Annotated in this window: 41 protein-coding genes, 1 tRNA gene and 1 pseudogene (1 of these 43 running past the window's edge); 21 read left to right on the plus strand and 22 right to left on the minus strand. The window is 49.7% G+C overall.

Annotation, left to right across the window (positions count from 1 at the left end):
• The first annotated feature begins 407 nt into the window (after positions 1-407).
• Positions 408-2321, plus strand: a complete 1914-nt coding sequence (locus tag QZT94_RS02125) for an AMP-binding protein (protein WP_296762041.1) — start codon at positions 408-410, stop codon at positions 2319-2321.
• A 273-nt stretch (positions 2322-2594) separates the two neighbouring features.
• Positions 2595-3815: pseudogene (locus QZT94_RS02130) on the plus strand (IS3 family transposase).
• A 1676-nt stretch (positions 3816-5491) separates the two neighbouring features.
• On the opposite strand, the gene QZT94_RS02135 reads toward QZT94_RS02130, so the two are convergent.
• Positions 5492-7336: an aminotransferase class I/II-fold pyridoxal phosphate-dependent enzyme gene (locus QZT94_RS02135; RefSeq protein WP_296760757.1), complete on the minus strand. Its 1845-nt coding sequence runs from the start codon at positions 7334-7336 to the stop codon at positions 5492-5494.
• Positions 7337-7507: 171 nt separating this feature from the next.
• On the opposite strand from QZT94_RS02135, the gene QZT94_RS02140 reads away from it, so the two are divergent.
• From QZT94_RS02140 to QZT94_RS02190, 11 genes are all read left to right on the plus strand, one after another.
• Positions 7508-8557, plus strand: a complete 1050-nt coding sequence (locus QZT94_RS02140; RefSeq protein WP_296760756.1) for a glycosyltransferase family 2 protein — start codon at positions 7508-7510, stop codon at positions 8555-8557.
• A 146-nt stretch (positions 8558-8703) separates the two neighbouring features.
• Positions 8704-9438 carry a 2-C-methyl-D-erythritol 4-phosphate cytidylyltransferase gene (locus tag QZT94_RS02145; protein ID WP_296760754.1) on the plus strand — a complete coding sequence of 245 codons (735 nt, stop codon included), beginning with the start codon at positions 8704-8706 and terminating at the stop codon, positions 9436-9438.
• Positions 9435-10445: an alcohol dehydrogenase catalytic domain-containing protein gene (locus QZT94_RS02150; RefSeq protein WP_072510676.1), complete on the plus strand. Its 1011-nt coding sequence runs from the start codon at positions 9435-9437 to the stop codon at positions 10443-10445. Before QZT94_RS02145 ends, QZT94_RS02150 begins: the two co-directional genes overlap by 4 nt.
• Positions 10446-10450: 5 nt before the next feature.
• Positions 10451-11464, plus strand: coding sequence for a glycosyltransferase family 2 protein (locus tag QZT94_RS02155; RefSeq protein WP_296760749.1), 1014 nt, complete (start codon positions 10451-10453; stop codon positions 11462-11464).
• On the plus strand, positions 11451-12578 hold the full coding sequence (locus QZT94_RS02160) for a glycosyltransferase family 4 protein (protein ID WP_296760747.1): 1128 nt from the start codon (positions 11451-11453) through the stop codon (positions 12576-12578). The genes QZT94_RS02155 and QZT94_RS02160 overlap by 14 nt, the downstream gene beginning before the upstream one ends.
• 100 nt (positions 12579-12678) lie before the next feature.
• A complete protein-coding gene (locus tag QZT94_RS02165; protein ID WP_296760746.1) occupies positions 12679-13527 on the plus strand; it encodes a LicD family protein in 849 nt (282 codons plus the stop codon).
• Between the two features lie 53 nt (positions 13528-13580).
• Positions 13581-14393 (plus strand): LicD family protein, encoded by an 813-nt coding sequence (locus tag QZT94_RS02170; protein WP_296773145.1) that lies wholly within the window; start codon positions 13581-13583, stop codon positions 14391-14393.
• Entirely contained in the window at positions 14393-16087 is a 1695-nt protein-coding gene (locus QZT94_RS02175; protein WP_296760742.1) for an O-antigen polysaccharide polymerase Wzy family protein, read from the plus strand. The genes QZT94_RS02170 and QZT94_RS02175 overlap by 1 nt, the downstream gene beginning before the upstream one ends.
• A complete protein-coding gene (locus QZT94_RS02180) occupies positions 16080-17120 on the plus strand; it encodes a hypothetical protein (protein ID WP_296760741.1) in 1041 nt (346 codons plus the stop codon). Before QZT94_RS02175 ends, QZT94_RS02180 begins: the two co-directional genes overlap by 8 nt.
• Before the next feature lie 29 nt (positions 17121-17149).
• The gene (locus QZT94_RS02185) at positions 17150-18682 is read left to right on the plus strand and encodes a hypothetical protein (RefSeq protein ID WP_072510669.1); all 1533 of its coding nucleotides are present in this window, start codon (positions 17150-17152) and stop codon (positions 18680-18682) included.
• Positions 18683-19264: 582 nt separating this feature from the next.
• Positions 19265-20704, plus strand: coding sequence for a hypothetical protein (locus QZT94_RS02190; RefSeq protein WP_296760738.1), 1440 nt, complete (start codon positions 19265-19267; stop codon positions 20702-20704).
• 364 nt (positions 20705-21068) lie between these two features.
• Here the strand turns inward: QZT94_RS02190 and QZT94_RS02195 are convergent.
• Positions 21069-21141: transfer RNA gene (locus tag QZT94_RS02195), tRNA-Ala, on the minus strand.
• Between the two features lie 385 nt (positions 21142-21526).
• On the opposite strand from QZT94_RS02195, the gene QZT94_RS02200 reads away from it, so the two are divergent.
• Positions 21527-22162, plus strand: a complete 636-nt coding sequence (locus tag QZT94_RS02200) for a TetR/AcrR family transcriptional regulator (RefSeq protein ID WP_296760736.1) — start codon at positions 21527-21529, stop codon at positions 22160-22162.
• A gap of 299 nt (positions 22163-22461) precedes the next feature.
• Here QZT94_RS02200 and ilvD read toward each other — a convergent pair whose 3' ends face one another.
• The 6 genes from ilvD to QZT94_RS02230 form a co-directional block, all read right to left on the minus strand.
• Positions 22462-24333, minus strand: a complete 1872-nt coding sequence (gene ilvD, locus QZT94_RS02205) for a dihydroxy-acid dehydratase (RefSeq protein ID WP_296760735.1) — start codon at positions 24331-24333, stop codon at positions 22462-22464.
• Positions 24334-24434: 101 nt separating this feature from the next.
• Positions 24435-25595 carry a branched-chain amino acid aminotransferase gene (locus tag QZT94_RS02210; protein WP_296760768.1) on the minus strand — a complete coding sequence of 387 codons (1161 nt, stop codon included), beginning with the start codon at positions 25593-25595 and terminating at the stop codon, positions 24435-24437.
• Between the two features lie 117 nt (positions 25596-25712).
• The gene (locus tag QZT94_RS02215) at positions 25713-26768 is read right to left on the minus strand and encodes a 3-isopropylmalate dehydrogenase (protein ID WP_296760733.1); all 1056 of its coding nucleotides are present in this window, start codon (positions 26766-26768) and stop codon (positions 25713-25715) included.
• 238 nt (positions 26769-27006) lie between these two features.
• Entirely contained in the window at positions 27007-28032 is a 1026-nt protein-coding gene (gene ilvC, locus QZT94_RS02220) for a ketol-acid reductoisomerase (protein WP_296760732.1), read from the minus strand.
• Positions 28033-28034: 2 nt separating this feature from the next.
• Positions 28035-28547 carry an acetolactate synthase small subunit gene (gene ilvN / locus QZT94_RS02225; protein ID WP_296760731.1) on the minus strand — a complete coding sequence of 171 codons (513 nt, stop codon included), beginning with the start codon at positions 28545-28547 and terminating at the stop codon, positions 28035-28037.
• Positions 28548-28552: 5 nt separating this feature from the next.
• Positions 28553-30337 (minus strand): acetolactate synthase large subunit, encoded by a 1785-nt coding sequence (locus tag QZT94_RS02230; RefSeq protein WP_296760730.1) that lies wholly within the window; start codon positions 30335-30337, stop codon positions 28553-28555.
• Between the two features lie 443 nt (positions 30338-30780).
• On the opposite strand from QZT94_RS02230, the gene QZT94_RS02235 reads away from it, so the two are divergent.
• Both QZT94_RS02235 and QZT94_RS02240 read left to right on the plus strand, forming a co-directional pair.
• Complete coding sequence (locus QZT94_RS02235; RefSeq protein ID WP_296760729.1) at positions 30781-32379, plus strand: TrkA C-terminal domain-containing protein; 1599 nt, start codon at positions 30781-30783, stop codon at positions 32377-32379.
• 126 nt (positions 32380-32505) lie between these two features.
• Positions 32506-33948, plus strand: a complete 1443-nt coding sequence (locus QZT94_RS02240) for a threonine/serine exporter family protein (RefSeq protein WP_079985963.1) — start codon at positions 32506-32508, stop codon at positions 33946-33948.
• Positions 33949-34107: 159 nt separating this feature from the next.
• Here QZT94_RS02240 and raiA read toward each other — a convergent pair whose 3' ends face one another.
• The 6 genes from raiA to QZT94_RS02270 all read right to left on the minus strand — a co-directional run bounded on the left by raiA (position 34108) and on the right by QZT94_RS02270 (position 40885).
• Positions 34108-34776 carry a ribosome-associated translation inhibitor RaiA gene (gene raiA, locus QZT94_RS02245; protein WP_072510659.1) on the minus strand — a complete coding sequence of 223 codons (669 nt, stop codon included), beginning with the start codon at positions 34774-34776 and terminating at the stop codon, positions 34108-34110.
• Between the two features lie 149 nt (positions 34777-34925).
• Positions 34926-35672, minus strand: coding sequence for a phosphoribosyltransferase family protein (locus QZT94_RS02250; RefSeq protein ID WP_296760727.1), 747 nt, complete (start codon positions 35670-35672; stop codon positions 34926-34928).
• Positions 35673-35832: 160 nt separating this feature from the next.
• A complete protein-coding gene (locus QZT94_RS02255) occupies positions 35833-37602 on the minus strand; it encodes an LpqB family beta-propeller domain-containing protein (protein WP_296760725.1) in 1770 nt (589 codons plus the stop codon).
• Entirely contained in the window at positions 37602-39569 is a 1968-nt protein-coding gene (mtrB, locus tag QZT94_RS02260) for an MtrAB system histidine kinase MtrB (protein ID WP_296760723.1), read from the minus strand. Before mtrB ends, QZT94_RS02255 begins: the two co-directional genes overlap by 1 nt.
• Complete coding sequence (gene mtrA, locus QZT94_RS02265) at positions 39570-40259, minus strand: MtrAB system response regulator MtrA (RefSeq protein WP_296760722.1); 690 nt, start codon at positions 40257-40259, stop codon at positions 39570-39572. It abuts the gene before it with no gap.
• A 146-nt stretch (positions 40260-40405) separates the two neighbouring features.
• Positions 40406-40885 (minus strand): DUF3499 domain-containing protein, encoded by a 480-nt coding sequence (locus QZT94_RS02270; protein WP_270626212.1) that lies wholly within the window; start codon positions 40883-40885, stop codon positions 40406-40408.
• A gap of 71 nt (positions 40886-40956) precedes the next feature.
• Between QZT94_RS02270 and QZT94_RS02275 the strand changes: the two genes are divergently transcribed.
• Entirely contained in the window at positions 40957-41367 is a 411-nt protein-coding gene (locus QZT94_RS02275) for a metallopeptidase family protein (protein WP_270626211.1), read from the plus strand.
• Between the two features lie 94 nt (positions 41368-41461).
• Here the strand turns inward: QZT94_RS02275 and QZT94_RS02280 are convergent, their stop codons facing one another.
• From QZT94_RS02280 to QZT94_RS02310, 7 genes are all read right to left on the minus strand, one after another.
• Positions 41462-42790, minus strand: coding sequence for a DUF5719 family protein (locus tag QZT94_RS02280; protein ID WP_296760720.1), 1329 nt, complete (start codon positions 42788-42790; stop codon positions 41462-41464).
• Positions 42787-46224, minus strand: a complete 3438-nt coding sequence (locus tag QZT94_RS02285; RefSeq protein WP_296760719.1) for a glycosyltransferase — start codon at positions 46222-46224, stop codon at positions 42787-42789. The genes QZT94_RS02280 and QZT94_RS02285 overlap by 4 nt, the downstream gene beginning before the upstream one ends.
• 4 nt (positions 46225-46228) lie before the next feature.
• The gene (locus QZT94_RS02290) at positions 46229-46522 is read right to left on the minus strand and encodes a WhiB family transcriptional regulator (RefSeq protein ID WP_072510650.1); all 294 of its coding nucleotides are present in this window, start codon (positions 46520-46522) and stop codon (positions 46229-46231) included.
• A gap of 243 nt (positions 46523-46765) precedes the next feature.
• Positions 46766-47950: a mannose-6-phosphate isomerase, class I gene (gene manA / locus QZT94_RS02295; protein ID WP_296760717.1), complete on the minus strand. Its 1185-nt coding sequence runs from the start codon at positions 47948-47950 to the stop codon at positions 46766-46768.
• A gap of 19 nt (positions 47951-47969) precedes the next feature.
• Positions 47970-49157 carry a cobalamin-independent methionine synthase II family protein gene (locus QZT94_RS02300; RefSeq protein ID WP_296760716.1) on the minus strand — a complete coding sequence of 396 codons (1188 nt, stop codon included), beginning with the start codon at positions 49155-49157 and terminating at the stop codon, positions 47970-47972.
• A 75-nt stretch (positions 49158-49232) separates the two neighbouring features.
• Positions 49233-50774, minus strand: coding sequence for a lysine--tRNA ligase (gene lysS, locus QZT94_RS02305; protein ID WP_296760714.1), 1542 nt, complete (start codon positions 50772-50774; stop codon positions 49233-49235).
• A gap of 49 nt (positions 50775-50823) precedes the next feature.
• The gene (locus tag QZT94_RS02310) at positions 50824-51675 is read right to left on the minus strand and encodes a pantoate--beta-alanine ligase (RefSeq protein WP_296760713.1); all 852 of its coding nucleotides are present in this window, start codon (positions 51673-51675) and stop codon (positions 50824-50826) included.
• 149 nt (positions 51676-51824) lie between these two features.
• Between QZT94_RS02310 and QZT94_RS02315 the strand changes: the two genes are divergently transcribed.
• The 4 genes from QZT94_RS02315 to QZT94_RS02330 all read left to right on the plus strand — a co-directional run bounded on the left by QZT94_RS02315 (position 51825) and on the right by QZT94_RS02330 (position 55929).
• Positions 51825-52529, plus strand: a complete 705-nt coding sequence (locus QZT94_RS02315; RefSeq protein WP_072510645.1) for a response regulator transcription factor — start codon at positions 51825-51827, stop codon at positions 52527-52529.
• Entirely contained in the window at positions 52529-54148 is a 1620-nt protein-coding gene (locus QZT94_RS02320; protein WP_296760710.1) for a HAMP domain-containing sensor histidine kinase, read from the plus strand. Before QZT94_RS02315 ends, QZT94_RS02320 begins: the two co-directional genes overlap by 1 nt.
• A 139-nt stretch (positions 54149-54287) precedes the next feature.
• Entirely contained in the window at positions 54288-55418 is a 1131-nt protein-coding gene (locus QZT94_RS02325) for a hypothetical protein (RefSeq protein ID WP_296760709.1), read from the plus strand.
• A 220-nt stretch (positions 55419-55638) separates the two neighbouring features.
• Positions 55639-55929, plus strand: a complete 291-nt coding sequence (locus QZT94_RS02330) for a WXG100 family type VII secretion target (protein WP_072510642.1) — start codon at positions 55639-55641, stop codon at positions 55927-55929.
• Between the two features lie 183 nt (positions 55930-56112).
• Here the strand turns inward: QZT94_RS02330 and groL are convergent, their stop codons facing one another.
• Positions 56113-57671, minus strand: partial view of a chaperonin GroEL gene (gene groL, locus QZT94_RS02335; RefSeq protein WP_072510641.1) — the 3' portion only. 73 nt of this gene lie beyond the right edge of the window; 1559 of the gene's 1632 nt are visible here — the last part of the coding sequence; its start codon lies off the right edge, out of view; the stop codon is at positions 56113-56115.

The raw sequence follows: 57671 nt of genomic DNA on the forward strand, positions 1-57671 counted from the left end.
AACCGGGCGGGCGATACGGTCTGGGGAGGGTGAAAACGTCTCGGGAGGGCGGAAAGGTCACCACTAACGCCGCAAAACCACCCTCCCTATGCAGAACCACCCTCCCGACTTGCAGTTAAGACCTAAAAAAGAGGGTTTGCACGCGAACCGGGAGGGTGATACCCGATTTTTCCGAAGACGCTATCAGCAGTCCCGCCCACAACTGCAACCGGGAGGGCAATACTGTCTGCGGAGGGCGGAAACGTCACAGGAGGGCGAAAAATCCACCACTAACGCCACAAAACCACCCTCCCTATACAAAACCACCCTCCCTAACCAGACATAACTGCCCTCCAATCCCAGCAGCCACAGCTACTGCCCACCGGCGCGATAAGCTTAACGATAGCGCCTACTATCGGAGGTCGGATTTGCGCGTTGTTCCCCCACCTAGCACAACAGCCAGGCAAGCATGCGAAATTTTAGCTTCTGCAGATAGCATCAGCGCAGGAAGCTACCATCTTGAGAAAACCGAACACGCTCCGCAAACTATCTGGCTGCAGCCGAAACCAAATAGGGAAAACTCTCCAGGACAGCCCACAGAAGATACCGCGCCTCGACCCCTGATTTTCCTGCCAGTATCCGATAACCCAGAGCACGACGCGTTATTTTTCACCGCTCTAGAAACCAGGTTGCGAGCCGAAAACCCCTCAGCACCGGCAGCACCGGTCAATATCGAAACCTCTCAACACAGCAAACATAAAGACCTGATTTCCGCCCTACAGCTTTTAGAGAATTTCCAGCCGATATTCTTTCCCGTCCGCGCTGAACGTCTCAGCCCTACTTGGGCACGCCAACAGGCTTTGAGGCTAAAACGATTACCTAAAGAGGTAGTTTTCCTGCTTTCAACTTCAGGATCAACTAAACCCGGAGGGCGCTTAGTCGGACTTTCACTCTCCGCCCTGAAAGCCTCCCACCAGGCAACTCGCGAGCGCCTAGGTGCAGACGGGATTTGGATTTCGGCTCTACCTCGGGATCATATTGCCGGTTTCCAAGTGATTGCCCGTGCTCTTTCCAGCGGTAGCGAAGCACTAACTATCGACATGACCGGCGGGTTTAACGTCTCACGCCTTACGGAAGCACTGCTGCGAGCCAGGGAACTTACCTCCTCGTTATCTCCCTCCCCCGCCTTGCCACTTTATTTGTCGTTAGTACCCACTCAGCTGCGCCGCGCCCTCGCCAATAAGGAAGCGGTTTCAGCTTTGCGTTTATGCGCTGCAATCCTGGTGGGAGGAGCGCGCATTTCCCCAGTTCTGCTGACCGAGGGCCGCGAGAAAGGGTTAAATCTGCTAACCACCTACGGCATGACTGAAACCTGTGGCGGATGCGTTTATGACGGCATTCCGCTGCCGGGGGTGAAAGTTGCGGTTAATGCGGGGAGGGTTTGGCTTTGCACTCCTGGGCTGATGAGTGGGTATTTAGAGGAAGAATGCGACCGTGAAATCCAGGTGTTTAACGGGGAACGCTGGCTTAGAACGAATGATTGGGGACGGATTGTTTTTAAGGACGAGCATGGGGGCAGCATTACCGAAAACGGTGCTGGCTCTAGCGCTGGCAGGAATAAGGGCACATCGCTAGCATTCCCGTTGCCATCTCCAGAAAGTACGCCTATTCGGCTGCAACTTCGCGAAAAGGGCAACGATGTGGCGCAAAATCAGGAGATAGGCTCCGAGGATTATGCCCAGCGAACTGCCCCGCTAATCATTGATGATATTTCTTCTGCCCTCCTAGAGGTATTAGGGAGGATAGACGACACTATTATTTGTGGGGGTGTCAATATTTCACTTCCCCTAGTAAAGGAAGCATCTGAGAGGTTTGGTTTTTCGGGGATAGAGTTGTGCGGTCTGCCTGATGAGGAGTGGGGCGAGGTGTTGTGTGCAGTTTTTTCTCGGCAAAGGTTGAGGGGGCATGAAACATCTTCCTCTATGCTGAATCCGAAATCTCCGGTTTCAGGAAAGCTAAACTTCGCCGGAGTAAATCCGAAAGACGTAAGTTCAAGTGAGTTAAATCCGGAAGAGTTAAGCTCGGGAGATTTGCCTTCGAGTGGGATAGGGGGGATGGATGAGATAAGTGCGGCAGATTTAAGCTTTGGAGACTTAAATCCGGCGTACCTGGGACAAAAACTACGTGCCGCTTTGCGAGGGCGCTTGCCGGCTTCGCATTTGCCAAGGGCAGCGGCCATTCTTCCTGACTTCCCCTTATTGCCAAGCGGAAAAACCGACCGCCGCGCCCTAAAAAATGCAGTTTACTGTCTTAACCAGCAAAACCTTATCTGGCGTCGCTGATTCTGGCTATCGCCATCCCGGATCGCCTTGACCTTCGCAGGGGTTCGATTCTTGCTTGATATTACTGCTTTGAGATTGTTTCCTGGTTGATACTCAAGGGAGATACAGACCTGAGTCATGCAACTTTAGTGACCCAGTTTGTTTAGGATTTTTTTGGCTTGCGGAGTGATGGAGTCGCTGGATCAGATTTCGTGACCTTGGTAGAGGATGATTTGCTATTGGATAGTGAAGTTCCTGGGTTTTGTTCCTACCTGTTTTTGAGAGGATTGGAACATGTCTAAGAGGTATTTGCAGGATTTCAGGGATTGTGTGGTGAGGATGGTTGGTGATTGTCTGTCTGATGACAGGTCGTGTACGCAGTGGCGAGCCATCAGCGAGATTGCTCCACGGCTGGGTGTATCGGTTGAGTCGCTGCGTCGCTGGTACGAGCAGTCATTGATTGATACAGGTCAGCACCCTGGGGTTACCCGCGAGGAACACGAGGAGATTAAACGTCTCAAACGTGAGAACGCTGAACTGCGGCGAACTAACGAGATTTTGAAGCTTGCTTCGGCTTTTTTGCCAAAGAACTCGACCAGCCCGGGATGAAATGATTGCGTTTGTTGATGAGTATCGTGATTGTTTCTTACTCGAGTGTATTTGCCGGGTCTTGAACGAGCACACGGTTGGCGGGTTTATTACCTCTCGTGGCTATCGTCTGGTCAAGAAGCGACCGCTGAGTAGCCGAGCCTTGCGTGATGAGGTTTTGGTTGGTGAGGTGCGCCGGGTTTTCGAGGAAAATTATCGGGTGTACGGGGTGCGTAAACTGTGGCACGCGATGCGTCGGGAGAGCTGGTATATCGGTCGTGACCAGGTAGCACGGTTAATGAGGATTGCTGGGATTAGTGGGGTTCATCTCGGTCGCAAACCGGTCACTACCCGACCATCGCCTACCCCTGATACTCGCCCGGACTTGGTTCAACGCCGGTTCAGCTCCAACGCGCCGAACCGGCTGTGGGTTGCGGACATCACCTATGTGCGTACCTTGTCCGGGTTCGTCTATACGGCCTTTGTGACTGATGTTTATAGCAGGAAAATCGTGGGGTGGGCTACCAGGTCGACCATGCAAACCGAGGAACTTCCGCTAGAAGCCCTTGAGCAAGCAATCATGAACGCCAAAGATTTCGATGGTCTTGTTCAGCATTTCGATTATGGTTCGCAGTACACGAGCGTTAAGTGCAGTGAGAAAATCACTGATTACAAAATCAAATCTTCTACCGGAACCGTGGGTGATAGTTATGACAACACCCAAGCAGAAGCGTGAACGGGTTATATAAGACAGAACTTATCTATTCCCAGACCTGGCGTTCATGCACCGAGGTCGAATGGGCCACTCTGAACTGGGTTCACTGGTGGAACAATACCCGTCTCCATGAATCCCTCGGCTACACCACCCCCGAGGAACTAATCACAAACTATAATCAACACCGGGCCAGAGAACTGACCCCCGTATAAGAAGCGGAACAAAACCTAGCTCTTATTAAGTACCTAACATTATTAGCAGCCACTACACGCTAGACACCTGAATGAAAACTCCACTCCAACATGCCACACTATTCTAAGGCTCATGATAAACTTACCCAACATCGCAACACGAAACTTGGATGGAAATAATTAAAATTGCCAAAAAGATTAAAATACCCTATTAGATTACCTTCGAACACTATAAGGCATAACTTTTTACGACTATCATTGGGATTTCTAAATTTAGCTGTAATGACTATTCTATTCTGCAGCCTATTTACGAAACAGGACATCTTAAATTTCCCAACCGAGAACCTAACTTCTACCAATTTAACACTTTTAACACTTATTTTTGCGCTAAAAACCCTCCCATCTTACATCAGGCAAAACGAGTATGATAAACACTTTATCCAAAGAAGAATAGAACAGGAAAAATACGACAAGACAGTTGACAACATATCCCTAATTCTCACAATAATATTGACGATAATTTGCGCAATATTCTTGAGTAAAGCTATTCAAAAAGTTACACAATTTAATGCATATATAGTATTTAAAGACTCAAACTATATAATCAATTTATCCATTTATGCGCTATGCCTATACTCATTAATTTTTTTACCCAACAAAAATCACCTAAAAATTAAGCCATTTTTAGACTCTCTAAACAAGCTAAATAACCTTCAAAGTCACAGAGACGAAAACTCCTCACACTCCGATAGATACGTACTACTCATACTGATTTTATTAGTTGCAATATTTTTATTACATAGTAGCGCACGCATGACAATAATTATCATATTTATTTTTCTTCTACTACTTGCGGAATCTATACTATCCTGCTATATAACTATAGAAAAAGAACAAATGGACACCAAGTATTACCTTCCAGAAGTCCTCTTAAAATTAGTCATATTCTACTACATCTCCGCTATCCCAATTTCCATTTTCATTAGGAATATATCATGCCACAATTTCTGCTATTTACTAATGTATGAATTATTAGTTTCATTGGCATTATTTATAACGCGTTTTCGCGAGACACGATTAAGTACCTTATTTACAAGACATATTAGAAATAAGACTATCAAAGATTTAAAAAGCTATCTCATTTTACAGAAAAGTATTTTAGAAAGAAACTTGGATAGTTCCACAATTAGCCAAATTAATAACCTGATCCCCTCTAATCTTTCTCATTATAGACTCAAGTTTAATGTAATTACATTTCCTAGAATTACAGTTCGAAATAACGGTAAATAGGAAAATTAAAATCATCGGGCAAGAGGTAGATTCATTAGGGGTGAATACCTGAATGTCGCTTAGCCCTGAACACGTCCCTCGCGGACAGAGACGCACCCAGTGACGAGAAGTATGTCAAGAACTACCAGGCGGGTCTGCTTTGGACGCAATCACCTGACTGTACTACGCAAGGAGACATTCTCCGCGAGAATACAATCTTCAACAAGACGAAACACACTATCCTGCTCATCCTGGTCATTTTTCTTTGACATTACAACTTCTCCCATCCACTCAAACGGAACAGGCTCTGAGACCTCTCTAGCGCCTCAATCCAACATAGCAGCAGAATCCAGTTGTATCTCCACAATCTCTTTATGCCCGATGAGCTTCATATATCCCGTTCTTAACTGCAGATTCTTGAATGAATATCAGCGATTTGCATCTTGGATGGCACGTAATACTTCCAGTAAACGGGCGTTATCCTGGGTGGAACGAACCGCTAGACGAATGTACTGTTTCCCATCAAAACCTTCTTTTTCAGAGAGATCTTTTATAATCAAGTCATTTTCAAGACAGGCGATAGTTACCTCTTTAGAACTGTGGGGAGCCAGCACCTGTGCGGTCACAAAGTTGGCTTGTGAGGGGATAACCCGCAAATAAGGAATACTATTCAAGTCTTGCAGGAATTCGGCACGCACAGTTTTTATCTTTTCAAAAGCAGCTGCGTTGTCTTTCCGATATTTTTCTTCGATTTGCAAATAGAATTCAGCAAAAGAATTAATGTTCCATATAGGGAGATCTTTCTTGAAACTTGCGATAGCCGCAGCATCAGAGCTAGCCAGAATCCCCAACCGCAGCCCGGCAACCCCGTAACTCTTGGAAATAGATTTCATTATGAATAAGTGCGGATGGGAATCCAGATTTTCCTGGCTTAGTAGCGAATTGTCTTGACCTTCAGCAAAGTCAATGAAACTTTCGTCGAGAACTAGAGTTATCCCACTTTCTTCCGCCCAATCTGCCAGGCGGAGCGCATCTGCCTGGGGGATGAAGTTACCCGAAGGATTGTCGGGGTTAATCACAACCAGGGCTTTTACCCGCTCCCCATCAGCGGTTTTACCCTGCTCACTGCGACCGAAAAACTCTATTAAGTCATCAGCAGTGTAGGAAAAATCTGGGTTATCTGCCTGGAATACAACCGGCTTTTGCGAGCAACGATTGGGATATTCTTCAAAGGTGGGTCTAACCACTCCGTAAGGCATCGGCAGCTGCGCCATTAGCGATTTGATTAGCTCTGCTGCCCCGTTCCCAACCACTACTTGTTCGGGGCGCAAAGCAAAATTCTTGGCGGCAAGCAAAGAGTTCACTCCCATACCGGACGGATAGTCCGCAAGCAGGGAATCAAAGTTTGCTCGCATCTCGTCCTTCATCCGTTGGGGAGGTAAATAGGGATTTACCAGATAGCAATAGTCGAGCATCTTGGGGTAACGCCAATATCCGCCATAGCGGGATTCAAATAATGTCTTGCGTTGAGCAGTGTCAGGATGGAATATCGAGGACGCAATATCAAGATCTTGCACGTCATCGATTTCGTACCATTTCTGCCCATCTAGACGTTTGGCTTTTATCGCGGGATCATCTAGTAAAGTAATAACCCGCAAGACTTGCTCATAGTATTCATTACGTCCTAGAGCCTGGGTATAGGCATCTAGAAACGGAACATAATGCGTGGTAGAAAACTCTTTGGAAAACTTATAGATATTGACAGTCTTGTAGTAGGAATCAATATCGCGGTAAACAAATTTCTTGCCGGGGACGAAAGCAGAAATACTATCGTCCTCATCTAGTTGGACCACCGTGCCATCCATCCAGGACTCATATTTATCTACCAGCGCCAACGTAGGACGAGAATCGTCAAGGAGGGCATCTAGGATGCTATCTTCAAAAATCAAGTCTGACTCTAGTAGCACCGTATCTTCTTCAAGAAGTTTGTCCTTGGCTAGCCAAAGTGAATAGATATTATTCGTTTGGTCATAAATCGGGTTATTGATGAACTCTATCGGAGTAGAAATATCGAGAGTTTCAATAAAATCGATTAGCTTCTGCCCCTCATAGCCGGTCACAATTATGATTTTGGAAAAAGCTTTATTTTCAAGCTGGTTGAGCATCCGCTCAATCATAGTTACCCCATTGACTTTCACCATGCACTTGGTGTTATCTGCAGTGAGATCTTTAAGACGAGACCCCATTCCTGCCGCCAAAATAAGTGCCTGCATGAGACCAACTTTCTATCTATCGGTAGCCTTTGTTCGGTTTCTAATTCCCTAATAATACCGAATCGCGACTCTCTTACTCTGTTATCCGGGCAGTGTGTCTTGGACAAACCATGCGGTGAGCAAGGATAGTATAGACAGCACTAACTATTGGCGTCCTACCCAGGAAATAGTATGAATCACTTGGAGTCTGTAAAAAAACCGAAAATATCTGTGGGGATTATTGCGTTAAATGAAGAGGATTATCTTCCCGATATGCTCTCCTGTATCCAGGCTCAAGACTACCCACACCATCTTATCCAGGTGGTACTGGTAGATAGCGGTTCTGAAGATGCTACCCCCCGGATTATGAAGGACTTTGCCGCGCAGGCAACCGACTTTGAATCCGTCGTTTTGCTCCATAACCCCGGTAAAACCCTACCTAAGGGATTCAATCTATTCCTTAACTCTGCTACCGGAGAGATAATAGTCAGACTAGATGCTCACGCCCGTATCCCAAATAATTTTTTGAGCCAAATGGTAACGGTTCTGCAAGAAGGAGAGGACGTGGTCGGGGGACCTCGACCTACTGTCACTCCCAAGAATGCAACTGCCTGGCAACGGGTATTGCATACGGTCGAAGAATCCTTATTTGGAGCCTCGATTGCAAAATATCGAGGTAAGTCAAAATCCGACTCTATCGCACCTCAGTACGTAAAATCGGTATTCCACCCCGGATACCGCCGCTCGGTGATAGATAAAGTGGGTTCTTTTAACGAGGAGCTCACTCGTACTGAGGACAACGACTATTCGTACCGAATTCGCAAGACCGGATACAAGATTTGTTTTGATTCTAGAATCTACTCTGAACAGGTAATTCGCCCTTCACTTTCTGCAATGATTAGGCAAAAATACCATAACGGCTACTGGATAGGGCGAACCCTGTTCGTACAACCCGGATGTGTCGAGGTCTACCATCTGGTACCTGGTGCTTTTGTATTGGCAATTGCCCTGGGAATCGCACTGCGACTACGAGGAGTTAAGCTACCGCTGCGGCTGCTAGCTGCCAGCTATGGAACCGCCGACCTGGCTTTAAGTGCGCTATCGCTTCCAACCCTGAATCCGCCCACCAGTAAAGCTGCCGCCCTGCCTTTGATTTTCCCCGCCCTCCATATCGCCTATGGTATCGGCACTTGGAAAGGAATAGTTGAAGGCGCATATAGAGCCTTCAGAGGGAAGAAATAGCACTTCCTCAGGATGATTTTTAACTGAATTGCCCTATCTATAAATATGAACTCCAGCGCCACTCGACAAATGTTCAGCTCCCAAAATCACAAACAGCTATAATTCGGATTACGTAAGCCTCTAAACAACCAGAAAGCACAGCGTTTATGATACATGCGGCGATTTTGGCGGGCGGCACCGGCTCGCGGATGAAAATGGCGAATATGCCGAAACAGTTCCTAGAACTGGGCGACAAGCCGGTTATCCTCCACACCATTGAAAAGTTTTTACTTATTCCCGAGTTCGATTCAATATACGTTGGCGTACATAAAGACTGGACTGACTACACGAGGGATATTCTTAGCCGCGAGGGACTGAGTGAGAAAGTAACTGTGGTTACTGGTGGCTCAAACCGTAACGGAACAATTGCTAACATCCTTAATCACATTCAGAAAGACCACGGAGATAACCCTGACTCGGTTGTGGTAACCCACGACGCAGTCCGCCCCTTTGTTTCTCTGGCGATTATTACCGCCAATATCCGCGCTGCTCAAGAGCACGGCGCCTGCGATACCGTTATACCCGCGACCGACACTATAGTTAATTCCACAGATGCTGCCTTAATTGCAGAAATCCCCGATCGCAGCCAGCTATATCAGGGGCAGACCCCGCAAAGTTTTAAGATTGGCTTACTCCAAGATGCTTATACGCGCCTTTGTGAAGAAGAAAAAGCTAGCATTCCGGATGCCTGCAAAGCGCTGGTTCTAGCCGATATTCCCGTAGCCTTAGTGGCAGGAGCACCCGAAAACATCAAGCTAACCACAGTGATGGATTACCGCATAGCTCAAGCTCTCATTGACCGTCTACCCGAGGAAAGCAGTCCCCAAGGAGAAGCTGTATGATTACTGCTTCCTACCAGGTAACTGCTCCGCGCACTGTAGCGGTAAAATTTCACGAGATAAGCGCCCGGAATCGAGTGTGGGTACGTCCCACCCATATGTCTATTTGCCACGCGGATCAACGCTATTATCAGGGAAAACGTCCTCAGGCTATTTTAGAAAAAAAATTCCCTATGGCTTTGATTCACGAAGCTGTCGGAGTTGTGGTTCGTGATGATTCTGGCGCTTTCCAGGCGGGCACTCCGGTAGCTATGATTCCAAATATCCCTGGAAAACCCATAGCGGGAGTTTACGAAAACTACGCGCCTGGCTTTACTTTTTTATCTTCAGGTGCCGATGGTTTCATGCGCGAAATCGTGGATTTGCCGGCCAGACAACTGGTGCAGATTCCCCAGGCAAGCCCCCTTACTTCCCAAACCGAAATGACCTCGGTTGCGTGCCACGCAGTTTCCCGTTGGAGGACTCTAGCGGACACCGACCGCACCACTGTAGGAATCTGGGGAGACGGGTCAGTCGGATACATACTCGCCTCGGTACTGCGAGAACTTCATCCAGAGCTAGAGATAATAGTAATCGGGGTGAATCCCCCTAAACTCGACTATTTCAGCATGGCAAATGCCACCTATCTTGCCGGTAATCTTCCCGAGAATTTCTCGGTAGATTACGCTTTTGAATGTGCCGGAGGTGAAGGCTCCGTATCTGCTATCAATGAGATAGTTGAAGTTATAAAACCTCAGGGCGTCCTTACCTTGATGGGAGTTACTGAGAATCCGGTGGGGATAGCTACCCGCACGGTACTAGAAAAGGGACTTACCCTGGTAGGTAGTTCTCGTTCTGGTCGCTTAGATTTTGAAAAAGCCGCCTCTCTGTGGGAAAAAGACAGCTTCTGCGCCAGAATAAGCAGAATCATTTTTGAAGATTCCCCAGTACGAGATGTAGATGGAATCCACCGGGTTTTTGGTAATGACCTCAGCAGTACCTTTAAAACTGCATTTAGCTGGGAAATCTAATCGTTATGGCAAATGCTAACCCCCTCCATGCTGCTATCACTGAGCAGCCCCTGGTAAGCCTGATTCTGCCTGTTTACAACACCGGTAACCATCTCCGGCGTTGTGTAGCCTCGATTCAGGCACAATCCTATGAAAAATGGGAAGCTATTCTAGTAGATGACGGATCTACGGATGACTCTGGAAAACTATGCGATTTGCTAGCGAGCGAGGATTCGCGTATCCGCGTAATCCACCAAAAAAATGCCGGTCTTTCGGCCGCGCGTAATACTGGAATCTCCCGAGCTTCTGGGGAATTCATTTCGTTTATTGATTCCGATGATTTGGTATTACCAGATTTTATTGGAGCACTTTTGCAACAGTTCAACAAGGCTACGATTGAGATAGCCGTGGTGGGCATAGTAGACCGTTACGGCAGCCAAGACCGGGTAAATACCAGTCCCCTACGCGAGACATTGAGCTACGAAGAATTCTTTAAACTTACTTTATTAGGGCGTGCTCCGGGATCTGTATGCAATCGGCTTTACCGGCGTTCCGCCCTCGATAAGCTGCGCTTCCGAGTAGGACGTTACTATGAGGATTCCTTTTTCACGATCGACGGTTTAGGACATTTCAGAGAGGTTTCAGTAAACCTTGAACCTCTGTATGTATATGTACATCGAGAAAGCTCGATTACGACCCAGCCCTTCAGCTTCAGCTCCCTGGATCTAATAAAAGCGGCAGATTTGGCTCACCGGATTTGTGTGCAGTCCTATCCTCAGGTGAAAGAGGCTGCAACTTTTCGCTGGATTTCTGCCCGCTTTGTGGTACTTGACCGTTTGTTACAGGGTCATTCACCAGCCGAAAACACTATCAGAGCTCAGCTTATAAAGGACTTACGGGCGCACACCTGGGCAGTTATAAAAATGTCCGGTTTTCACTACACTCGCAAGATAGCGGCACTAGCACTCTTTTTTGGCTGGCCGCTTTATAAACTACTCGTCCAGGCTAAACAAAGGAGAACTACTCTTGGGGAAGCCTAGAATCGCCTTTGCGATATGGGATATCGGTAATGTGGGAGGCGCACAAAGGGTAATTGGGCTGGTAGCTAATGCCTTATGCGCTGACTTTGAGGTTCACATTGTTAATCTCTATGGCTATCCGGAAAAACGCGGTCCTTCTATCCCCATTGACCCCCGGGTTACAGTTTCCTATTTAGGCAAAGGCACGATGCCGCGACTTCGAAAAACCATCGTGCAATCTTTTAATCCCCTGCGAAAGTATCTGAAACAAAACCAGATTGACGTTTGCCTCCTGCAAACCACTGATATGGGAATTATCGCCGCCCCGGTGGTTTTATGGAACCGCTTGTTCGGAGGCAGAAATCGCTGCAAGTTTGTGTTTCATGACCATGGAGCACTGGCAGCGCAGCTAAGCCAAAAAGATATCACCACCATTCGCATGGTTTCCGCCCGCCTGTGTGACCGAACGGTGGTGCTTACTAAGCGCAGCGCCGCGGATTATCAAAAGTTTCTTAAAATACCGCGGCGAAAGCTAGCGGTGATAACAAACTGGATTGATCCTGAGATTAATCCCGAGGACGTGCAGGCAGATATCAGCGCAAAAAGAATTATTTGGGCAGGCAGGCTTTCAGCAGAGAAAGGCCCCTTGCGGATTCCCGAGATTGCAAAAGAGATTTTCCCCAATTTCCCTGATTGGCAATGGGACATCTTTGGTGACGGTGCGGAACGCGAAGCTTTGGAAAAGAAAATTGGTGAGTACGGCTTGGAAAACCAGGTATTTTTACGGGGAAAAACCGCACATCTCTATGAAGAATTCCCGAAATATTCAATCGGAACTCTCACTTCGGATATGGAGGGAATGCCGATGTTCCTCCTAGAAGCTACCGCTTTTTCCTTACCTTGCGTCTCTTTTGACGTAGTTACCGGTCCCAATGAAATCATTGCTGACGGTCAGAGCGGTTTCTTGGTAAAACCTTTTGATACTCCCCTTTATGCACGCAACCTCCAACATTTAATGGCTAGCCAAGAGTTACGAGAGGAGTTTTCGAAGCGGCAGAGATTAGTCAAGGAAAATTTTTCTATGCAGAAAATTGCTCCTCTCTGGCGAAGATTTTTATCTGAACTGACCAGGTAAATATCTTCCTAAATCTGGAGAAGCTGTTATCTGTTCGTTGTGTATGATTAACAGATACATTCGCATGGTTTCTAATATGACTAGGGCAAAAGGAGTAGAAATGAGTTTTGATTCTGGTGACAGCACCGAGCGCCTATTATCACTTAAAGAAATACAGGCACACGAGAAAGAAATTCTTCAGATACTTTGGCAGTACTGCCGGAAACATAAAATCCGAATGTGGCTTACCTACGGAAGTCTGCTAGGAGCAGTAAGGCATAAAGATTTAATCCCCTGGGATGACGACATCGATGTGGTGATGCTAGCGGATGATTATTTTCAACTTATCGAGCTACTAAAAGAAACTAACGGCTTTATTGATGATCGATACCGCTTTGTTTGCTCCGCAATCGACTCGCGCTGCCCCGTAAGTTGGGGAAAAGTAATAGATACTCATACTCTGGTAGAAGAAGAAATTTTAGATATCGATTCGATTCCCAGTCTTAATGGACTATGGGTCGATATATTCCCTCTGTATGGAGTTCATAAACAGAAATTCATACAAAAAAGTGCAACCACCGTTTCTGACTTCCTTTATTTACTAATGCGAATTGCCTGTTGGAAGAGACTTCCCGGAATTGGGAAACGTGGTCAGCTAGTTGCCTCGATTTGCGGGAGATTCGCAAAGCGGATTGGGTATGCGTCATTCGCTAAAGCCCTAGAATTATGGTTAAAATTCTGCTTTCCTACCACTAAAAAAGCACAAAGTGTCTTTTATAGCGCACACTCTGAACGTGAGTTCCCGATTACGCTGTTCCAAAAATCCATCCCTCTGGTTTTTGGGAATCGCAAATACCCTGCCCCCGCGAACTACGATACTATGCTCACAATGATGTACGGAGACTACATGACGATTCCTCCGGTCGAAGAACGCGTCTATCACCCGATGAAAGCCTGGCTGCTGAAATAAGACTGCCGGACAGAAAGTAGCTTGAAATGTTAGTCCCTAAGCCAGGAGAGGCATTGAAACTCCAGGAAGTTAAACAACTGGAGTTTGAGATTCTCGCAGACTTTGCTTCTTTCTGCAAAGCCCACAACTGGCGCTATTGGATTGCCTATGGGTCGCTATTGGGAGCGGTGCGCCACGGCGACATGATTCCCTGGGATGATGACATCGACATTTGGATGCCTGCAAATGACTATTACAAAATGCTCGCATATTACAAAGCCAACAAGGTTACCTCTCCCATTGGCAAAAACCGGGAACTTCTCTGCCCCGAAACTGACTGCAATTCCTATACAGTTTTTGGGAAAGTCGTGGACACCCGCACAGTTACCTCTGAAGCTTTATCCACGGCCAAGGTGAACAATATGGGAGTCTGGATTGATATTTTTCCCCTATACGGGGAAAAAAACTCCCGATTCTTAAATTCGCTTGGAAAGGGCATAATCTACTTACTTCTGGTCTGTATGCAGATTTCCACGATAGCAAATCGCCCAAAACACACCTGGAAAGGTAAAATAGCACGCCCTCTCTTAACACCGCTAGCAAAATTAATCGGATACCAACGGTTCGGAGTAGCATCCTCAAAACTCCTTAGCAAATGGTTCAATTCATTCGACAAGGCGACCACGGTTTTCGCATCTGATAATTTGTTTCGGAATCATCGTAAATCTATTTTTAAAGAAACTATTTATGTGAAATTTGGAGAATCCATGTACCCAATTCCCCGTCGATACGACGAGTTCCTACGGGTCGAATATGGCGAGGATTATATGACTCCCCCTCCACCAAACCACAGACAAAGTCATGAGCTAAATGCGCGGTGGCGATAATGGCAAATCAGGCACGAATATCTAATAGTACAACCAGAATTTCTATTCCCACCTCCTTCTCTGTTCGCTCTATTATTGCCGTTGCTGCATTATTCGTAGCTTTTATTGCAGCTATTACTTTTATTTTTACCTGGGGAAGAGTCGATTGGGAAAATTCCTTTAAGACTATTTGGGCTATTTGGGCAGCCCTGATTGTTTACTGCTGCGCACGTTGGCGAGAACAAATAGTTACTATTTTCTTTCTGCTTGCTTTTTTCTTATTCCTTTTAGGTCGCCCCTTTGTCCGTATTTTACAAGGGAAAAAGTGGTGGATTGGCGGTGTCCCCGCAGTTGACTTTTCTCTATGGATATTGTTCTTAGCGCTATTTTCATTAGGGGTGGGAGCGATTCTATTTGCTCTGTTTACCAGACAACCACGAAGCGAAACTATTTCTCGATTCGCTTTTATTCGAAACCGCTTCGTTTCCGGTAACCGAGTTGAATTGCTAGAAAAATACCGGGATGCGAATCTAAATTTACACGCCCTGGCCGCAGTTTCCCTGACTATTTTTATAATCTGCTGGCTAGCCTCCGCCTATCTTGGTTACGAAAAACTCTCTTTCATCGTAGATAAATCGTACACTGATTATTTTCTGTACTTTAAAGAAAGTGCCCCTTTACCAGTGCGCACTTTAGCGACCTTCACTGACTATGCGCTCTGCATTTATCTACTCACCATGCCGCGTAAACGACACGCCTATGTAGCGCTAAGCTCAAATATACTGCTAAACATTCCCACCCTTCTTGTGGGCTTGCGTGGCAGATTTATGTTTTCAGTTCTTTTTGCTACGCTTTACTTCTTTTTACGAGCTCGCCACGACAGTAAAGATACCTGGATAGGACGTTTTGAAAAAAGAGGACTAATTTTCGGTATTCCCGTTGCTATCGTCATACTGAATTCTATTAACTACATTCGTTCTCAACAAGTAAATTTAACCGCAAATTTTCTTGAGAGTATTGTTGATTTTTTTGACAAACAGGGAGTTTCCTTTGAGGTACTTTCCCATGGTTACTATGCAGCTCAGAAAGCAGCTTCCTTTGAAAACAACTACACCTTCGGTCCGTTCATTGATTTTTTAACCCGTGACTCCTACGGGCGACTACTCTCCGGCTTACCCTCCCTACCCGGAAATAACAGCCAGACAATGGCCACCGAGTCTCATTCTTTTGCTCATGCGCTCAGTTTTTTTCAACACCAGAACTATCTAGGAGGCGAGGGCTACGGTTCTTCCTATTTACTGGAACTGTTTGTAGATTATAGCTGGCTCGGCGTTATCTGCGGATCACTAATACTTGGAGTTGTTTTGGCAGCTATGCCCCGAATGTTTGACCGGGGAGGAATCAGCGGATTAGTGGCATTGTGCTCTTTGGAATCTATTTTCTGGATACCCCGCGACTCTGCCTTGGGATGGCTAACCTTCATCGTTTCGATACAGTTCTGGCTGCTAGTAGCTATCGTTTATCTGCTCGCCGAAGTTTTATCTTCCCGCCGCCCCTACCTGACTTCTAGCCTTAAGTACTCGACTCGAGGGGAAAAGCTGAGTACTTCACCTCAAAATAACCCCAAGCCGCACCCACTAAACCTTGCTCTGCTTTCCTCGAAACCACTAGAATTACTCGCAGCTAAGAAACCACAAGGAGACCTCTATGCCTAACGCAGTTATTTCTTCTGCCAAAGGAGCCATACAAAAGTATTGGTGGCTATGTATTGTTTTTGCCCTGTTATTCACAGCTGTCCCGGTATTTACCAGCGGAGGCTCCGCCACTTCTTTCTCCCGCAGTTACTCTTCGTCCGCCGCCCTCGGGATTCCCACTAAAGTTACAACCTCAGACAATGAATCCAATGATGCAACCGACTATTCCAGTTTTGTAATTAAGGCAGGAAAAGGAATTATCGAACAAGACCTTTCAAAAAGAGCAGTTACCCACTTTGGTACTAATGCCGAAAGCCTTTCCTTTAGTTCCCCTCCATACCTAGACTCTTTTTACCGCACGCCAGTAAATGTCCCCATCCTCAGCATCAACGTTACTGGCGATAATCAAAAACTAGTAAAAGAAGCAACCGATTGGGCTCTCAAGGAAACAAAAAATGATCTCGCCGGATTATTCCCTGGGGTGTCAGTAAATATCTATCAACAGGCCACCGCCCCCACAGAAACTGTTCTTACTGAAAACAAGTCAGGATTATCAATCTCGCGTATTATCCTATTTGCTATTCTCGGACTGTGCGCCGGTTTGATTGTCGGTATGTTTATTGAGTTCATTAATCCCCGATTACGCACTAGACGCGATTTTGTAGACATCTTAGGGATTCGCGGTTCCCTGGTTTCTTGGCCTAACAAGAGTGAGGTCAAGAGAAATCAGCAGGTTTCTATCCTAGGGGTATCACTGGCATCGTCAGTAAAAGAGGATTCAACCAAGACCATTTGGGTAGCTGGTTTAGGAGCAAATGCCCCCAGCGCTGAGGTCTATGAAACAATCACTGAGATTGCAGACAACACAATGGTGACCGTAAAGCTAATTGACGATTTACTATCCAACCCCAAGTGGGTTTTAAAGGTTGCACCCCAGGATTCAATTCTCTTAGCAACTAGAACAGGTGCAGCTAAACCCCAAGAACTTCGGGATACCCGCACACTGCTATCAAATATAAATAAAGACAACATTTCAGCCGCCCTAGCCCGGTAAGGCTCGCATACCAGGAACGGCGAGCGAGCATGACTCGGCTTAAAAGAAGCGCACAAAACGCAGCGGTTGGAATTCTTGGGCAGGTATTTTCAATTGCCTGCAACTTTGCAACACGCATGGTATTTGTGCGCACCCTGAGTCAGGACTATTTAGGAATTGAGGGTTTGTTTTCCTCGTTGCTGGTAATGCTCTCTCTGGCCGAGTTGGGAATCGGATCAGCGATAATCTACTCACTCTACGAACCTTTAGCGAAAAATAATCGCGAAAAGATTCGTGCATTGATGCAACTTTATCGCCGCGCCTACTGGACGATTGCAGCCATAGTAACGACTCTAGGGATTTTCTTCTCTCTAAAACTAGAGTGGTTTATAAAAGAAATACCCGATATCAAACACCTGCGCCTTTATTTCCTATTGTTTGTAGCTAACACCGCTGTCTCTTATCTCTACTCCTATAAGGGCACTTTGATTGGAGCAGATCAAAAGCAATATCTCGTGGATATTTGGCGCTATGTATTCACTCTAATCATGACCCTCGGTCAAATCATCGTACTTTTAACGACAGGTTCCTATTTTGGGTTTTTAGTTTGCATGGTTGTATGTACCTTCTTGCAAAACTTCGTAGTTTCGATAGTTACCGATCGTCGTTACCCATTCCTAAAGAGCAAAATGCCGGTACAGAAAATCGACCCGGATACACTGTCAAAAATAAAGAAAAATACTTTCGCGTTGGTTCTTCATAAAATCGCTGGTATAGCTTCAACTCCGGCAACCAACGTAATTCTTTCAGTTTTTATTGGTCTGCATACCGTTGCTCTTTACGCAAATTATTTACTAATCACCAACGCTTTACAGCGCCTGATTTCCAGAGTATTTGATGCCACTGTTGCATCCATAGGTAATCTGGGGGTTGAAGAGACTCAAGAAAAGCAGCTGCGGGTTTTCAATCTGACTTTTTATGTTAATGCCTGTTTAGCAGCATTGGTATCGATTCCTCTATTAGCTATTTTCACCAACGCTATGCATGTCTTTTTCGGGGAACAATATGTTTTTCCAGTATCAATCGAGCTAGCGATTGTCTGCCTCTTTTATTTGAAAGCCATACGTACCGCTGCTTTAACTTTTACTAGCGCTTATGGACTATATTGGTTCACTCGCTGGAAAGCGATTATCGAGACTATCGTATTAATTGGTTTAAGTATTATAGCTGCGCAACTATTTGGGATTATTGGGATACTGATTGCGAATTGCTTTACCAGCTTCTTTGTTTCCGGAGCTATTGAAGCTTATATGCTCTATAAGCATGGATTTAAAGTGTCATCTCGTGGCTACTTTTTGAAAATTACCGCATACTCGATAGCTACTATAGGTGGCACACTGCTGGTGTGGTTCCTTTTGTATCCAATCGGCAACACCACTTTAACTTCTCTTTTATTAAGAGGGATAGCTTCCTTTGCTCTCAGTATCGTAATGTTTTTTGGTGCCACCTGTTGGACATCGGAGTTCAAAGAGTTTTGGAAAATGCTCAAGGCTATTTATGTAATGCTCAAAAGAAAAGCCTGATAGAGTTTAGATTTTCCCAACCCGGAGAAATCACAGCCAATCCCTAGAGCTTTTCCGACGTTAATACCTAGGATATTAATACCGCACGATTCAAGCCAGATGTTACAGTTTGTACTGAAGCCTGTCCATAATCATTCTTTTTCTAACTTTGAGACGTCGTTAAACTTTTTACACAGCCGATTTACCATCTCGCGATGGACACCTTGTGACTAATCTGCTCACTCATACATATTTACGCGCTAAACTAACCGAAGTCCCTCTCCAATGACGCACTATTCTATAAGACGGCTCATAGGGGTTTGGTTTTGCCATTTTGCCAGTTATAGATAACGCCTTCGCTGTGTCCTGTTAGGCGGGCTATGTCTGGGACTTTCCAGCATTGTTGGGTGCAGTACGCACGTTTAGGGGACGAGACAAGATACTTTGGGTATATTTTACTACTTCATCCTTGGAGATTTAGTCCTCCAGAACACGTGCGAATCGCTAATTATTCGCCTGGATACGTGTCCTCCTCCAGAGCTCAGATATCATACCGATAATCGTAAATAACCAACCTGTAAGGTTACAGAGAGGACAAGGTAAATGCTGCGACTAGACTTCGATAGCAATAAAATCATCATCCCTAATACGCGATCACTTTTTGAAGAGTCAGTTAATGCCTTGAACGCTGGAGCAAAAAGAGCCGCGGTACTATCCCTTTGGGTCGCAGTATTCTTCGATATCCTGGAAAGAATCACCTTGATGGCTGATTCAAACAATAACGCCCGTTCTTACATAAAGAGTTACGAAGAAGCAGCAACTGAGATGGGAGATAGTGGTCGCTGGAAGAAGATGCAGCAAATAGAACATAACATTCTTAAAAAAGCACTGGAGTTCGAAATTATCGATCCTGATGAGGAAATTGCCCTAACAAGGCTCTATGAAGATCGAAATCGGTGCGCTCATCCTCATCCCAAAGGTAGCTTGAATACGCAATTCACCCCTTCACGCCCTGAGGTTTACGCTCACCTTGATTTTGCCTATGTTCAATTATTCACCCGCCACCCACTAGAAAAATCAAAGAAAATGACCGAAATACTCTCAAATGAGATCTGCTCTTTGACTTGGCCACAAAAGAAAAGCGTAAAGGAATACCTCAAAACACAATATTTTAATCGCCTTACAGAAACTGGACGAAGAAGACTAACGCAGCTTTTCATTAAGAGCACACTAACTCCCCCAGATATTTCCTCGATACCTGACGTTCAGGTTCAGGAAGACACTGTCTTTTTCCGTTTTAGACATGCGAGCAGGATGATTAAAGAAATTGATTATTCACTTTTCTTCTCTGTGTTAAAGGACGCCACTGACCGAGCGGAGGACAACGGAAAAGTAAACAGCGAATATCTCTGCCGTCTCATTAGCTTAGCTGGCGATTATCCAGAAATGTGGGAAAGTCTCTCCGATAGCATCCGTGCGAAAATTTACTCACTCATGCACGGTACGTCGGATTCAGAGTTATCTGGACGACTCGCGAAAATGGATTTTTTCGATGGCCATCCTATTGACTCCGGAGATGAACAAAATGACACAAAATATCTTGAACTCCTAAATGGTCTCCGTGGAGAATACCTTTCTACTGCAATAAGACGTGCTTACAACAAAGCAAAATTTAAGACTGCAATATTCAATAATCTCCGTTCTGTAGACAGCTGGCGAGAGGCGACCAAAGCAGCTGCCTTATTAACAAACGTTGCTTATTCACTAACCGTTAAAGACATTGAAGAGCTCACTGAAATTATCTGTTACCACAGTGGTAGCACTTTCAATTACAACCAAATTGTCAATGCTGAAGGTGTGGATCAAGCTCTGGAAGAATCATTCTTATCTACCGAAACTCGAGATATAGAAATCCTTAAAGCATGGCAGAACCTTAGTCAGAAGATGAAAGAGGTTATACATCCCACCTACTTCCAAGGCAAAGAGCCGCCTTACGGTGAATTACAAAAGCAAATTGAGGAAGCTTTAAATTCGATTAACTAACAATTGTGTATACAGAATCACTGTTTTCTTGGTTTGACTAGGGGGTTGCACATGCTTTGAGAGCATGTGGTGTGAAGGGTGCTTGTAATCAACGTATTTGTGGAGTATGCGGCTGGAAGCTAGCCAAGAATGGTCGCATGAGCACTAGCAACACTGCCTGTTGTGCCAACGGAGTGGAGCTAAGGGGATTCGGCGGTGCTGCGCACCAGCAAGGGTTTTCGGAGCACAGCCCCCGAAAACCACTGGCGCGGGCGAACGCTCAACCCGCGTTCGCTACCTCCCCGCGCCAGCCCTCACGGGTTCGAATTCCCAAGCTTATAAAATGGTTAATCCCCAGGATAAACCTGGGGATTCAACATTTTAGTGGAGCTAAGGGGATTCGAACCCCTGACCTTCTCATTGCGAACGAGACGCGCTACCAACTGCGCCATAGCCCCTAGGTACTCTCAAAAGCCTAAGCGCGAAATACCTCAATTTGCAAACCCAGGGGCTGTGGGATTGTGCTCAACAAACGGAACAGCTTTTTAGACCGGGAAAACCCGCAGCAACAACCAACGCCCGAAGCGATTAAGTAAACCCAGCATCCAGAAGGCGCTTCCTCCTAAATATCTATTTCAAACACCTTCTTAGCAGGGCAGTAACCATAAATACCTCAGAAGCGAATCCGATGACGCAAAGCCTAGCTACCGACAGAATCAGGTAACGCCCTAACGACCCGGAGACAGCCCCACTAGAGGACGAAGTACCCCTTTTTCTGCGATAGGACGTGCTAATATCACGCCAGATAGGTGAAGATTTACTCCCTGAAAAGAGGAATTCGCAATGGAATGGGCAACGAAGCGCTTCCGACAGCTAGATTCAGCTAAGACGCAGCGGATTATTGCCGCCGCTGTCAGCGAATTCGCAGAAAAAGGCTACGAAGCGGCGAACACCAACCGAATCGCTAACGCCGCAGACATCTCGGTCGGTTCCCTATTTCAGTATTTCAAAACTAAGGAAGATCTATTTCGATACGTGATTCACCTAGGTGCGGGGATTATAGAAACCGACATCGGCAAGATTCTAGAGAAAGAAATCAGCGGACGGGACAAGATTAAAGAACTAATGCTGCTAACTATCCACGCTTGCCAGAACTACCCGGAATACCAGCAGCTTTACCACGAGATTACCGCTACCGGGAATCGAGATTTAATCAGAGATATTGCCCGAGAACTCGAGACTTATGCTTCAAAAGGACTAATTGAATTAATTCGGCAAGGTCAAGAGCGCGGGGAAATCCGCACGGATTTACCCGCGGAAGTTCTAGCTTACACCCTAGATAGCACCATGGTGATGATGCAGTATTCACTGACTGTCGCCTATTTTAAGGATCGCGCTAGGCTCTACCAGCTTGAAGAACCTCACGACTTCGCCGACCAGATGACGGAAATTATTTGGTCATCCTTAAAACAGCAGTAATCACGAAGTAGCTATGCTTCAGAAGAGCTGGATTGAAACCTCAAGCCGGATAGCACAGTGACGCTGGCTGGCAAAAAGATGCGATAGGGACAGCCTTGTATCCATTACTGTCAGCATCGGATACGAAATATGATATGTGGCTACGTTTACTTCTTTTTACATCCGAAACCCGCAAGAGATTTCTGAAATAATCGTGATACTTCTCTTTTGTCGCTTCAGCAAGGCTCACCGGGGTCCCCCGAGTACTTTTTGCCGGCCAGCCCGGATTTACGTCCTAGATTGACTGGTAGTTGAGACCGTTATCCGGTCACCCGACTTACATCGCGAGCGCCGCCTTGGTCGGCACTGAGGGCGCAGGCGGCATAGAGTTTCAGGACATCCGAAACCGTGCGTTTGCGGCTGCGCGGCGTATAGGGGCGAGAACGTTGCTCCATTTTTTCGCGGCGGCGATTAAGCTCCGCCTCCGGAACCTCTAAGGTCAAGGATTCGGTATTGACGTCAATAGTGATTTCGTCCCCGTCCTCGATTAGGGCAATTAAGCCTCCGTCAGCGGCCTCGGGAGAAATATGCCCCACCGAAATCCCGGAAGTGCCCCCCGAAAAACGCCCATCGGTGATTAGGGCGCACTTTTTACCCAATCCCCTCCCTTTTAGGAACGAGGTCGGGTAGAGCATTTCCTGCATTCCCGGTCCACCCGCTGGCCCTTCATAGCGAATCACTACCACATGACCAGGCTTAACACTGTGGTCTAGGATTTTTTCGATGGCTTCTTCTTGAGATTCCATCACAATGGCTTTACCGCGGAAATGATACAGGTCGCTATCGATCCCGGCCGCTTTAATAATGGCGCCTTTTTCTGCCAAATTTCCCCGCAAAACCGTCAGTCCCCCATTTTCCGAATAGGCGTGGGCACTGTCGCGGATACAACCGCTGACCGCATCGGTATCGAGCTCTTTCCACTGGTTAGCAGTTGAGAATGGCTCGGTGGTGCGCACTCCTCCCGGAGCTGCCTTAAACAACTTTTCGGCCTGGTCGGTGGCAGACCCGCCGCGCACATCCCAATCGGCTAGCCATTTTTCTAACGAGGGCGCATGAATCGAGATGACCTCATGGTTTAACAGCCCGGCGCGGTCAAGCTCCCCCAGGAGGGCTGGAATTCCCCCGGCGCGATGAACGTCCTCCATATGGTAATCATTGTGGTTAGGAGCCGCTTTGCACAGGCAAGGCACGCTGCGTCCCAGGCGGGAAATATCTTCCAAATCAAAGCACACCCCGGCTTCGCGGGCAATCGCCAGCAGGTGTAACACCGTATTGGAGGAGCCCCCCATTGCCATATCTAGGCTCATGGCGTTAAGAAAGGCTTCGCGAGAGGCAATCTGCCGAGGCAAAACCGCGTCCTCTTCCTGACCATAGTAACACTCACATAGCTGCACGATTAGCTTGCCAGCCTGGGTGAACAGGTCGCGTCGCGCAACATGAGTAGCCAGGGTAGAACCATTTCCAGGCAGCGCCAAGCCCAGCGCCTCCGTCAGGCAGTTCATGGAGTTAGCGGTGAACATTCCCGAACAAGAACCACAAGTCGGGCATACCGCTTTTTCAATCTCGCTCAGTTGTTGATCGGAAATATCCTGGTCAGCGGTGGCGTTCATGACTGTAATCAGGTTGCCGTGTCCGTTTTGGGACGGCCCCACAATCATTTTGGGGTCGATTCCGCGCCCGGCCTCCATGGGGCCACCCGAGACAAACACTGTGGGAATATTGAGCCGCATAGCGGCAATCAACATTCCCGGAGTGATTTTGTCGCAGTTAGAGATACAAACCAGAGCGTCTGCACAATGGGCGTTCACCATATATTCCACGCTATCCGCGATGATTTCTCGGCTGGGCAAAGAGTAGAGCATCCCTTGATGCCCCATTGCTATCCCGTCATCAATCGCGATGGTGTTGAACTCTTTCGCCACCCCACCGGCATCTTTAATAGCCTGCGCCACCAGCGGGGACACCTGGTTTAGGTGTACATGACCCGGTACAAATTGGGTAAAAGAGTTGGCAATGGCGATAATCGGTTTCCCAAAATCACTATCACTCATGCCGGTTGCCCGCCACAGCGAGCGCGCGCCTGCCATATTGCGGCCGGCAGTGGAGGCTCTTGAACGAAGTGGATAAGCCATTTTTCTCCCTATTTTCTACCTAACAGATTTACCCATTCCGAGGACGAAGATTGCACCTCAAGACGCAAAGGTTACCTTTATCCCGGTCTGCGTCCTCGCCACTATTCGCAAAGGTGATAAGTCCAGCCGTAAGGATCGGGCGCTTCCCCGTTTTGGATGTCTACTAGCCGTTTATGAATGCTGGCAGTGACCGGTCCGCAAGGTACCTCCACCTCAAAATCATCAGAGCCTAGCCGCCCAATGGGGGTTACTACCGCCGCAGTTCCGCAGGCAAATACTTCGCTTACTTCACCGGAGCAAATATCTGCTACCAGCGACTCTAGAGAAATATCGCGTTCGAAAACCGGGGTGCCACTATCGCGCAGTAGCCGGCAGATAGCCGAGCGAGTCCCACCTTCCAGAATTACGCCAGTAAGGCGCGGAGTATGTACTGAACCGTCCCTGCGCACCACGAACACGTTCATACCGCCCAGTTCTTCCAGGTTTTCTCCTCGCTTGGTGTCCAAGAAACAGACCTGTTCATATCCCTTTTCAGCCGCCAGTTTTTGAGGCAGCAGGGAAGCCGCATAGTTACCTCCGCATTTAGCTTCCCCAGTCCCGCCTGGACCTGCCCGATGATAGTGGCGGTCTACCCAGATGGAGACCCCTTTGGCTTCCCCACCCGAGAAATATGCCCCCGATGGAGAACCAATCACCAGGTATTTAACTTCCCTGGCAGAATGTACTCCCAGGTAGGACTCGGTTCCAATCATAAAGGGGCGCAGATAGAGGGAGGTACCTGGCGCGGTGGGAACCCAGCGTTTATCGGCGCGCACCAAATCAACGATAGAAGCCATGAAATCCTCTTCCGGGATTTCCGGTAACGCCAGGCGCCGCGCAGATGCGTTCAGGCGGGCAGCATTATAGCGAGGGCGGAAAGCCCAGATCGAGCCATCTTTATGTCGGTAGGCTTTTAGCCCTTCAAAGACTTCTTGCCCGTAGTGGAACACTACGGCTCCTGGCGACAGGCTCAAGTTTTCAAAGGCTTGCACGCGGTGTCCGCTCCACCCTTCACCTGCTTTCCAGTCGGCAACCGCCATGTGATCCCCGAAATGAGAACCGAAAGACAGGGAATCCATAATCTCGCGGTATTCTTCTTCGCTGGCTGGATTCTGGTTAGCTTGCAAAGCAAAACGCCCCGCTAGTTCATCAGCGCTAGGTAGCGGCAGCTGGGATGCTGCCTCTAACTCGGTTAATGTATGGGTTAAACCGTTCTCGCTCATCATCGTGTTCTTTCCGGCTCCCCCGAGCCTGTTACTAATTCCTAAATTCTGTTTTTCGGCTACTTAACGACCGTCTGTTTCCTATTTTCATCCTTAGGGTGATTTATTGTTCCCTGGTTAAAGGCGGGCAGCAATCGCGTCCCCAATCTGGCTGGTACTGCGCCGTAAAGGGTGACCTTGCTCGGCGGCGAGGGCGCGCTCCTCCATATCGGCGGCAATCGCAGCGCGGATATTTTCCGCTTGCTGCTCTGCGCCCTCGTTTTCTAACAGCATCGCTACCGAAGAAATCGTAGCCGTGGGGTCAGCGATTCCCTTTCCGGCGATATCAGGAGCCGAGCCGTGTACCGGCTCAAACATAGAGGGGAAGGTACGGTCGGGATTAATATTTCCCGAGGCCGCCAGGCCAATCCCCCCGGTAATCGCGCCGGCTTCATCAGTTAAAATATCTCCGAACAAGTTATCGGTAACGATTACATCGAACCGTCCCGGGTCTTGCACCAGGTAAATAGTAGCAGCATCGACATGGGCGTAATCCCAGGTGACTTCCGGATATTCTGCAGCCACCTGCTCTACTACCCGCCGCCACAAATGCCCAGCATGAACCAGCACATTATGTTTATGCACCAAGGTTACGTGCTGGCGCCGCTTAGCAGCCTGGGCAAATGCGAAACGCACCACCCGTTCGACTCCAAAAGCAGTATTAACGGAAACTTCGGTGGCGATTTCCTGCTCAGTTCCTACTCGGACTGCTCCTCCGTTTCCGCAGTACAAACCCTCAGTACCTTCCCGCACTACTACAAAATCAATCTCGCCGGGATTTGCTAGCGGAGTGGGGACTCCTGGATAGTAGCGAGCCGGGCGCAGATTCACGTAGTGATCCAGACTGAAACGTAGCTTGAGCAACAAGCCGCGTTCTAACACCCCGGAGGGAACCGCCGGATCTCCAACTGCCCCCAGCAAAATCACGTCGTGGTTCTTAATGCTGTCTAGCTCTGCCTCGGGCAGAATCTCTCCGGTCTCCAGATAGCGAGCAGCCCCCAGATTAAACTCGGTTTGTTGGATGCTAATCCCGCTACCAGCCAAGGCAGCATCCATAACCTTTAGACCTTCGGCAACTACCTCTTTACCAATCCCGTCCCCGGGAATAACCGCGAGCTTAATGGTTTTCTCCACAGTCCTTACTAACCTTCCTCCGCGCTACCGTTTGCTGGTTCCCGAAAAGCGTTCGGGGGACCCAGTGAGCCTTGCTTCGCTCGGCTTAATCACTTCAAATCAATCTTGAAGGTGGTGACGCTGGCTCGTGAAAAGCGCTCGGGGGACCCCGGTGAGCCTTGCTTCGCTCGGCTCAAGCCCCCTCTCGCATCTTTTCACAAACCAGCACTATGCCTCAGCAATTACCGTGCCTCCGCCCTTAGCGCTGCGCCTGCCCTTCCTGGTAGTCATCATCACTTTGATTCCACGAGAACATGGCACGTAGTTCGCGCCCAACTTTCTCAATCGGGTGGGCTTCTTCAGTGGCACGCATCTGTTTAAACTCCTGAGCTCCGTTGTCTTGATCATTGATGAAACGCTGCGCGAAAGAACCGTCGCGAATATCGGACAAAATGTCACGCATAGCCTGGCGGGTCTGATCAGTAATTACTCGCGGCCCCGACACGTAGTCGCCGTATTCGGCGGTGTCCGAACAAGACCAGCGTTGCTTGGTGATCCCGCCCTCGTTAATCAAATCCACGATCTGTTTCATTTCGTGGCAAACCTCGAAGTAGGCAATCTCCGGTTGATAACCGGCCGCGGTCAATGTCTCAAAACCGGCTTGAATCAGATGCGATACTCCGCCACAGAGCACTGCCTGTTCCCCGAACAAATCGGTTTCGGTTTCCTCGGTAAAAGTAGTCTTAATTACCCCTGCCCGGGTTGCTCCCAGAGCTTTCGCATAGGCCTTAGTTACTTGCCAAGCATTGCCGGATTCGTCCTGTTCCACCGCGATAACCGCCGGAGTTCCATAGCCGGACTCATAAGAGGCACGCACCTTGTGACCGGGGCCTTTCGGAGCCACCATACAAACGTCGTGACCCGCGCCCGGCTGAATGTAACCGAAACGGATATTGAAACCGTGGGCGAAGAAAATCGCGGCATCCGGTTTCAGATTCGGGGCAATTTTTTCGGCATAAACCATCCGCTGTACCTGATCAGGGGCCAGCACCATTACGATGTCACCCTCTGCGGTAGCCTGTTCAATCGATTTGACCTCTAGCCCTTGCTCTTTAGCTTTAGCTACCGAGGACGAGCCTTCCCGTAACCCTACCACTACCTCCACCCCGCTATCGCGCAGGTTTAGGGCGTGAGCGTGACCTTGCGAGCCGTAACCGATAATGGCAACTTTCTTACCCGCAAGTGCGGTCATATCCGCGTCAGTGTCGTAAAAGATTTCAGCCATTGTTACTTCTCCTTTAGTTGATCTGTGATTGAACGCGGGCCACGGCCAATGGCGACCGCCCCCGATTGCACGATTTCGTTGATACCATAAGGCGCTAACGTCTCCATCAGTGCCTCCAGTTTGGATTGCACCCCGGCAGCTTGAATAACCAGGGATTCGCGGTGAACATCTACTACCGAAGCGCGGAACAGATCCACAATCTGTAGCACCTGAGAACGGTTTTGCGCATTTGCCTGCACTTTAAATAGCACAAACTTGCGGGTGACCGAGTCCTGCGGATGTAGCTCCACCACTTTCAACACGTTTACCAGTTTATTTAACTGTTTAGTTACCTGCTCAAAAGGTAAATCTTCCGCATCTACCTGTACGGTTATCCGAGAAATCGATGGTTCTTCGGTTTCTCCGACCGCTAGGGAATGAATGTTAAAGGCCCGCCTGGTAAATAGGGCAGCTACCCTAGCGAGCACACCGGGTTTATTTTCTACCAGGATGGAAAGGGTGTGGCGACTATCCATTACAATCAGTCCTCACTTTCCCAGACCGGACCTTGCCCGCCTGCGTAGATAATATTGCTATTCGATTCCCCGGCCGGCACCATCGGCCAGACTTGGGAATCGGTAGAGACGCGAAAATCAATTACCACCGGACGGTCATTGGTTTCCATTGCCTGTGTGATTACCTCATCAACTTGCTCTTTGGTCCGGGCCCGCAACCCTAGCGCGCCGTAGGCTTCTGCCAGTTTCACGAAGTCGGGAATATCCTTTCCGCCCTCTCCGTCTTGTAATAAAGTGCCCGAAAAACGCGAGTCAAAGAATAGTTCTTGCCACTGATGAACCATTCCCAGCACCGAGTTGTTAATAATAGCCACTTTAATCGGTAGATTCTCTAAGGTGGCGACCGCGAGTTCTTGATTGGTCATTTGGAAACACCCGTCCCCGTCAATCGCCCAGACTTGCGCATCCGGGTTAGCAACTTTCGCCCCGATTGCCTCGGGAATTGCTACCCCCATCGTCCCTAAGCCGGCGGAAGTGAGGAAGCCGCGCGGATTTTCGTGGGGCAAGAATTGCTGTGACCACATCTGATGCTGCCCTACACCGGTACAGTAAATCGCGTCCTTACCCACCATTTCCCCAATCCGTTTAATCACATATTGGGCGGGGAGCAGCCCATCATCTGGTTCATCATAGGAAAGCGGGTAACGCTCGCAGATGTAATCCAAATGGTGTTTCCAACCGGAAATGTCTCGCGGGTTACGCTGCATTTCCTCTTTAACTTTCGGCAGTAATCCCTGTAGGGTCTGCCGCAGGTCTCCCACAATCGGTATGTCCGCTACCCGGTTTTTCGAGATTTCCGCGGGGTCAATATCGGCGTGAATCACTTTCGCATCCGGGGCAAACGCATCTAGGCGACCAGTTACCCGGTCATCGAAACGTGTCCCTAGCGCCACCATCACATCCGCGCGTTGCAAGGCGGTTACCGCCGGCACCGAACCGTGCATTCCCGGCATTCCTAGGCAATGGGGATCCGAGGACGGGAACGCCCCTTGCGCGGTCAGGGTAAGCACTACCGGGAAATCGGTAACTTCCACCAGTTCCTTTAGCTCTGCCGTCGCTTCGGCCGCCAGCGCTCCCCCGCCTACATAGAGGACTGGCCGTTCTGCCGCGGCCATTAGCTTGGCAGCGGCTTTTATTTGCTTAGCGTGCGGTTTGCTGGCAACTTTGTATCCGGGTAAATCCACTTTTACCGGCCAAGAAAAATCTAGCTCGCCGACTTGCGCATTTTTGGCGATATCTACCAGCACTGGGCCTTTACGACCAGTAGAGGCCAGATGATAGGCCTGGGCAAGGGTAGCGGGAATCTCTTCGGGCTCGGTTACCAAGAAATTGTGTTTGGTAATCGGCATGGACACTCCGACTACATCGGCTTCTTGAAAAGCATCTGTACCGATGGCGTTGGCCGATACTTGCCCGGAAATAGCTAATAACGGTATTGAATCCATGTGGGCATCTGCCAGGGCGGTCATTAGGTTGGTGGCTCCCGGTCCGGAAGTTACAATCGCGACTCCGGTTTTCCCGCTGGAAAGGGCGTATCCTTCTGCTGCGTGTCCCGCAGCTTGTTCGTGCCGTACGATAATTTGGTTAATCTTCGAGTCATAGAGCGCATCGAAAACCGGCATGATTGCCCCGCCGGGTAAACCAAATACATCGGTCACTCCCAGGCGTTCTAGGGTAGCGACTACTGCCCGAGCTCCACTCATCCTTTCTCCAGGAGGCGCTCCGCCGGGTTTTTGCTCTTTGCTACTCATCCTTGCTCCCCGTTCCTGTATGTTTCCCTGTTTTCTTTAAATAAAAAAGCCCTAGGTGCTGTTACCTAGGGCTTTACATCTGAAACGTTTTTAGACGCGACTAGCCCCGCCCGGTACTACCAGCAGTACTAGGCTGACTAGGTTCGTAATTCGTTTCGCCATAACAATTCAAACGCTACGCGACCAATAGCCAGCGGGCGGAAGCGTCTCAGCTTTTGATACGAACCGACTGGCTTTCGGTTGCTAGGCGCTATTAACCCGATAGTGTTTATTTCCGCTCCCACCACTTGGCTACATAGGAGACACCCCTTATCCCTCCGTTTTACCTCGAAATCGTGATTAACTCCTCTTTGATTGCCAACTTAGGACGGACTTTCGACTAACGCGGCGTGATTTGGGTATGAAATCATAGAAGGAGCTACGTATTTCATTAAGGAGGCATCGTGCAGACAGTCTTCCAATACCTGGCAGCACAACCTGTACTTGTACTTTTCGGGTTAATCGGGATCGGGATGTACCTGGGGCATTTCCGGATCAAAGGAATCGGATTGGGGGCGGCTGCAGTCCTTTTCCTAGCTATCGGGATTTCCGCTTGGGGTACCGCCGAGGGCGTGGATATGGTTTCCAAATTCCCGCATGAGTTCGGAAAACTCGGTCTGGCTCTATTTGCTTTTGCTATCGGGATTAACTCGGGGAATTCTTTCTTTGCTTCTCTTAAAAAATCTTTAGGGATTATGGCCGCTACTTTCGCGGTTTTAGCCGGCGGGGGCGTAGTTGCCTGCGTGCTAGGCAAAATCGCGGGAATGGATGCGGCCACTATCGGCGGTACTTTTGCGGGCGCAATTACTAACACCCCGGCTCTAGCTGCTGCCGGCGCGGCCTCTGGTGATGAACAGTCGGCAACAGTTGCCTATTCCATTGCTTACTTGTTTGGCGTATTCGGAATGCTAATCGTGGCTACCTTAGCTCTCAACTATGGCAAGAACGATAAAGACCGCCCCGCATCTTTGGTTTCTCGCACGGTGCGGGTTGAGCGGGACGACCGCCCCTCGGTGCGCGATATCCGTGCCCATGTTGGCGAAAACGTGCGTTTTTCCCGGCTTCGGGAAACCGAGGACGGGCCTATTGTGCGTCCCACTGCCGACACTAAACTCGGTAAAGGCTGCCTGGTGACCGTAGTTGGTCCGCAAAACTTGGTGGTCGAAGTGGTTTCTGAACTGGGACATGGTTCGTCGATTTCCCTTGCTGCCGACCGGCGGGATTGGGACTATCGCCGAATCACTATTTCTGATCCGAAGCTGGCTGGACGCACTTTAGGGGAGCTTGGCCTAGAGGAACGTTACCAAGCGACCGTGTCGCGGGTACGGCGTGGCGATACCGATATGCTAGGACGCGCTGACCTGGTACTTCAGATGGGCGACCGGGTTCGGGTAGTGGCACCCACCAAAAACCTTAAAGAGCTATCCAAGTATTTTGGGGATTCCACTACCGGCTTGACTTCTATTAATCCGGTGGCTTTAGGTGTCGGCATGGTTTTGGGACTGCTAATCGGTGAGTTCCCCATTCTTACTCCTAGTGGCGAGTACTTCACGATTGGTTCTGCAGCTGGAACGCTGCTAGTAGGGCTTATTTTCGGCCGGGTAGGACGCATTGGTCCCTTCCCCACCGCTTTGCCTTATACCGCCAGTCAGGTGCTTGCCGAGTTCGGTCTGTTGGTGTTCTTGGCTCAAGCTGGCTATAACGCTGGTGGTCAGATTATGAAAGCCTTTACTTCCGGGGCGTGGCTAGGGATTCTACTGGTGGGTATGGCAGTTACCCTCACCGTAGGCTTCGGTTTGTATTTCGTGATGCGCTACGGCTTCAAGATGGGTGGAACCCGCCTATCTGGTCTGTTGGCTGGGGCGCAAACTCAGCCGGCCGTCCTCGCCTATGCAAATAACCGTACTAACTTTGATCCGCGAGTGGCGCTTGGTTACTCCCTGGTATACCCCTTGGCGATGGTGGGTAAGATCCTAATCGCACAAATCATCGGTGGCTTATAAGCCTCCCGATATTTAAGTTTTACAACGCGTCAGTCTTAACCGGGCTGGCGCGTTGTAATAATTATCGCGCCTGATTTGCTTCTTTCGTCCTGGATACCTGTGAAGTTTAGGGGAGATAATTACCTTATGCAGCAAGAATCCGCCCAAAATAACATCGGTGCTGACAGAGACGCTTCGTCCTCCGAAGGCTCTTTACGGCAGTCCAAAGGGGATACTCTTAATCCCCACGGTAGCGAGCATGATGAGCTTCGCGCCTTACGTGACCGACTAGCTGCCCAATCGGGGGTGGTAACCCGCTTGGGACGCACGTTGCTAGCGGCTGGAGCTAGCGCCTATCTGGTTAAATTTTCGATGGCGAGGCTAGCCAACGCTGTCGGAATCGAAGCTCAGCATTCGCAAGTTACTTTTTCCGAAATCGTCACCTCCGTTTATGCTCATGGCACTTTCCGCACCGAGTCCCACGAACAACGCGCGTTCGGGGCTAATGCGGCGCGTCTTGACGATTTGCGGGGATTTGTTCGTTCTTTGAAGCCGGGAATGCTGGTAGAGGACGCCGAGAAAGCTCTTGATGAGATTTGCGCGCGCAAACCACCCTATTCCGGAGTAGTAAACTGCCTGGCAGCTGGAATAGCTTGTGCCGGTTTCTGTTTTTTGAATCGGGGCGGAGTGGTTGAATGTAGCGTGGTTGCTATAGCGGCACTTTGCGGACAGTTTTTAAGACGCATGATGCTGAAACGGAAAGCTAACCATTTCGGGGTTTGGATGCTGTGTGGTTTGATGGCTTCTTTCATCTATATGGGGATTAGCCAGGCTCTACTGTTGTCTGGACTGCTCGAAGTGGCTCACCCGCAAGGAATTATTTCCGCGGTTCTTTTCCTAGTTCCCGGGTTTCCGCTGGTAACAGCGATTCTTGATTTGGTGCGGATGGATTTCTTAGCGGGAATGTCCCGGATGACCTATGTGATGATGCTAGTTATCTCGGCCGGGATTTCGGTATGGATGATTGCTACCATATTTAACTGGCATATTGATCCTCCTAGCAGTTTCCCGGTTGATGGCCCTGCCCTTTATTTATTGCAATTTGTTTGTTCTCTGATTGCTTCTTTCGGGTTCGCAGTGCTGTTTTCTATTCGTCCGCAAGTTGCCATCTGTGCGGCTTTAGTTGCCGGTGGCGCGAATGTCGGGCGTCTTTTCTTTGTCAGTGAGGGGATGCTTCCCCAAGCTGCGGTGGGACTTGCCGCTTTAACCATTGGGATTGTGGCACATTTTATTTCCCTCGCCAGCGGATTCAGGTTTTCCCGCACTTCGCTGACAGTACCGGCAGTTGTGATTATGATTCCCGGCGTACCCCTGTATGCAGCGATTACTCACCTATCTAATGGAGAGATAACTCAAGCGACCGAGGCACTAACTCAAGTGTTTTTCGTTATTCTTTCTATCGGGGTAGGTCTGGCTATTTCCCGGATGCTTACCGATCCGGGCTGGCGGATCGACCGGGACACCGCGCAGCCTAGGCTGCTGGAACAAACTGGCTGGAACAGCGGTAAGCAGCGTTTCCAAATGCGTTAATTACCTGATAGTAATGGGGGGGCTCTGACTATTGTCAGAGCCCCCCCATAAGTTTTTGGGAACGTGTCCCGTTTTGGAATCTAAGCACTTTATTCAATTGAATAAAGCAGGTTCCCAAGTATATTCCCTTACTGCCAGGGACAGCGGCATCTTTGCCTATTAGCTCTCCCGGGGAGTCGCCGTGGCATCTAGGCGAATAACCCCATAGGTCCAGCCACGACGGTGATAGACCGCGCAAGGTTGCATGGTTTCGGAATCAATAAACACGAAGAAGGGATGTCCCACCAGTTCCATTTGGTACAGAGCCTCGCTCACAGTCATTACCGATGCTTCGTGCAGCTTTTGCCGAACCACAACTGGGGAATCACCTAACTGACTTTCATCGGGAACCCCAATTTTTCTCTCTCGCGGAACATCGGGAGAAAACTCGCCGTCATCAGGGGTAACCGCCTTGGCGGCGTCCCTGAGATTAAGTTCTTCAATCTTGATTGAGTCCTCTTGATGCTGCGCTTCCCGGCGACGACGATGATCCTTAGCCCGATCACGGGCACGGCGCAACCGTTCATATAGTTTGCCACAAGCAATATCTACTGAGGCGTAACGGTCAGAAGAACTGGCCTCAGCGCGGATAATCGGCCCTTTACCGAAAACTGTCAGTTCCACCTTTTCAGAAGTATCTGCTTGTCGCTGATTAGGTTCATGAGTAAGCTCCACATTAACCCGCTGTACCCGCGGATAAAACTGTTCAACCTTAGCGACTTTTTCCTCGGCATATTGGCGGAAATTCGGGTGGATTTCGGCGTTACGTGCTTCAACGATAATTTCCATTTGTGTCCTCCAGGGCACGGTATGGGGATCAAAGATCCCAGGTGAATGCGTACCGGCTCGTTCCGGTCGCGGTGATTGTAGCTACCACCCCCTTTCGCCCATCATTGGGCTTTTCAAGTACCAAAATTTTACCGCACAATGCCAAACCATTAAGCCCTTTTGAGGTTTCTTTCGGCTACGCCAAGGGAGAACACCCCTACCACCTGTGTCTGCGCCTCATTTATTACCCTTACCGCTTCCCGGATAGTAGCACCGGTAGTGATAACGTCATCAACTAGCAACACCCGTTTACTGAAATCCAACTCCCCCGGCGCAGCTAAACGCATACTTCCAGCTCGTCCTCGTAACCGCTCCTGATAGCTGCGACCTGCCTGTTTCTTACTCCCCGCTTTAAGCTCCAACAACCCCGCTAGACGCACTTTACCCCCACAAGCGTTCAACCCGGCTGCCAATCCTGCCGCTAACCTACCGGCGGTCGAACGGATGGGAGAAGAACCAAAATGTGAGGTAGAGGGCGCGGGGCAAATCAGAGTGGGCTGCGAAACGCTTAACGCAATCGACCTCGCCGCCACTGCCCCAATAAAGAAAGGAAGCTGCTGGTAATAAAACCCTCGTGAATGTTTCATCGCTAGGATTACCCCACGTGCTTGCTGACGATAAAGACTGAGCGTAAAGACTTGCCCGGCATCCTTACCTAAAGCGGTAGCGGCATCAACGGCAGTGGGGGCACGCAAGAATATCCCTCGACACCGGTCACAAAGTAAGGTGTCAAGACGCCCACAACCGGGGCAAGTCTCAGGGAACAACAGGGTCGAGAACGCGCGGAAATGCTTTGCGATTTTCCCACTAAATGGCGCTGAGCCTTGAGAAAAGGAGGGGAACACAGTAAGACCCATAGATAAATCTTTCCAACAGAACTCTCCTCCCGCTCCCTATGGAATAAGCTACTGGGGAAAAGTGCCACTTATCCACCTCTGGGGACATCGCTGTCAGCAAAAATAATGCCGGCTGGCTTAAACCAGAAAATACCGGTAGCTAATGTCGCTAGCTATAAAACTATCCGCTTCCCGCAAAAGCAGGATAAGAAACCCCGTTACCCACCACTCGCCAAGACTGTTCAATATGAACCATACGAACCGTGCGATCCGTAACCACCTGCACATTCCCATCAGGAGGATTAGGGACTAAATAGCGGGCATTAAGCGCCGGTTCAAACGAATCATCATAAGAATTAATCGCCGCTATATGAACTTTAGGGGAACTACCGCCCTGCAAAATCGCGACCTGACCGGAATCAATCCAGGCCACGGAAAGCACATCCCGTAAAACAGCGGTTTTATTTGGGGTAGCAACCACCTGAGTAGGGGTACCGTCCTCACTGCGGATAACCGTAACCTGTTGCCCTTGGAAACTGTATCCAATCTGCCAAACTACCAATCCCCGCACCCCTGGTGAGCTGAGTGCAAAAAACGGGATTTTCCATTCACCTTCTGACGCAACCTTTACCGTAACCACCCGGGAATGCGCATTTACTGCCACTAAATCCCCAGGTTTGGAACTGTCACCTGTCCATACCCACCCCCAGGGATCAATCTGCGGATTCCGCAAATTCTTACCCCGGTAAAGCACCACGGGAGCTTTACCTCGTTGCAGACGAACCAGCTCGTTACCGCCGCGAATAGCCACCTGAAAATCGCTGGTGGAAGGGGTTGGCCAAGTAACTATCCCAGATAAATCTGCCGCCGAATTGAATACCCCATTTTGAGAATCGGACTCCTCGATAACTTCACCGTTGCGGATACCTAACATTTTCCGTTTCGGCGTCGATACCGGTTGTTCACTAGGGTCAGACAGCACGGCGTCGTACTGCGTGACAATAACTTCTTCGATTCCCGCTACATCAAGCAGAGTTAATCGCAGCTGCTGATATAGCTGAGAAATATCCGCTTCAGAGCGCAATCGAACAGTCTCCGGTAGCTCCACCTGCGCTTTTTTGCCCTGCAAAGTTACAAGATTGGAAGGAACTTTTTCTAAAATTTCTGGCAAATGCAGCGCACCTTTTAGGTCTGCGGTCGGTCCGGAAAAAGGTGCCTCTAACAGGTGTTGCGGGCTGTTCTTGCGAGGAACCCATCTAGGATCCGGGATTAGAAAACGCCGGTCACTCGACCAGTAGTAGACATTTCGTTTACCATAAGCGTTTTTGAAAGCCGAGCTAGTGAGCACCACCCCATCAGGTAAGGCGTTAATCCGCCATTGGTCATTTTCTTTAACCAGTTGATATTTGAAGGTTTCTTCAGCGTGGTAATCTTTCTCGATTCCGGCTTTACTTAAACGCAATATCGGCTGCCCAGTACCGGTAGCAGTATTATCTGTGCTGTTAAACTCTACTTTCAGCTCATTTTTTGGTTTCAGTACCGTCACCTGTGCCTGCGGTTTCCAGCTGCGACGTTGGGCAGCGCTTAGGAATTGCCGGGCGATTCCATAGTCGTCATAGGTACCGGCAGCGCAGGCCTGTTGGAAATCTGCTAATAATTTTTCAGGCGTGGATCCATCTACCGGCCCGCTCGCTAACTGTGCCAGAGGGTTACGTGCATCCCGGTTTACTTCTCCTTCCCGCACCGGTCCTGAATCCGGCAGGGAGGCACAAGCTGCCATAGTTAAAGTCAGGCAAGTAGCAACAAAAGTTACCAGAATCTGTTTTCCTCGCTGTTTTTTAATTATTTTGGAGGACGGAACTATTTTTCCCGAGGACGTGCAGGGATTTACTGCCCTAGGTTTCGCTCCCCAGGCTCTCGGCTGCCGCCATCGAAAAGATAACCATTTCATCAGACGGCTCCCTCTGATTCACTATCTATTTTTTGGTCTTCTTCGGCCTGTAGATTCTCGATTCTTTGTTGAATGCTAATCACGCTATCGTCTGGCGATATTCGCGGCGATAGCTGAGTGGAAGCATCGTCACTAACCTTTAAAGGAAGGTCGTCGGACATCTGCTTTAAGCTATCCTCTTCGTTAGAAATATCAGTTTCCAGGGAGTTCACATCGGTTTGTAGGTGATGCAGCTCCAAGGAGGTGTCGTCTAACTCCTCGGACAAAATAATGTCCTCCGGGTGTTCTTTAGCCCAGCGCCCACGCGCGGCAATCAAATCTTGGTTTTCCACCTGTTGAGGTAAATCAGTAATCTCTTGCCCCGCATGACGCGGTAGTAGCAAGGTGAAAGCGGAGCCTTCCAGCGGGCACGACAAAACCGTGAGCAACCCGGAATGTAACGCAGCGTCCTCGGCAGATATGGCAAGCCCCAGACCGGTACCACCGGTGGTGCGTTTGCGAGAGGGATCAGCCCGGTAAAAACGGTCAAAAACGTGTTGAGCCACCTCGTCGCTCATCCCCGGTCCATGATCGCGCACTTGGAAAGCCACCGCAGTATGACAGCCAGCAACCGTAACTTCCACCGGTTTACCTTCTGCGAATTCAATCGCGTTTACCAGGAGGTTTTGAGCTATACGCGTTACCCGGGTTTGGTCTAGCTGCGCAATGGTGTCGCCGAAAGACTTTAGCTCGACCTTAACCCCCATTTTTTCAGCTAATGACCGATTAGATTCTAAAACCTCGGACACTAGGTTAGTTAGGTTAGTGTCGGATAACGATAGTTGCGCTACTGAAGCGTCAATCCGGGAAATCTCGATTAAATCTGCCAACATTTTGTCGAACCGATCAACTTGGCGATGCAAAATCGTCACCGAACGGGCATTGGTGGGGGAAAGCTCGTCTCGCTCATCATAAAGCAAATCGGTAGCCATACGGATGGTGGCTAGCGGGGTGCGCAGCTCATGAGAAACATCGGATACAAACCGCTGCTGCAAAGTAGATAGCTCTTCGTAATCTTTAATTTGTTCGCGAAGATAAGAGGACATATCGTTGAGGGCTTGCGAAAGCTGAGCGAGTTCGTCCTTGCCCCGCACCGGCAATTGGATATTAAGGTTTCCGGCTGAAACTTTCCTAGCTGCTTTCGCCGCTCGGCGTGCAGGAGTCAAAATCGAATAAGATACCGCGGCTATCAGCACTGTTATCAGCGCTAAGAGTACGACCGTTCCAAAAATGAGCACCTGGTTTACAGTATGAACAGTTTGCTGTTCATAGGCTAAAGAATAGACTATGTAGACTTCATAGGAACCCACTAGCGGCAGCAATACTCGCGACCCGACCACAATCCCGGGAGTTTTTTCTTCTTGCGAGTTCTTTAAAGACACCGACTGCCAGTGAATTCCACCTTTTTGCTCTACCGCCCTACGTAAATTTTTGGTGATGAGGGCGCGCTGTTCCGGGTCAATAATCTCGTTGATAGCTAAGGGACGGGTTTCATTCGGGTCTTTCAACAGCATTGCCCCTACCCCGCCCGCACCGGCGGAAGCATCTCGTTGATCCGAAATTAGGGTGTAGGCAGCATCTTGTACTCCATTAACCGAATCAACCACCGTAGAGTCAAAAGCGGATTGCAAACTTTGAGCCCGAAGCGAGGCATCCTGCAAAACAATATTGAGTCGTTTTTGGAAGATTCCATTAGAGACATGAGTAGTGACCGAAACAATCAAAATCACCATCATTACGGCGGTAGCTAGCGTCATTAGCGCAGTTAATCGCGCAGATACAGAGGAAAGGAAAAACCGTAATATCGGCAAATTAGACAAGTCGGTTTGTATTTTCTCTAGGCTTTGCCGCCATTTTTTTTGTCGCACCAGCTCCCAAAAATTGCTGGAAGTGGGGGCATCTGCCTCCGCTGGGGATTGCGCACTCATTTATGCAGAGTTGCCTCCGGCGCGGTATCCCACCCCTCGCACAGTACGTACAATCTTGGGATGTTCGGGATCTTCCTCTATCTTGGCACGAAGCCGCTGCACATGGACATTAACCAAGCGAGTATCAGTGTTCGGATGCCGGTATCCCCAGATTTCCTCTAGGAGTTCTTCTCGGCTAAAGGCTTTCCAAGGCGAACGCGCTAAAGTGAGCAGCAAATCAAACTCTAGAGGAGTTAAATCAATCCGCTCTGAACCCCGGAAAACTTCGTGCGCCACCACGTTGATACGCAAATCCCCCATATCAACGTCCTCTTCTTGCCCCTCACTACTGCGCCCACGCAAGCGAGCTTTTATCCGCGCAACCAGTTCTTTGGGCTTAAAAGGCTTGGGGATATAGTCATCGGCTCCTGCTTCCAGACCAGCCACTACATCGGCAGTATCTGACTTTGCGGTCAGCATAATGATTGGCAAATCGGATACGGTGCGAATCTGCCGACAAATTTCCACCCCATCTTTGCCAGGCAACATTAAATCCAGAAGCACTAAATCCGGTTGGCTCTCTTGAAAAACATTAAAAGCCTGTTCACCGTGGTGACAGAAAACTGATTTATAACCCTCAGTGGACATCACAATGCCCACCATTTCCGCGAGCGCTTCGTCATCGTCTACTACCAAAATTTTCACGGTCATAGTTTCTATTCTGCCACGCCGAAGGGGCTTTTTAGCGACCTGTCCGCGCGAAGGCGCATTTATATTAAATCAGTTGCGCGATTACTGTAGCTTTCTGGTGGTAAATCTTGCGCAACCAGATATTCTACTTTCGCTAGAAAACTCCGCTACTGCACACTTTTATCCGGTAATCCCCCAGGTAATAGCCGTAAATGTCCTCGGCGTTGTTCCGTGACTGGTCGGTGCTGGGGGGTTAGTCCCTGTTTTGCGTAGGCATCATATTCGTTTCCGGGGTGTCCACTGCCCCCACTGGTAGCTTCGGGACTGAGATGCCCATCCCAGTTCTTATTTACCCGCGCGGTAGAAAGATGGCGACGCTTCGATGCCTCTCGCACTACATTTGCCAGGGCTTCTAAGTCGTCATCACTGGGTTCAGCGGGGGTGAATTCGCTAGCTAACCGCACTACCTGCCAGCCTCTAGGGGCAGTTAAAGTTTTTGCGTGTTGGGCACACAAATCGTAGGCGTGTGGTTCCGCTTGGGTTGCTAAGGGGCCGAGGACGGCGGTGGAATCTTTATATACGTAGGTTAAAGTTGCGGCCGCTATCTGGCTGCAACCGGTTTTGGAACACGTTCTACTTACCCGCACAATTGCACGTTAGCGGCGCGGGATATAAAAACCAAGCCAAACTCGCGGTAAGGTGCGTTCTCGTGAGGGGTGTGACACGAAGCCGCCGCGACCGTCACGGACGGGGTTTACGCGGAGTTACTTTCTTACCGATGCTTCCAGCGTGGAGAACTCGGCGGGAAAAGTTTGATCAGCTGGTTATTGATTTAGCGACTTTAGCTGCCCGCCATCATAGCGAGGTTTCGCAAATAGAATTCGGGGTGGAGGACGTGCCTCCTTCGGATCCGGCAGAATGGGAATCATCTCGGGCGGTTTTAGGCAGGATGTTTCCGGCTGATAAAAGTGGGCGACTTCCTACCCGGATAGTGGTGTACCGCTTACCTATTCAGTGGCGCTGTTCCAGCTCGGCCGAGATGGAACAGGCGGTAAAAGCAGTGTTAGCAACCCATTTGAGTGTGGAGATTGGGTGTGCACCCGAGGAGGTTTTCCCCGCATCCTGGTAATCCCTAAACTCGCCCTTACTCATAAATAAAACTAATCCAGAAAACCGGTTCTACGGTATCTATATCTACTGGCAGACCTGTTAAAACTTGACGGTCAGGGATTTATTTTCACCGAAATAGCCCCAGCTTCTGAGGCAGATTTCTCCACTGCGATAGTGCGGAATGTGCCAGCAATATCTCCTACTAGCTGTCCCACCCTTATTTCGTGTTCGCTTTGCCACTGCCATAGCCCTTCCGACAGTTTCACTATTGCTATTTTCCCTGGCGAAAGGGTTATCTCTTGGCGTTTTTCTCCTGAAACTAAAGTAATTTTTTGAGGATAGGAGCTTTCAAAGGATAGGTTTTCCGATTGTTTAGTTACCAGCACTGCCCCGGAAGTGCTGGGCGGCACCGAGGGGTAAATTGCCAGGGTAGGCTGATTTGCTACCGTTTCTTCCGCAAATACTGCTGCCACCACCGGTTGATTTGATGTAAGTTTTACCGCAGCCACTCCGTCTTTAACTCCCCCCAGCGGAATATCGAAAACTGCTCCGCTGGCAACCTGTAATTTATTCGGCGATGACAGTGGGGTTTCCCCTTTGGTATCCAGCAGGGAGACTTGCAAAGTTGCAACAGCCGAATTGGAGTTAAGTACCCGCAGACTAGCTTTATCAGTGATTTTTGCTGCGGGAATCACAACCTCATTTTCTGGTGATGCTAGACGTGGCGAATGGGAAGCACCCTCTTTTTGAGCACCGGTAGCCAGCGTGGAACTAACCCAAGAGCTAACCCCAGCACCCTCTGCCTCAACCAATACTCCTAGGCGATTAAACCCGCTAGCTTGCCCATCCAATATAAGGGCGGAACTGCCTTTTGCCGGAACATTTTGCGCTATTATTCCCCCTAAAGGACCCTGTTCGCTCCAGATTTGAATCTGTACAGTTACGGCTCTACCTGCCGGGTTTACCAGGTGCAAGGTGGAGGCGTTGCCGACCATAGTTCCGGGAGTAAGAAAATAGGCGCGATTAACCGGGGGAGCGCAATAATCTGCGAAAAATCCATTTTCGTTTTGCGTTCCTGAGCCACTAACGTAACCGATTGCTGCCCCGTTGCGTCCCTGTAGCGGATTTACCTGTATTTGCAGCCCAGTTTGAGCTACTGTTTTCGGGCTTTCTCCTGAAATAGTTTTCCCGCTGCTATCAGTAATTGTCCCCTCTCCCGCCAGGGAAACGGCTTTAACCCAGGCGCTAGCGTTACCGACGGGCAGTCCGGGACACACCACCTGTCTAATTCCTGCCGGAACAGCCACTTTAACACCGGTATTTTTCGTAGTTGAGAGGGCGGGGAGGTCTCGCCAGCTCGCTGCGGGAATCACTAGGGCTGCAAGCACAATCACTACAGCAGAAGCTAGGGCCCAAATCGTTTTGGCTACTGGTTTTTTCATTCCCTCTCCCTCCGTTCTCCAAGAGGCAGACAGGCAGCTATCGTCACTAGATAGACCAGCAGCACTGCGGTAATCGCCAAGTTACGGCCGGAAGAACCATAAGATACTTCGAGGTGACCAGAGATATTAGCCGGGATGGTAAAGACCTGTAGTTCGCCCTCGGTATCAGAAAGAAGCGGTCTACCATCGACGCTGGCTTTCCAGGCGGGGTGAGGAGCTTCTGCCAACAGCAGTTTGCGGGGGCGCGAGGACGCCGAGATGTTTTTCTGGGCTCTCAAGACCCCTGCCGGCACTGTTTCTTGCCCACCTATATCTTCGATTCGTACCCTTGAAGCTAAACGAGGGGGAGAAAACTTACTGGTATCCAGACGCCAGACCTGGTAATCAGCCTTGGTGGATACCGGATGAAAATAAGAGGAGGCGGCAAGTTTTGCGTTTAAGCCCTCCGAACCGGCGCGGTTAGTTACTAAGAGCTGCTCTATCGCTAAATCGGCACATAGATTTGCCACCTGCTGGTCATTGCCAGCAACTAGCATCGTTAAAACCTGCTGTTCCGGGGCGGGCCGCGTTTTCATATCGGCGCGCATCTCCCAGTTGGTTGCTAGCAGCCCCGGTCCTTCTTCTCGGCGCATAGACACCTGATAGGTCTGCTCTTGCCGATCTATTAGGAGCATCCGGGTACGTTTTTCAGAGGTAGACAGAATTGAAAATGCAACTGGCGCGCGTTCACCTCCCGGCTTTAACGGAGAGTTAGTGTTAGGAATACTCCAGGTAGTCACGGTTACCAGTGGCAGCACTAAAGCTAGAGCCAACAAACTTCCTAATAGGTAGCGTAGGGTTTTACCAAGTTCAGTTCCGTTTATGCCGGTCACAGCAGCTCCCAGTAATCCCACAAGCAGCAAGGAAAATACGGAAAGCAGCCACGCCCTTTGCCCGGGCGCGACCGTTTGCCCAGCCGCCCACGCCCCAATAACCATGCCTGCTAAGACAAATGCCCAGGCTACGCGGGTAGCTATCAGGTCACGTCCGGTAAATAAAGCTGCGGTAGCTGCAAGAACCACGCCCCCTAAAGCAGCTATCCCCGCGATTACAGGTATGCCATAGAGGAGTTGCCCGAGGGAGAATAACTGTTCCCGCATCGAAATCGGGGCCACAGCCGCGGGGGTGATAAATAGATAGGAACCCAAACTGTGAGTTCGTAGCGCCCAAACCAGGGAGGGCAATAAAGTAGCCAGAGACGGTCCTAAGATAACCAAAGCGCCACACAGGAAAGAAAATCGCTTCCGCCAGGACAAATGTCGCTTCAGGGATACGCTAACCACACATAGCAGCATGAACCCGAAGGCAAGTGGCCATATCCAGGGGGCAGCGGCGCAAACAACGCTCAGAGCCAAAGCCGCAACGCCACCTGCTGCCCGAGGGCGGATAGGCGGATAATATACTTCCGTTCCATACACACCGGACAATTGATAGGGACGGCAAAGACCAAAGAAAGATAAGCTGCCCCAAATCCCTAGCGGCAAACATATATGGCTCAATGCTGCCGGAAGGTTCCCGCTTTGCAAAGAAACCAGGAAAGGCAGCGCCCCTGCCCAGCTAAGCGCAAATAGGGCGCGCAGGGGATTAATTCGGGTGAGCGCAGCGGAGGCTAACCAGGCACTCATCACCGCTGCCAGAGGAGAAAGAATCAATAGCCAACGCAAAACCGTGGTAGGGGAAATCCCGAAAAGAGCGAAAGGCGCACTAAACACTAGCAGTGGATAGGCGATAGGATCGGCTGGCCCGCTCATCCCGGTAGAAAAAGTACGCCAATAACTGGTGGCAAGAGCAAAAAAGTCATTCCAGTTACCGGGGAGTACACTCCAGAATCCCCCGTGCATACCGCCCAGATAATCTCGGAATGCAAACAGCGAAATAAACAGGAAAAATACCGCGAGCGACCAGGCTATGATGCGGGCACGTTTGGTAATGCTTTCCAATTGGGATTTCGCGAGCGCCCCCAGTGCATAGATTGCTTTTCCGTGTTCTTGTCTGACTTTGCGGATTAGACGGCGATTTTGTCGCACCTGACTAGGGGGTATTTCCAGACGCGCCAGTTCGCGCCGGGAAATCTGGGATTGACGGCGTTGAATCCGTCGCGCCGAAACAATCCTGCCTAGCGTCTTTATGACCTGGTGCGCAGAGTTTATCTCTGCTCTTGCGCGATACCCTTCAGAGCGAAGCAGGTAGCCTAGAGCTAAAATAGCCGACTTTAGGGGCAGGAACAGTATCCATAGTGGTAGGAGCAGTGAGTTTATAGTGAGGGCGCGATAAATATAGTTATCTGCGCGCCGAATCGCCCAAGATTTTTCTTTATCGCGGGAAGCCTGCACCGCCAAGGGGGTTATTGGGGGCGGGTCGTAGACATAAACCGGTTGGTGCGGAATGGGTGCATCGGCATCTAGTGGCAGTTGCTCGTCCTCGGTTGCAACCTGTTCGCTAGACTTTGCGGCGCTCTTTTCTGCTTCCTTGAGGCTTGGTTTCGCTTCAGAATCGAGTTGAGCTTTTATTTTGAGGAATGAGGACGCGCCCTCGTTCGGAGGGTTTTCTTCTGTGTCGAAGGGGGGCGCTACCGGGGTGGTCGCTGGCTCCTCTACGAGGGGAGGCTTGTTAGTGCTGTCCCCTGTGGGATTCTCGCTCTCTTCATTAGAGATACGGTCAGCAGAGTTTTGATTATCTAGATATTCGCGCAGCCCATAAAGTCCGGCTTGAGCATGGTAGATACGTGCGGAAGGAACTAGGCATACGCGATAGCCTGCCATTCGGGCGCGCCGCCCTAACTCTAGAGCTTCCGTGAAAGGACTGAGTAGAGGGCTACTGGCGCGCAAACGATCCCAAAGTTGGGCTTTTATTAGCATTCCGGCACTGCCTACGGACAGGACGTCACTGATTGAATCGTATTGTCCCTGGTCAAGTTCACCTGAATCGAACAGAGAGAGACGTTTGCCGCTGCGGGTAGCGTGGATACCTACCGAGGCAAGGGTATCGGGTTTATCCCAATCAAGCGCTTTAGGACCGGCAATCCCCAAGGTGGTAGAGTTCTCGAATGCCTGGACAAGTTCTCCCAGACAAGCTGGGTCCGGAGCAGAATCATCGTGAAGAAGCCATAGATAATCTACTGCTGCTAGGTTATCTGCTCGGGCAGCACTCACTGCTTGTCCCAGATTTTTCGCTTTCACCTGGGTGTATTGTAAGGGCGCGTAGGGACGTAAATCAGCGGGGCTAAGGACGGTGGCAGGATCAGTATCTACTACCACTATAGAATCTAATGGATACCGCGAACGCTGTAAGGCTTTTAGGGATTGTTGCAGGTAGGGAGTAAGTCCCCGGGTTACCAAAAAAACTTGGACACTGGGGGGCTGATAGTTATCGAAGCTAGCAGAGGCAATAGCCACTGCACTAACCTACATTGCGCCGCAGTCTGCGCCGTTCTCGTTCTGACAGACCGCCCCAGATTCCGAAGCGTTCATCGTTCTCTAAGGCATAACTTAGGCATTCATCACGAACTTCGCAAAGCTCACAAACCGCTTTAGCTTCCCGAGTAGAGCCACCTTTTTCAGGAAAGAACGCTTCGGGGTCGGTTTGGGCACATAGTGCTTGTTCCTGCCAGGAGAGGGGACCTTGGTCATCCTGCCCAATTTGCCAGGAGAGCGGATTAGACGAGATGGGACCCTCGCCGAATATGTTCCACATACTGTACTCCTCGCAAAAATAGCTTTCTCTACAAGAGTATAAACTACATGCGTGTCATTCGGGGAAGTCACTTAGAAATAATGATATAGATTTTTAGTTCCCAAAAGCAGACACTTAAGCACCAAACCCCAATCTACCTGCTTTTTAATTGTATTAATTATTGGATAATGATGCACTAAAAAACTCTTACCGGATTTCACCACAGTTTGACTCAATTAACCCTAGCTAGCTAAATCAGGTTTATTACGGCACCCCCGCCTGTGCTAGCGTTCCGTTCCCGCGCGCCCTCATCACGCCCTCAGAATCAGCAACAAAAACAGCCTGACCTCTGTGGATAACCTCAGTAGACCCTCCAGCTCCCACTTCCAATTCGCCGGAAACCCCCAGCAAAATTCGCGGGCCACGACCGGGAATTGGAATCCATTCCCCGCCAATAATCTTGGACACTGAAAGTTCAAAATCATCCACCGGAGCATAGTAAATCCCAGTGCCCCGCCCATTCATTTCCGGGGCAATCCGCACCGGGGGCGCGCCATGAAAATCCATACACCGCAAAGCCTCACCTGCATCAATATGTTTCGGAGTTAGCCCGGCGCGCAACACGTTGTCCGAAGAGGACATTATCTCGATACCTAAACCGGAAACGTAGGCATGTACCGCGCCGGTAGGGATAAATAGCGCCTCCCCTGCCTGTAGAGTGACCGGGTTCAGCAGCAAAGATAGCACCGCGCCGGGGTCGCCTGGATAGGTACGCGCGAGGGCGAGAGCCTGGCGGTCTACCCTCAGCGAGGGGGAAGTGCCCCTATCTAAGCGATCTTGACAAGCGGTGATTACTGCTTCGATTTGGAGACGACGTTCCTCATCTAAGGGGGCTAATAGTTTGCGCGCCGCCGCCCGCAAACCGCGATAACCGGGGTGGGCTCGCAGGATTTCTAGCAATTCTCGCGCTAAGGGTGCGTTTAGATTATCTAAGACCTCCATCGCGCGGCGAGGAGCGCGAAAACCGGCGAAAGCCTCAAAAGAGGTAAGCGCAAAAATCATTTCTGGCTTATGGTTACGATCGCGATAGTTCCGCCTTGGACTATTTAAGGGAATACCGGCTTCTTCTTCCGCTTGAAAACCAGCCTCTGCCAGTTCCTTACCGGGATGTACCTGCAAAGATAATGGCTGCTCGGGAGCAATAATTTTCAATAGAAACGGAAGGTGCTCATCAAAGCGCGCCGCCACGTCCTTACCTAAAATTCCGGCAGGGTCAGCGGAAATATGTTCTGAGAGCGGGCGACCTCCCGCCAAAGTCTGCGCTCTATCGTGAGCACCGAACCAAAGTTCCGCTACCTGCTTACCCCCAAAATCAATCCCGGTAAAGTCACTGATAGCACTGGTAGAACCCCAAGCGTAATCCTTAAAAGCCCCGGAAAGCCTCAGCAATGTAGGAACCTTTCCTGACCTAAACCAGTTTGGCCCCAGCCACCAGCGACTGTAGTTTCGCCCAGGCGATAGAAGAATGCAATCGCCCGCCCAGACCGCAGTCAGTAGAAGCGATTACCCGCTCCGGACCAACTGCCGCCACATAGCGCGATAACCTATCGGCTACCAGCTGCGGATGCTCAACCACATTAGTAGAATGGCATACCACCCCGGGGATTAGCACCTTGTCTGCCGGCAACTGGTATTCGTACCAGATGCGCCATTCATGGGCATGGCGCGGAGAGGAAGCCTCGAAACTGTAGCCCCTCGTATCTACCCGCAGCACGTCCTCCACAATATCGGCAAAGGGAATATCGGTAGTGTGCGGCCCGTGCCAAGAACCCCAACACACGTGGAAACGAGTAAGTTCGGTAGGAATATCCTTTAATGCCCAGTTCAGAGCCTCTATGCGAACCCCGATAAACTTTTTATAGTCCTCAAGGGAAGGCTCTGGGTTAATCTGATCCCAGGATTCCGCGATAGAGGGATCATCGATCTGTACCGTCAGTCCCGCATCAGTGATGATTTTATATTCTTGCCGCATCGCATCTGCACATGCCCAGACCACTTCCTCATCGCTGCGGTAATACTGATTTTTAATTCGAGCACATGAGCCGGGCGAAAGGGCAGCCATAAAACCAGAGGAAGCATCTACGCCATTAGCTTGTAGCCCTTTAAGCAGCATATTTACATCCCGGCGGGCAGCGTCAGCACCAGTATAGGTGAGCGGAGCGGTAATCACCGGATTGCCAACCGAATTACGCTTACCCAGCACCCCCGAATCTGGATCCTCATAGGCTTCGCGGAAAAGGTTACGGTCACGCCTATCGGTAAAAGTAGTCAGCCGAATTTTTCCCGGCTCGGAACGGATTACCGAAGAATCTGCCCAGCGATCCTCGTTCGTTTGAGTAAGTCCCCCCAGGCGGGAAAATGAATAGTTCCACCAAGCTCCATAATCAACCGCACCTGAGGTTTGATGTCCGTATTCGCCCTCATTAACGATATCTATCCCAATTTCGCGTTGCTTGGTAACTACTTCGGCGCTAGCGCGTTCGAGGATTTCTTGGAACTGTTGCTCGGTTATTTGCCCGGATGCCAGCTGGGTATTGGCTGCAAGTAGCTCCGGGGTGCGGGGCAGTGAACCCACATGGGTAGTTTTCACCGGCATTATTATTCCCCTTTCCTGGGTTACTTGAATAAATACTTAGGAGGACGCGCCAGGACTTACGGCGTGAGCGGTAACCTAAATTCGCTTTACCAGCGGGAAAGTGATGGTTTCGCGAATACCCAGACCAGTAATTGCCATCAGCAGACGGTCAAGCCCCATTCCCATGCCCCCAGCTGGCGGCATTCCCGCTTCGATTGCCTGCAAGAACTCTTCATCTACTTGCATAGCCTCTGGGTCTCCGTTAGCGGCATCTAGGGATTGTGCTTCAAAACGTTCTCGCTGGATTACCGGATCGTTCAGTTCCGAATAGCCGGTAGCCAGCTCGAATCCGCGCACATACAAATCCCATTTTTGCACCTGTCCGGGTTTTTCGGGATGGGATTTAACCAGTGGGGAAGTGTCTTCGGGGAAGTCCGCTACGAAAGTGGGGGCATAGAGGTCGTCGCCTACTTCCTCTTCCCATAGCAGCTCCACGATTTTGCCGGGAGAATAGAATTTTTCGACTTCAATCTCCCGTTCCTTGGCCAGTTTCACCAATTCTTCCCGAGGAGTGCGCGGAGAGATTTCTTGTCCCAACGCCTCTGATAGTGAGCCGTAGAGGTCAATCCATTCCCACTGTCCCCCCAGGTCATAGGATTCCCCGTTTGGCAAAGTGGCAACGGTAGTTCCCAGGGCAGCCTGGGCTGCGTTTTGCACCAGCTGGCGGGTAAGGTCGGCAATCTGGCGATAGTTCCCATATGCCTGGTAGGCCTCTAGCATGGTGAACTCAGGGGAGTGCGAGGAATCTGCGCCCTCGTTACGGAAATTGCGGTTGATTTCAAAAACCCTATCAATCCCACCCACTAGGCAACGCTTTAAGAACAATTCCGGAGCGATTCGCAGGTAGAGGTCAGTGTCATAGGCATTCATGTGAGTGATGAAAGGACGCGCAGCTGCCCCACCGTGCAGGGTCTGCAACATCGGGGTTTCCACCTCGATAAAGTCCTGCCCGGATAAAGTGGCACGTAAAGAAGCAACTACCTGTGCGCGAGTACGCACCATTTCCCGGGCTGCTTCGCGGGTAATCATATCCAATTCGCGGTGACGTACTCGCTGGTCTTCAGAAAGAGAAACCTCTTGTCCGTCCTCGGTTTTGAAAGTTTTCGGCAGCGGACGCAAAGACTTGGCCGTGAGTTGCCAGGCGGGTTGTCCGTCCTCTCCGGGCTGCGCCATTACCGACAGTTCCCCGCGTTTAGAAGCAATCACCCGCCCGTAGACAAACAGGTGATCTCCCAGGTCTACATCAGTTTTGTAATCACTAAGGGAATCTTTACCCACTTGGGCGGCAGAAAGCATAGCTTGCAGGCGAGTACCATCGCCTTGCTGCAAGGTCACGAAGCAGAGCTTACCGGTATTGCGGGAAAACACTACCCTCCCGGCGACCCCCACAAAGTCTTCAGTTTCTTCCCCAGCCGCTAGGTTCGGGTATTGTTCGCGCACCTGACTGAGGGTATGGGTGATGGGAACCGAGATGGGATAGGGGTTACGTCCATCATCAATCAGGCGCTGACGTTTTTCAGCGCGGATACGAATCTGTTCAGGTACACTTTGGGTTTTAGTTTCACTCACGTATTCCATGTTAGCTGTGAGCGGTAAATAGGTTCAATCCTGTACCCACTGCTGGCAGTTAAGGACGTGAAAGTACCACTAGCTGATTGTCACAAAGGCGCATACCGTCTATTTTTGCCGCTGCAATCAGGCAAGCGGTACTAGGACCTTCTCCCGTCCAAGTATCAAAGGAAATCGGATCGACCAAATCAAGGTATTCGATTTCAGCCCCACAAGCGGAGAGCCCCTGGCGACAAGCAGCTAAGACCTCGCTACCAGAGCCCGAAGCAGCCGCTTGTCGTACCCCGGCAAATAGAGCCTTCGCGAAACCGATAGCCCCCTCACGCTGCACACCGGAAATCCCCTGGATTTCACGAGAAACCACCACCCCATCTAAATCCCTAAAGGTGGGGACAACTTCAATCGTGACCTGAATATCCAAGTCACGTACCACTTGCCGCACACAAGCTAAGAATTGAGCATCACACTGACCGATAAAAACCTTATCGGGGCGCACAATTCCCACCATTTTTACCAGCTGAGTTAAACGCCTCAGCATTTGCTCGCGGCTGTTTGTACCCTCGAAACGATTAAGAACCTGACCGGGATTAAGAAGAGTTTGCGCAGCCCCAAAGGGGTAAAAAGCTTCAGTTGAGGGAGCAAAAATAATATCCACCCCGGCATTTGCAGCCACCTGCAAATCTGCGGAGCTAATAATATCGGAGGTGGTTTCAAAAGCCGGTTCCACCGGATCGGTGTAGACCGAAACCACCAGGGTGTCTACCCGCGATGCCGCTTCGACAAATGCTGCCTGGTGACCTGGATGAAAATCGCCGCGGCTACAGACAAGCCCCACAATTCCGCTGTTTTGCGTTGCTCGCCCTAGCGTCCGCCTGTCATGCACTACCAGCGGTTCTTTTATTTCGTTCACGCTATGTTCCCTCAAGTTTTCCTGACATTTACTTCTTTGATTCTACCTGTCAAAGCAGGGGAATAACACTCAGATTCACTAAAATACCGTCCATAAAGTTACCAGATCCCATTCAGCTAACATCCAGTTTTTTCAGGGATCATTACTCCATGACTGCTAAAGATACCGCTCGTTTGCTAGTTGTTGATGACGAACCTAATATTCGCGACCTACTAGCTTCTTCCTTGCGCTATACCGGATTTGAAGTATTCACTGCCGCTGATGGCTCTGAAGCTATAAAGCAAGCAGAATCTACCGACCCGGATTTGATTGTTCTAGATGTAATGTTGCCCGATGTAGATGGCTTCACCGTCACCCGCCGCCTGCGCGAAAACGGCTTCACCACCCCCATTCTTTTTCTGACCGCGAAAGACGATATGAGCGATAAAGTTCAGGGTCTGACCGTAGGCGGGGATGATTATGTAACCAAACCTTTCGGACTAGAGGAAGTAGTCGCCCGGATTAACGCTATTTTGCGACGCACCCGGGGAGTTGCCAGCGAAGATGCGGTTATTAGAGTGGCTGACATTGCCTTAGACGAGGACGCACATGAGGTTCGCCGAGCAGATCAGGTTATTGACCTGTCCCCTACCGAGTTCAAGCTGCTGCGCTATCTGATGATTAACGAGGGACGGGTGGTTTCAAAGACTCAAATCCTTGACCATGTGTGGGAATACGATTGGAATGGCGAGGCCGCCATTGTAGAATCCTATATTTCCTATCTGCGCCGCAAACTGGATGTGCCCGGATCTTGCGGGGACATTATCACTACCCGCCGAGGTATCGGGTATATGATTCGCGCCGGAAAGCACTAATGAATCTCCCGCAGCGTCTAAAAATCAGCCAGAGATACCGCGAACGCAAACGGAAGACCGAAACCGTTCACAAAGAGGCGACTTCAAAAGGCACTTATTGGCAACGCATTCCGCTCACCTGGCGTTTAGTGCTAGTTATTATGGCGCTACTGGCTGGAGGACTGGGCGGAACCGGGGCGGCAATGTTGGGAATATTGCACTCGCATTTAACCGCGCAAATCGATTCTAATCTGAAATCTACTGCCTCCCGGATAAAAACCAACGATTTGGTGGATTTATTAGGAAACGGCAGTTTTCAAGCTAATCAACCTACAAACTATTTTGTTAGGGTTAATTACAAAGGTGAAGTAGCGGAAGCTACCTCCGCTATTACCGGTCAAGACAAAGAGCGTCCTGACCGTAAAGCCCTAGAAGCAATAGAGAAATCACGCAGTATTGAATGGGAAAAACCCTTTACCATAGCCGGCGAGGGTTCCTCTTCCTGGCGAGCGATTATGCTCCCTATGCATGGCGCTTCCGATTTGAAGATAGCGGGAACGCTAATTGTAGCTCTACCTCTGCAAACCGTGACCCAAACTGTTACCGCTACCGGGATTAACGTGTTGGGAGCTTCGGTAATCATTATTTTAGTTGGGGGAGTTCTAGCCTACGTACTGGTACAAGTTTCGCTGCGTCCTCTGCGCCAAATGGAGGAAGTTGCCGGAAAAATCGCCTCTGGCGACCTGCATGAACGTATAGATTTGTCGCAAGTACACGCCGGAGAAGTCTTGTCGCTAGCTTCAGCGCTGAACTTCATGCTGTCAAGGATAGAAGAAACTATTGTCACCCAGCAGCGAAACGAGAAGAAAATTCGTCAGTTCGTGTCTGACGCTTCCCATGAGCTTCGCACCCCGCTAGCTGCTTTGCGTGGCTACGGAGAGCTTTACCAAATGGGTGGGGTTCCCCCCGAACGAGTTGATGAAGTGATGGGGAGGATTTCTTCTGAGGCCACCAGAATGGGGGTGCTAGTTGAAGATTTACTAAAACTGGCACGTCTAGATGAGGGACGAAAAATAAAGATGGAGGCAGTGGATTTATATCAGATAGCTGCCGCCGGAGCCTTGGATCTATCAGCCCTATCCCCCAGTCGGGATATCCGTTTACAACACCTAGATGGCGAACCTTTGCTGTTAGACGAGGGTAAAACGGCGTTGGTGTTAGCTGACCCAAATCAGCTAACCCAGGTAATGACCAATCTGATTGGCAATATCGACCGTTACACTTCACCTGAGGTGCCGGTAGAGATTTTAGCGGGAATCAACCAAGGTGAAGCCGTCTTGGAGATTCGCGATCACGGCGAGGGCGTACCCAGCGACGAACTAGAAGAAATCTTTGGACGCTTTTACCGTCGTGATGGGTCGCGTTCTAGAGAAACCGGAGGAACCGGACTGGGGCTATCGATTGTTTCCGCCATCGCGGCTGTGCATGGCGGTGAAGCTAAGGCAGTAGAAACTCCTGGCGGAGGGCTAACCATCAGGGTTTCTTTCCCCGCTATCGCCCCTAAAGGACAGGGAAGGCCGGAACTAAGCCAAAAATCAGGAAAGGTTTTCAAGAAAACATCCGGAAAGAAATCGGAGTAAAAGTTTGCAGAAATATAAACCGCTAACTCTCACCCATTTTTGCAGTTAGCAACCGGGTTCTGTAGAGCGCATTTTTTCTCTTGTAATTTTCGCCGTAGGATAACCACTGCAACATTAAAACATCGGGGGTACGAAGGTTATGCCAGGTGCACCATCTTGGCTACAGACGGGATTCGTCAAAGCTATGCGCGAACTGGGGATTACCGATGACGATTTACTGCGTAAAGAAGCAGATAATCTCCTTGAAATGTGGCAATCATCCGGGCGACAGTTTCACACCAAGTCTCACCTGATTCGTTTATTAACCAGTTTGGATCACTTTACCAACACTTCACAGCAACCAGCAGTTTTAACCGTTGCAGCCTGGTATCACGGGGTAATTACCCAGTCGCAAACCCAGCTAAAGAACACCACTGACTACGAGAACTATCCTGCTTCTGCCGATTATGCGGTGCGCCGCCTAGAGCAACTGGGCTTGCCAAAAGAGCTAGCGATTCGGGTTGGAGAACTGATTTTAATGCTTGAGGGGATAACCCCTCCGGTAGATGATTTAGATGCCTGCGTTTTCGTGGACGCCGCTATTTCTTACTTCGGGGCTTCTCCTCAGGATTATCGAGGCTATTGCCAGTTAATGAGAGCAGAGATGGAAACGATGGAGCCTTTGCGCTATGCCCGTTTGCGTCGCTCTTTCGTTTCTAAGTTGCTTGCGCGAGAATCAATTTTTCATTCCCCTTTAGGCAGCGGCAATGAGCATGCAGCTAGACAGAACTTAGAGGGCGAGTATGCGAAGTTATCAGCGCTTATTCCGGGAACACCGGCTGGGAAAGATAAACCGGTTGCTAAACCCAAATCTAAGGAAAAAACGCGGGCAGCTGATACTTCAGAGACGGTGGTAATTAAGGCGGCTGCAAGCCGAACGACGGTTCGCCGCTCGATTTTATCTAAGGATGCAAGACCAGTTTCACCGACTAACCTCGCGCCGAAAATATCGGCTACTGAAAGAAAGTCACTTGAAGGGCGAGCTTTGCAGCTACAAGAGGCAAGCGCTAACAGTGATGGCGAAAATGTTCTTTCCTCGATGGAAAATGTGGCAGATCAGTTTTCCACTATCACAATGCGTAAAACCGAGATAAAAAATAGTGATTACCGGCGCGCGGAAACTGTGGAAGAAGTTGAAGAGGAGGAGAATCCAACTATTTCCACTGATGAAGAGGCAGAAGAGACAATGTATTCTTCAGCGGACGACGAGGATTCACTGACCGAATTCTAGGAGCTGCCTTTCTGTTCTCCCAGGATTGGGGATAAACAGGTATTTTATTTTCCGATTGCTACTCCTATGAACTTCCGCAAACCCCGTTACTAGCTTGTCCCCAGGAACAGATAATGATGCGATTTCCTAAAATTATTATCGCGCAGGTGTTTTTCGGTCTAGTCAGGGTCTAGATTGAGGGCGACAGCCAATCAATCAGCTATTTTAAGGAGAAACCAAGATGGCACAGTTCAATGTAGATTCTGGGCAAGTATCGGCAGCCGGCGCTCAGGCAGCCGCAATTGCGGGACAACTGCGCACCGATGCCGCCGCCATGATGGCTCAGGTACAGTCCCTGCAAGGATCTTGGACCGGACTAGCCGCCAGTTCTTTTGCCGACTGTGCGGCGCGTTGGCGCGCCGCACAGGCTCAGATGGAATCAGCATTAGATTCTATCGGGCAAGCACTTCAAGCAGCATCCGCCAGCTATGAAGATGCTGAAAGTGGCGCAGCCGCTATGTTTGCCGGTTAAGACCTAACCGCGGGTTGATTGAGGTATTAACCTGAAAATGGAGCCGGAAATGGGCATTAGCCCTATTTTCTCGTATGCACCCCAAAATGGATAGAAAAGGTGGGGGCGAACCATTTGGTTCGCCCCCACCTTTTAGCATCAGGTTAGTTTTGCAACCAAGTCGCAAAACCGCCAGAGTATGGTTTAGTACATTCCACCCATACCCGCGGCAGCGGCATCGTCACCACCAGGTGCAGCCGGAGGCTCCGGCTTGTCAGCTACTACCGCTTCGGTGGTCAAGAACATACCGGCAATCGAAGCTGCATTCTGCAAAGCGGAACGAGTAACCTTAACCGGGTCAGCAATATTGCTCTTGAGTAGATCTTCATACTCGCCAGTAGCGGCATTTAGACCCTCGCCAGCTGGCAGGTTCTTAACCTTTTCTGCCACAACTGAGCCTTCCAAACCAGCATTCTCTGCGATTTGACGCATCGGAGAAGAAAGCGCAACCCGAACGATGGAAGCGCCAGTTTCTTCGTCGCCCTCTAGCTTTAAGCTGTCCAAAGCTTTCAGACCGGACTGCAGCAGAGCAACCCCGCCACCAGCTACGATACCTTCTTCAACCGCGGCTTTAGCGTTGCGAACTGCGTCCTCGATCCGGTGCTTACGCTCTTTCATCTCAACTTCAGTGGCGGCACCGGACTTGATAACCGCTACTCCGCCGGCCAGTTTAGCCAAGCGTTCTTGCAGTTTCTCGCGATCGTAATCAGACTCGGTGTTCTCGATTTCTTGGCGAATCTGCTTTACGCGAGCCTCGATATCTTCGCTAGCGCCTGCGCCCTCAACAATAGTGGTTTCATCCTTGGTAACAACCACTTTGCGAGCCTTGCCCAGCATATCTAGCTCGGCATTTTCCAGGGTTAGCCCCACGGTCTCGGAGATTACCTGACCGCCAGTCAAAATCGCCATATCCTGCAACATGGCCTTGCGACGATCGCCAAAGCCCGGAGCCTTAACGGCAGCAGCCTTGAAAGTACCGCGAATCTTATTCAAAACTAGAGTGGTCAGAGCTTCCCCGTCCACGTCCTCCGCAATAATCAGCAGCGGTTTGCCTGTAGCCATTACCTTTTCCAGCAGCGGCAACAAATCCTTAATCTGGGAAACTTTCGATTCCACCAGCAGGATGTAGGGATCTTCCAGAACAGCTTCCTGACGATCCGCATCGGTTACAAAGTAACCAGAGATGTAGCCCTTATCGAAACGCATACCCTCGGTGACTTCCAGGTGAGTACCGAATGAGTTGGAATCCTCAACAGTGATAACACCTTCATTGCCTACCTTTTCCATGGCATCAGCAATCAAAGCCCCGATTTCAGGGTCATTAGCCGATATAGAAGCGGTAGCTGCAATCTCGTCACGAGTTTCAACTTCCTTGGCATCGGCGTGTAGTTGATCGACAACCGCCTCAACAGATTTGTCAATGCCACGCTTAAGAGCAATCGGATTCGCCCCCGCAACCACGTTACGCAGACCCTCGCGCACTAGCGCCTGAGCCAATACAGTAGCGGTAGTAGTACCGTCACCAGCTACATCATCGGTCTTCTTAGCGACCTCTTTAACCAGTTCGGCGCCAATCTTTTCGTAAGGATCTTCCAAATCGATTTCTTTAGCTACCGAAACCCCGTCTTTGGTAATCGTGGGAGCTCCCCACTTCTTTTCCAAGACTACGTTACGACCACGCGGTCCCAGCGTTACTTTCACCG

The sequence above is a fragment of the Varibaculum sp. genome, from assembly GCF_008661855.1.
GTDB lineage: Bacteria > Actinomycetota > Actinomycetes > Actinomycetales > Actinomycetaceae > Varibaculum > Varibaculum timonense_A.

Bases quoted from the DNA above. Each gene is read 5' to 3' on its own strand.
- mtrA (WP_296760722.1), bottom strand. From the start codon at position 40,259: ATGACCGTGAAAATTTTGGTAGTAGACGATGACGAAGCGCTCGCGGAA.
- QZT94_RS02280 (WP_296760720.1), bottom strand. From the start codon at position 42,790: ATGAAAAAACCAGTAGCCAAAACGATTTGGGCCCTAGCTTCTGCTGTA.
- QZT94_RS02300 (WP_296760716.1), bottom strand. From the start codon at position 49,157: ATGCCGGTGAAAACTACCCATGTGGGTTCACTGCCCCGCACCCCGGAG.
- ilvC (WP_296760732.1), bottom strand. From the start codon at position 28,032: ATGGCTGAAATCTTTTACGACACTGACGCGGATATGACCGCACTTGCG.
- QZT94_RS02155 (WP_296760749.1), top strand. From the start codon at position 10,451: ATGGCAAATGCTAACCCCCTCCATGCTGCTATCACTGAGCAGCCCCTG.
- QZT94_RS02210 (WP_296760768.1), bottom strand. From the start codon at position 25,595: ATGAGCGAGAACGGTTTAACCCATACATTAACCGAGTTAGAGGCAGCA.
- QZT94_RS02320 (WP_296760710.1), top strand. From the start codon at position 52,529: ATGAATCTCCCGCAGCGTCTAAAAATCAGCCAGAGATACCGCGAACGC.
- ilvN (WP_296760731.1), bottom strand. From the start codon at position 28,547: ATGGATAGTCGCCACACCCTTTCCATCCTGGTAGAAAATAAACCCGGT.
- QZT94_RS02325 (WP_296760709.1), top strand. From the start codon at position 54,288: ATGCCAGGTGCACCATCTTGGCTACAGACGGGATTCGTCAAAGCTATG.
- mtrB (WP_296760723.1), bottom strand. From the start codon at position 39,569: ATGAGTGCGCAATCCCCAGCGGAGGCAGATGCCCCCACTTCCAGCAAT.
- QZT94_RS02330 (WP_072510642.1), top strand. From the start codon at position 55,639: ATGGCACAGTTCAATGTAGATTCTGGGCAAGTATCGGCAGCCGGCGCT.
- QZT94_RS02180 (WP_296760741.1), top strand. From the start codon at position 16,080: ATGCCTAACGCAGTTATTTCTTCTGCCAAAGGAGCCATACAAAAGTAT.
- QZT94_RS02135 (WP_296760757.1), bottom strand. From the start codon at position 7,336: ATGCAGGCACTTATTTTGGCGGCAGGAATGGGGTCTCGTCTTAAAGAT.
- lysS (WP_296760714.1), bottom strand. From the start codon at position 50,774: ATGGAATACGTGAGTGAAACTAAAACCCAAAGTGTACCTGAACAGATT.
- QZT94_RS02255 (WP_296760725.1), bottom strand. From the start codon at position 37,602: ATGAAATGGTTATCTTTTCGATGGCGGCAGCCGAGAGCCTGGGGAGCG.
- QZT94_RS02145 (WP_296760754.1), top strand. From the start codon at position 8,704: ATGATACATGCGGCGATTTTGGCGGGCGGCACCGGCTCGCGGATGAAA.
- ilvD (WP_296760735.1), bottom strand. From the start codon at position 24,333: ATGGCTTATCCACTTCGTTCAAGAGCCTCCACTGCCGGCCGCAATATG.
- QZT94_RS02185 (WP_072510669.1), top strand. From the start codon at position 17,150: ATGACTCGGCTTAAAAGAAGCGCACAAAACGCAGCGGTTGGAATTCTT.
- QZT94_RS02140 (WP_296760756.1), top strand. From the start codon at position 7,508: ATGAATCACTTGGAGTCTGTAAAAAAACCGAAAATATCTGTGGGGATT.
- QZT94_RS02175 (WP_296760742.1), top strand. From the start codon at position 14,393: ATGGCAAATCAGGCACGAATATCTAATAGTACAACCAGAATTTCTATT.
- QZT94_RS02315 (WP_072510645.1), top strand. From the start codon at position 51,825: ATGACTGCTAAAGATACCGCTCGTTTGCTAGTTGTTGATGACGAACCT.
- QZT94_RS02230 (WP_296760730.1), bottom strand. From the start codon at position 30,337: ATGAGTAGCAAAGAGCAAAAACCCGGCGGAGCGCCTCCTGGAGAAAGG.
- QZT94_RS02290 (WP_072510650.1), bottom strand. From the start codon at position 46,522: ATGTGGAACATATTCGGCGAGGGTCCCATCTCGTCTAATCCGCTCTCC.
- QZT94_RS02150 (WP_072510676.1), top strand. From the start codon at position 9,435: ATGATTACTGCTTCCTACCAGGTAACTGCTCCGCGCACTGTAGCGGTA.
- QZT94_RS02200 (WP_296760736.1), top strand. From the start codon at position 21,527: ATGGAATGGGCAACGAAGCGCTTCCGACAGCTAGATTCAGCTAAGACG.
- QZT94_RS02165 (WP_296760746.1), top strand. From the start codon at position 12,679: ATGAGTTTTGATTCTGGTGACAGCACCGAGCGCCTATTATCACTTAAA.
- QZT94_RS02190 (WP_296760738.1), top strand. From the start codon at position 19,265: ATGCTGCGACTAGACTTCGATAGCAATAAAATCATCATCCCTAATACG.
- QZT94_RS02240 (WP_079985963.1), top strand. From the start codon at position 32,506: ATGCAGCAAGAATCCGCCCAAAATAACATCGGTGCTGACAGAGACGCT.
- QZT94_RS02250 (WP_296760727.1), bottom strand. From the start codon at position 35,672: ATGGGTCTTACTGTGTTCCCCTCCTTTTCTCAAGGCTCAGCGCCATTT.
- raiA (WP_072510659.1), bottom strand. From the start codon at position 34,776: ATGGAAATTATCGTTGAAGCACGTAACGCCGAAATCCACCCGAATTTC.